Source organism: Balneola sp. (assembly GCA_003712055.1).
In the GTDB taxonomy this organism is placed as follows: domain Bacteria; phylum Bacteroidota; class Rhodothermia; order Balneolales; family Balneolaceae; genus RHLJ01.
Window position 1 is genome coordinate 807,399 of sequence record RHLJ01000001.1, and the last position, 57,671, is coordinate 865,069.

Below are 57,671 nucleotides of genomic sequence, written 5' to 3' on the forward strand. Positions count from 1 at the left end.
CAATTTTAGAAAAGTGGGCATTGTTTTTGAAGACTATCTAATGGACGTACTTCCTTTGGAAGAAACCATTGCCTCGATTACGGACTCAATTGGAGTTGAACACCGCATTATCAACTATAATAGTTTAGACGAAATTATTGAAAGCTTGGATGAAGTTGATGCCGTTTACTTTGCTAATACTTTTTTCCTTACTGAAGATGAAATAAGCAGACTTTCCCAGGAAATGATTGATAGAAGAATCCCTTCCTACACTAGTTCTGGTTCGCGGGAAGTAGAACTAGGAATAATGGCCTCCAATCAAACAGATGATAACCTGGATCAGTTTTTCCGAAGAATAGCCTTAAATGTTGAGGCCATAGTGAATGGGAAAAACCCCTCTGAACTTCCCACCTACCTAGACGCTACTGAACAGCTCATCCTTAATTTCAATACAGCCTCTTTAATTGGTGGGCCTCTCAAATACAGCTTGATTTATGATACCCAAATCGTTGGCGAATTTAAAAATGTGCTTTCTGAAAGGGATTATTCGCTTATTGAACTGTTAAGCGAAGCCAGAGAACGAAATTTAGGACTACTAGTTAGTAACCTAGATGTGGAGCTATCTAACCAGGATGTACGATCAGCAGTAAGCGATATGTTCCCCAATTTAGAATCGAGCGTAACCACAAATATGGTTGACCCTGAACTGGCAAGAGCCTCTAGCGGACAGAATCCGGAATTCAGTACAACTGGTAATCTTACGCTTTCCCAGATCGTCTATTCTCAGGATATCCTCACCAATATTTATATCCAGCGAGCGCTAAAAGACGCGCAAGTAAGCACTAATAGAAATGATGAGCTGGATGTAATTCTGGATGCTGCCAATGCCTATTTCAATGCGCTAATCGCCAGATCAAACCTGGAAATTACCGTTCAAAACCTGGAAGTAACCCGCCGTAACCTTCAAATAGCTCAGCAAAATTATGAAGCCGGACTAACAGGGAAATCTGATGTTCTGCGATTTCAAAGCCAGATGGCACAAGATGCTCAAACTATGGTTGAGACAGTAAGCCTGTTGGAGTTTAGTTTCTCTGAAATTAATCGTGTTCTTAATTATCCACTCGACCGCGAAATCGACGTCCTTCCTATCAGTCTCACTGATGATGTGTTTACGGAACTGGATCTGGAAAAGCTGAGTAATTTCCTGGACGATATTTCCTTCCGGGATATCTTTATCCGTTTTCTTGTGCAAGAAGCCATTCTTGAATCACCTGAACTCCAGGCACTTAATAAGCAGCTTGAAATTGCAGATGCTAGTATTAGATTAGCCAATACCGGACGTTTTATTCCTGATGTATCACTTCTAGGACAGTATAACCATACATTCAGCAGATCAGGAGCTGGTTCTACATATCCTACGGGATTCATTGCCCCGCCAGATGGGCATTATACTGTTGGCTTATCTTTTAGCCTACCTATTTTCCAGCAGAATAAGCAAAACATCAATCTGCAAACAGCGAAGATTACCAGAAATCAAATTGAACTGTTGATTGAACAAACTGAAAGAAATATCGAACGTCAGGTTGAGAACAATGCACTGGATGCATTAAACCAGATTTCAAACCTCCAGCTTTCAGAGATCTCGCTTGAATCTGCAGCAGAAAACCTGGATCTGATACAAACTTCTTATTCCAATGGCGCAGTGAGTATTATTCAGCTAATTGATGCACAGAGCAATTTGTTAAATGCTCAAATTTCGAATAATAACGCACTATACAATTTCATGTTAAGTGTGCTTCGCCTGGAACGAAGCCTTGGATACTTTTTCTTCGAGAAAACTGCCACCGAGCGAGAAGAATTTAAAACTAAAATGGAAGCGTTCTTACTTGGCAATAACTAACTCCTCAATACCGAAAGATGATAAAACTTACTCGAAATTCAATTATAGCAACTGCCTTCCTGTTAATCATCGGAAGTTGTAGTAGTGAAGAAGCTACTCCTCCTGAAACCGTACGCCCTGTAGTTTATCATACCGTAGGTTTAAGTGGTGGGGAAGTAATCCGAACTTTTAGTGGAACTGCCCAGACGGATAAAATCATCAACTTGAGTTTCAGAAGTAGCGGTATAATTACCGAACTAAATATGAAACTTGGAAACCAGGTTAAGAAAGGAGATTTGCTAAGTCAGCTGGATAATGTTCAAGCCCGATTATCTCATGAACAATCAGTGGCATCTCTAAATAGTGCTGCTTCCCAAATGAATACTTCAGAATTGAACCTGGAAAGGATCCGATTACTTTACGAAAAAGGAAGTGCTTCACTAAGTGATTTTGAAAATGCTAAAAACTCATTTCGTACCGCCCAAGCTAGTTACGAATCGGCTCAGCGAAGCGTGGATATTCAACTTGAGCAAATCAACTATGGATATCTGTATGCTCCTGAAGATGGTGCTATAGCTGCAGTAAATGTTGAGCTTGAAGAAAATGTCTCGCCCGGACAGGTAGTTGGAGTATTAAATGCGGGCCTGGATATGAACATTGTCTTAGGAATACCCGAAAGTGTGATCAATCGCCTGTTTCCTCAAATGGAGGTTGGAATAAGTTTTAGTGCCCTTCCAAATAAAACATTTGTAGGCCGGGTAAATGAGATCTCCCCCGCTTTGGATGCTAATACTTCGACCTACCCTATCGAAATCGGAGTTATTGATCCGACTGACGAAATCAAATCAGGAATGGCTGCCAATGTAACCTTCAACTTTGCAGAATCTATTGGCAGCAGTGAGTCTATCGTTATTCCGGCTAATGCTGTTGGTGAAGACCAAAATGGTCGTTTTGTCTACCTGATCAACGAACAAACTGGTACAGGTAGCACCGTCAATAAAAACTATGTTCAAATTGGAGCATTGACTTCAGAAGGTTTTGAAATTGTTGACGGCCTAAGCGTTGGGCAGAAAATTGCCACAGCAGGATTGCAAACGTTATTAGACGGCCAAAAAGTAACGCTATTCTCAAGTCAGGGGTCTCTATGAACATTACTCAATTTGCAATTGAGCGAAACCGAATAACCTTTATTGTTCTCATTACCATCATTTTGATGGGCTTAAGTTTATTCAACAGCCTCCCAAGAGATAGTATGCCTCCGTACACAATCAGGGTTGCGAATATTATTAGCAGCTTTCCGGGTGCCAGCCCTGAAAGGGTTGAACAGTTAGTCAGTTTTAAAATTGAAAAGATCGCTCAGGAATTACCTGAGCTTGATGAAGTTACCAGTACTTCCAGAACCGGACTCTCAGTAGTAAGTGTAACTTTGAGAGATGAAGTAAACCCTGAGGATTTACAAGAGGTATGGGATCGCTTACGTCGAAAATTGGACAATATGGAGGGACTCCCCGAAGGGGTAGTCCCGGAACTCAACGATGATGGTATTGGGGATGTGTATGGAATCGTAGTTGGGTTAACCAGTGATGGGTTCAGCTATGCCGAAATGGAAGAATTTGCTGATGACATTCGAGACGACCTGATCAAACTCGAAGATGCTGCTAAAGTAGAAATCGGTGGGAAACAAGAGGAACGAGTATTTATCGAATTCGATAATACCCAACTCGCGGAGTATCAACTCACCTCCTCTCGACTTCAAAGTATAATTGCTTCAACCAATATCCTGAGTTCCGGTGGTGAAATTTATATGGGAGATGAAAGCATCATCCTCGAGCCTACCGGAAACTATAACGAAATTGATGACATCCGACAGACGCTGATTCCCGTTGGAAATCAAACACAGTTAGTATATCTGGAAGACATCACCAATATCACCAAAGGGTATATCAATCCGCCAAAGCAATTGGTGCGTGTAAACGGGTTAAATGCCCTCTCTCTTCATGTTAATCTGAAAGACGGAGCCAATGTCATCAAGCTGGGAGAAGACATCAATATGGTTATGGAAGAATGGAATGCCAAACTTCCTGTAGGGCTAGAATTAGTCCGCCTTTCTTCCCTTGATACCTACATCGATGTTAAAATCTCTGACTTTATTGGAAACCTGATACAATCGATTGTTATCGTACTTGCGGTAATGCTCATCTTTTTGGGATTCAGAACCGGAACCATCATAGCCAGCCTCATCCCTATCGTTACCATCATGACTCTTATGTGGATGGGTATTATCAATATGGGATTGAACCAGGTAACCTTAGCAGCACTCATCATGGCTTTAGGGATGATGGTGGATAATGCCATTGTGGTCGCCGAATCGGTGATGGTGAAAGTAGAACATGGCAAGGATACCTTCAAAGCAGCAGTTGAATCCTGCTCTGAACTCTTTACTCCCTTACTCATATCTACGCTTACAACCTCCGCTGCATTTATGGCTTTCTATCTTGCAGAATCAACAATGGGTGATATTGTAGGACCAATTTTTGTGGTAATCACTCTCGCCTTACTTTCTTCATGGCTGGTGGCACTTACTGTGGTAACTTTACTCTGCTACTACTTCTTGAAAGTGAAGCCCAATGCTCTTGAAAACCCGGGTTTAGTCGACAGACTTATAAATTGGACAAAAGGCATTTACCGTGTTTGGATCCTTAATGCTTTGAAGAATAAGTACCTGGTGATTTTAGGAATTTTTGTGCTATTCATGGTGTCCATGTTTGGGTTTACACAAATTGCCTTCCTTTTCTTCCCGGATAGTGATCGAAATATGATTACCGTTGATATCAACCTGGGTGAGGGAACGCGCATTGAAAGCACCCAAGAAACTGTACGCGGGCTTGAAGATTATTTCACCAGCGAATTGTTGATCAATGATTCCAGACCTGATGGTATTATAAACTGGTCTTCCTTTATTGGAGAAGGCCCCGAATCTTATGACCTGGGATACCAACCTGACGAAGCCAATTCGAGCTACGCTCATATCCTGGTAAATACCTCTGAAGCCAGCTACAATAACGCACTAATTAGCACTATTGACGAATTTGTCATTCAAAATTTCCCTAACGCTGATATCAAAGTTGGCCCTCTGGGCGCTGGAGGAGGTGGTGTTCCTATCGAGATCAGAATTATTGGAGAAAACCCTGATGAACTTGCAAGCATCTCAGAATCTGTAAAAATCAGGCTTTCATCTATTTATGGCACTAAAAATGTGAAAGACGACTGGGGTCCTAAGAGTAAAAAATTCGTAATCCAGATTGATGAGAACCGGGCACAAAATGCGGGAATCACTAACCAGGATATTGCTACTTCCCTACAAACCGTACTTACAGGATTCAGAACCGGAGAGTATCGGGAAGATGATAAAAGTATCCCAATCCTGATGCGAAGCGATGTGGGTAGTGAGCAATCCTTAGAATCGCTGGAAACATTAAATATCTACTCCCAAAGCTCTGGCAAAAGTGTTCCTCTACTCCAGGTAGCTCAGATTATCCCTGAATGGCAGTATTCTAAAATTCGACGGTTCAACCTAAATCGTGCAGTAAACATAACAAGTGAATTAAAAGAAGATGGGAATGCAGCTGCAATCGTTTCTGAAATAACTCCCTGGCTGGATGAAGAAATGCAAAATTGGCCAAACGGATATCGATATGAATTAGGAGGGGATGCACAGAATTCTGCCGATAATATGAGTGCCGTTATTGCCTGGCTTCCGCTTTCAGGGTTCATTATCGTGCTATTATTAATCATCCAGTTCAACTCATTCCGAAAAATGGTAATGGTCACCCTTACTATTCCTCTAGGTGTTATTGGAGTAGTAATCGGATTGTTAGTTTTTGGAGAGCCCTTTGGGTTTATGCCCTTCCTTGGAGTAATCTCTTTGGCGGGTATTATTATCAATAATGCTATTGTACTAATCGACCGGATCGAAATTGAGCAAAATGAACTTAAACGATCTACACATGACTCTATAATAGCTGCGTGTTTACAACGATTTCGTCCGATTGTACTGGCTACCTTTACCACGGTATTTGGCTTAATACCGCTCTACTTAAGTGGAGGTGAAATGTGGGAAGGTATGGCCGTATCTATTATGGTGGGTTTGTTATTTGGAACAGTAATTACTCTCGTATTTATTCCCTCTCTGTTCAGTATTCTCTACCGGGTTAACTATAAAGAGTACGAACTAAATCCTGAATTGAAGTCTATTTGATCTTGAGCTATGAATGAATCATTATTCTGAATCTGAAATTGAATCACTAATTCATCGCTTCGAAGCTAGAAGGTTACCAAAAAGCGAATGGACACATGAAGCTCATCTTGTAGTAGCCATCTGGTACAGTAAGAAGTATGACTTTACTACGGCATTGGATTTAGTGAGAGAGAATATTACCAAGCATAATGAGTCCGTAGGGACACCTAATTCCGATACGGAAGGTTATCATGAATCCATTACCAGGTTCTGGCTCTTAACTGCTCATAAATTTATCAATGCTAATTCATCCCTAGCGCTTTCAGAATTATGTAATGATTTTATCGATTCTGAATTTGGAAGGAGCGATTATCCCCTTACGTACTATTCCCCGAATCTTTTGTTTTCGGTTGAAGCCAGACATGCATGGGTAGAGCCGGATATAAAGGCTATATAAGAGTCTTCATTAAGTCTACAAGTCCTAAAAATAACTATAGCTTAATGGACATTGGATTAGTGATCTTACATATTGTTCCTTGTCAAGATCAATCAATCTCAAAGCCATGAAAAAAATCATTCTCTCCCTTTCAGTAATACTCATTCTTTCAACTACTTCTTTACTCTCTCAAACATTGCAACAAGTAGTGAATAATGGAAACACAACTTCAACGAGTATCACTCATACAAATATGAATGGGTTTACTTTGAAAAACAATAACATTCCTGACAGTACCTTCAATGCCCTTCGAATTGGGCAATACGGGGGAAGCGCCCAGCAAATCAGGTTTGTTCCTTATTCAACAGGAGGCTTGTCCTGGGACTGGTCCCACGATTTAATTTATGATTTTACCAATACCCATTGGATCGTGGATGGCAACTTCATCGCTTTAGATAATTTGGGAATTGGAACTACTTCTCCTGCCACTAAACTTCATGTTTGGGGTGGATCATCTTCCTTCCCACAGGTACGAATCCATGAATCTGGGGGGTTGTTAAGTATGGATTTAGGCCACGATGGTGAAAACTCAATTTTCGAATCTAATTTTGGAGATTTTCTTTTTAGATATGGAAACATTGGTATCGGGACAGAATCTCCAGACGAACTAATACACATGAGCTCAGGCACGTCCGGTGATGCTGTTCTAAAACTGGAATCAGATACGGATAATAATGCTGAAGGAGATAACAGCCGAATTGAAATGTTACAAGATGGAGGTGCGCATGGAGCTACAATAGGGTTTAATTTAGATTGGAGTGGTACTGAACCCGATAACCTCTTTCGAATAGTACCCAGAAGAAGTAGTACTGATAAAGATGATGCCTTTATAATTAAAACTACCGGAAGTACAGGAAATATAGAGAGTTTCGTAGGTATTGGGACTACTGATCCTACCAACGCACTCGAAGTGAATGGTACCATTCGCTCTAAAGAAGTAATTGTAGAGGCTACAGGCTGGCCTGATTTTGTATTCCTTCCTGAATACAACCTTCTCTCTTTGGAAGAACTAGAAGCATTCATTTCAACGAATAAGCATTTACCAGATGTACCTAATGAAGCAGAAGTAGAAGAAAACGGGATCAAACTAGGAGAAATGGACGCCACCTTGCTCAAGAAAATCGAAGAGTTAACTCTTTATGTAATTGAGCAGAATAAACTGAATAAAGAACAGCAGGAAAGGATTGAGAAGCTTGAGAAAATGAATGCTGAGCTCTTAAAGAAGCTTGAAGGTAAATAGTCCGGGATTACTTCTCCCGACATTCGTCGGGATCGTAAAGGTTTCCTTTTGCGAGGAGTATCAAGACTAATTCGGGGAATATGGTTGTATCGACGAAGCAATCTCGTGGAATTTGGGAAATATTCTGAAATTGCTTCGCTCCGCCTGCCTGCCGACAGGTTTAGGATGACTTCGTTATGAGAATTTTTCTCATTTTGTCCTGACCCAATTTTCCCTTTTATTGTGCTATTTGAATCAGAAAAGGGCTATTCATGGATCAGAATAATGCTGTTGCTACTGCTAAGCCTGTACCGTTTGGGCAGAAAGTAGCTTTTGGATTAGGTATGCTGGCAAACCAAATGTTTCCGGCGGCAATGTCAATTTTTATGGTGGTACTCGTGCAGGACCTGGGATTCCCGGGATGGATGTGGGGAGTACTCTTCTTTTTACCCCGTTTGATGGATGCGTTTACCGATCCCATTATGGGATTTATTTCGGACAATACACGTTCCAGGTGGGGCCGAAGAAGACAATATGTGTTTGTTGGAGCAATACTTTCCGGGCTGACCTATATCGTACTATGGCAGCTTTATCGTGAAAATGGAGTAGACTATAACTTTACCTATTTCCTGATCTGTTCTTTCCTGTTCTACCTTTCCTTTACCATTTTTAGTGTCCCTTATGTGGCCATGGGTTATGAGATGAGCGACGATTTCCATGAGAGAACAAACATCATGGCGATTGCTCAATGGATAGGACAGTGGGCCTGGGTTATCGCACCATGGTTCTGGGTAATTATGTACGATCCTGACTGGTTTACAAATGCCGATGGAGCTACAAGGACGCTAGCCTTATGGGTCGGAATTATATGTGGAGGATTGGCTATGGTCCCTGCCCTTTTCATTAAGAGTGATCCAACTACGGGACGGGAAGATTTTGAGCCATTGACCATGAATAATATTGGAGGAAGCTTAAAAGAGATTTTATACGGTTTTGGAGAGTCTTTCAAAATTAAGCAGTTTCGAAAAATGTGTTTCGCCACCTTTTTGATCTTCAATTCATTCAATACGGTGGCGAGTTTTACCTTCTTCATTGTGGTGTATTATCTGTTCAGTGGAGATGCCGCAGCAGCAGGAGTTTGGCCTACCTTATTTGGTAGTATCGGAGCTTTAGGTACTACCTTTATTGTAATTCCTGCAACCGCATGGATTTCCAAAAAAATTGGAAAGAAGCCTGCATTCATGGTATGTCAATCCATTTCTTTTGTAGGATATGTTTTGCTTTGGTTCTTCTTTATCCCAGGCAAACCCTACATGTTCTTATTCGCTCTCCCCTTCTTTTCTTTCGGGATTGGAAGCCTCTTCACAATTATGATGTCTATGACTGCAGATGTGTGTGACCTGGATGAATTAAAATCGGGTAAGCGAAGAGAAGGTATTTTTGGCGCCATTTACTGGTGGATGGTTAAATTTGGTTTCGGGATCGCCGGTTTATTAACCGGAGCTATTATGACTCTAGTAGGTTTTGATGTTGCCTCTGGCGCTACTTCCGGAGCTCCAATGACTGGATTAAGGCTCTTTTTCTCCGGACTTCCAATGTTTGGAACTTTATTAGCCATGTTCATCATGTCGGGATATGATCTTGATGAAGAGAAAGCCAATGAAATACGTGTTGAATTAGAAAAAAGGCAGGCTCAAGCTTAAACTGTATTGATTGATGAAAGTACTCCTCTTCTCACTAGTAACAGCCAGTTTATTTCTCATTATGGGATGTACACAAACTGAAACTCCCCCATCTAAAACAGCTGCCGAAATACTAGGTGATCCAAATTACCAAGCGATTTCCTATGGGGCTTTTCGGGAAAACACCAGGGATATTGTCCCTACGGTTGAACAGATTAAAGAAGATTTAATCATTCTTTCTGCTTTGAACATCAAGGTATTGAGAACTTACAATACCCAGCAGTACCCACATGCTGAGAATATCCTCAAAGCAATAAAATCACTAAAGGAAGAAGATGACTCTTTTGAAATGTATGTGATGTTGGGTGCGTGGATTGAAGCCAAAGGTTCCTGGACGGATACAGTTATTCATGATGAGGAAAACCTGGAGAATAATACTGCAGAGATAGATGCAGCAGTAAGAATGGCTAAAGAATATCCGGATATTGTGAAAATCATCGCCGTTGGTAACGAAGCAATGGTTCACTGGGCTGCTACTTATTTTGTTACCCCGGATATCATTCTTAAATGGGTGAATCATCTTCAAGACCTTAAAGTCAAAGGCGAGCTCCCTGCCGATCTCTGGATTACCAGTTCTGATAATTTCGCTTCCTGGGGTGGCGGTGGAGAAGAATATCTAAATGATGATCTTGCCAGTCTTGCTGCAGCCGTCGATTTTGTTTCCATGCACACTTACCCTTTTCATGATAGCCATTATAATAGTGCGTATTGGTTGAGCAGAAGCGAGGAGGAAAATCTTACTGATACAGAGCGAATTGATTTAGCCATGATCCGTGCCAGAGATTATGCAAAAGCTCAATACCAAAGTGTAGTAGATTATGTCACTGGGCTGGGACTAGATAAGCCCGTGCATATTGGTGAAACGGGCTGGGCTTCTGTTTCTACTGATCTGTATGGCTCAACAGGTTCAAAAGCAGCTGATGAGTACAAGCAAAAGCTCTTTCACGATCACTTAAGGGAATGGACTGATGCAGAAGGAATTGCCTGCTTCTATTTTGAAGGTTTTAATGAACAATGGAAGGACAAGCTAAATCCAACCGGTTCTGAAAATCATTTCGGATTATTTACTATTGATGGAAAGGCCAAATATGTACTTTGGGATGTAGTTGATGCGGGAACCTTTGATGGAATGACAAGAGATGGAAACCCTATCACTAAAACCTATGATGGCAACCTGGATGACTTAATGGATGATGTCGTCGCTCCGGAGTTTGAGGGTCAGGATTAAACCTAATGCTTAGTCATCCCGGGCCCAGACCTGGGATCTGTAGTGGAAGAAAGAGATTAGCTTCTTCAGATCCCGCATCGGAGTGCGGGATGACCATTTACTAGTAATCAAAAATACTCCTGAAGAACCAGCTTCGGAGTTCTGTCTACTTTGAAAAGCCCCCAATGCTTCTCAGGTTCGAGAGGCTCAGGGGAACCTTTCCAGGGTTCGTCAAAAGCTTCGAACACAAAAGTCAGCACATCCTCTTTATAGCTCCATCGAATTAAGTCCTCGTAGTACTTCTTCTGGAATTCTTCATTCACATTATGAGGCTCAATCCCTCTACCATTCGATTTAGTCGTCCACCCTGCTTCCGTTATTACCACTTCCTTATGAGGATATTTATTAACTACTGAGTAATAATTCTCTTTAGTGTATGCCATTGACTCATCAATGGATTTATACTCCCAAACCGGATAGGTATGAATAGAGATGAAATCTACTACTTCAACCAGAGATTCTAATTTGTGTAGCCAGGTTAAGTAGTTCTCACAGAAGGTAACTGGCTGACTCGTCTCCTGTTTTACCCTTTCTACAAAATGAATAACTCGATCAACAGGAACCATATGATCAGTCCATTCAACCGTAGCTTCATTCCCTACTGAAAGTGAGAATATAATTTCTGGATACTCATTTGCGAGGCTAATCAGCTTTTGAATGCGCCCTTCATTCCATGCCTTATTCTGTTCTAGCTCCTCATCAGAATACATACCTCCCCAGGGGCAATTTGGATTACTTACTTCGGCCGCGATATAAGCTCCCATCATCACCTTGAAATCAAGATTCTCTTTCTTTATCACCTCAAGAACCCTTTCTGAATGAAGATCACAATCATATAAACGAAGATATTTCCAATGCCCATGAAGGATCATCAGGTCTTCTTTGATCTCTTCATAAGTAGGAAAAACCCCAGTATCCGGGCTTTGCCCTTCTCTAAATCCGGAATAGCATATTGCCTTCCTGGTATAAAACTCCAAGTCTTGTATTTCCGCCATCTGTCTACTCACTTAATAAATTCAGTCAGAATTTAAGGTTTTCATCTTTATCCCATAACCCCCAATATGCACCAACATCTCCTTCGGCTCCCACTTTCCAGGGTTCGTCGAATGAAGAAAAGTAGAAGATCTCGATATCTTCATTGGCTGACCATATCTGAGTATTAATGAAATACCTCATAAAATTCACATCCGAAGGGTGTGAATCCTTAAAAGACTCTCCTTTATTTGGCCAACCAGTTTCGGAGATTATAACTCTTTTTCCTTTGGCTGCCCGTACTGCCTGGTTGAACATGTCCTTCATATAAAGCAGAGAATAATCAATATGGCAGCCTTCCCAATAAGGGTAGCAATTAGCCAGAATTACATCTGTGGCATCAACGATTTCCGGGTGGCTTGAAAATTCATAATAAGCGTCTACATAGCCCACAGGTATGTTGGGAATGGCTTCCTTAACTCTATGTATAAAGCCTAATAATTCTTCCAGACTTAGATCACCACGGTATAAAACTTCGTTTCCAACTGCTGCGATATCAACATGACCAGCTTTTGCTAGTGAGATTAATGACTCAATTTCACGTTCATTTTTGTCAGCATCTGTACCCAGCCAAGCTCCAACCATGGTTTTTAAACCATTTTCGTGAGCAATTTGAGGGATTAATTCATTGCCATCGGTACAAGAAAACGATCGTACCCATTTTGTATAGGGCTTCAGGATTTCCATCCGGCGCCGAATTTGTCCTTCCGAAAGCTGATCACCAGGCTCCTGCCCCTCTGTATAGGCACTAAATCCGATCCCGTGCATTCCTGATTCCAGAGTTTCTCTGAATAATGCAGGCAGATTTTCATCTGCTTCAACTGTACCAATTGCTCTTAACAGAGCAAACCTATTTTCCTTTTTATATGACATTACCTTTTAATTTTTTTGTAGTTAGTCTCTGGTAAATGCTTCTTTTACCACATCATATACTGGTTTTTTATTTCGATCAATATCCACAATTCCCCAATACTCTTCATTCGGAGTTCCGTCATAGGGTACGCCGGTACTGTTAGGAGCCCACCCTCCTTTGTCCTGTGTTTCCGGATTTCCAGCCTTCCACAAGCCATCTGTAAATTGAAAAACTGTTACTCCTGCTCCGATTTCTTTATTTGCCAATACATCTTCTAAAATATTTGTGACGGCATCTACCTGAGCTTGTTCATTTACCCCTTCAGCATAGCCATGATTTTCAATAGTCATGTAGCTATCTGCTCCGGCCTCAGCGAGGTACATAGGCTTATCACTTCGCTCCTTCCACTCCTCGTAAATTTCTTCTGGGTTATCCCATCGATATACATTCATCCCCCAAACATCCACATTAGGTACTAGAGCAAGGATTTCCTCACTAGGGATTTCGCCATGGGCAGTGGCTACAGGGTGATCTTGATCTACCTCATGTATTTTAGCTGCAGACTCATTCAATGCGGTGTACCAATTATTGATATCGTTGTCGAACCATTCGGGGTGGTAATTGTATTCGTTACCCAGTTCCCACATTAGAATTGCAGGATGGTCTTTATACATTGATACATAGTCAATGAAAGTTCCGGATAGAATATCGTACTCACCGTTTTGGTTATAGCCAAAACCAACAATCACTTTTATTCCTGCTTCAGCCAAAGCATCTAACACCCATTCCTCCTGGATAGGCTCATATACCCTGATGGTGTTAATTCCTGCCTCTTTCATTAAGCTTAAATCGCCTTCAAGGGGACTAAAATCTCGCTTTGTTTCCCCCTTAGCTACTGGATGATAGCAGATACCCTTAATAAAATAGGGCTCCCCGTCTATAATCAACGCCCGGTTATTTGCCTCAGGCTTTTCCTGCGATTCTTGCACACAGTTAATCATAAGTACAGCAGAAACTACTATAAGTAACGCCGCAATTTTTCTACTATATCGCTCAAACATGGTTCCTAGATGAATTGAGGGTAGAGTATATAACTTCATATTCTTTTATAAAACTGTTTTAATCAATATCATTTCACACGGAAACGTTTCATGGAAATGCATTTCTAATTGCAAAAAACTAATCGGCTCACTACCATCCTTGTCTTCGAAAGGGTAAAAAAGACTTCCTTTCTCTGACTATTCAAAAAAACTAACTGCTACTTTATCATGGCTTCCAGCGGGATTAACCTAGGCTCAACTACATTCAACAACTCCCAAAAAGATATCGATGGGTTGTTCATAACCATTGAAGGTGTTGAATACTACAAGATCAATAATTACGATCATATGCCACCATTTTTTATTAGTGTGGTCAGTGATTCAGATCATTGGTTATATATATCAACAAAAGGTGGGTTAACTGCAGGGCGTAAGAATCCGGAAAATGCGCTATTTCCTTACTACACGGATGATAAGATCCATGACAGTGCTGAGACTACCGGAAGCAAGACCATTGCCTTAGTTACTAAATCTGATCAAACATACTTATGGGAACCATTTACCGATCGTTTTCAAGGTGTGTATATTATTGAGCGGAATCTCTATAAAAGCATAGCGGGTAATCAGCTTATTTTTGAAGAGATCAATCATGACCTTAATCTGTCATTTACATATAGCTGGAATAGCAGTGATAAGTACGGCTTTGTAAAGAAATCTTCGATCAACAACCTTGGAGGAAGCGATGTTGAAATCAGGATTGTTGATGGCCTTCAAAACCTACTGCCTTATGGGATTGATCGCCGGATGCAAAATGAATACAGCACCTTATTGGATGCCTACAAGAAGAATGAACTCCAGGCAGATTCCGGATTGGGTTTATATTTACTAAGTGCAATCCCCGTTGATAAAGCTGAGCCTAGTGAATCGCTAATGGCTACAACTGTATGGTCTGCAGGTATTGATGTATCAAACTATCTGCTTTGTTCTGACCAATTGGAGGAATTCAGGAAAGGAAAAGTACTTAACCCGGAAACGGATGTCAGAGCAAGAAGAGGTGCTTACTTTATTGAGTCTTCTTTTAAACTATCCCCTAAGAAAACTGAAAGCTGGTACTTTGTTGCTGAGCTGAACCAGGGGCCTTCAGAAGTAGTTGCTCTTAATGAATGGATAAAAAACGAATCTAATAAACCTGCTCTTCTCGAAGAGGATATTGCAGCGGGTACAGAACATCTTACTAAAATAGTTGCCAGTTCTGATGGTATTCAGAAATCCAGCGACAAGATGATGGATGCCCGGCATTTCGCGAATACAATGTTCAATGTAATGCGGGGAGGAATTTTCGATGATAACTACCAGGTTCAGGTAAGTGACCTGAAAGGCTTCTTGAATGGATTCAATACATCTATTACGGCAAAGTATGAAACAACCCTGAATAGCCTGCCATCAGAAATTTCCTACTCTCAGCTACTCGAGTTAGCAAATGAACAAAATGATACTCAACTGAAGCGTCTGGTACTTGAATACTTACCGCTTACATTCAGTCGAAGACATGGAGATCCAAGCCGACCCTGGAATCAGTTTTCTATTGAATTGAGAGAAGATAATGGAGACAAAAAGCTTTACTACGCAGGTAATTGGAGGGATATTTTTCAGAACTGGGAAGCACTGGCTCTTTCCTACCCTACTTTCCTTGAAGGAATTATTTCAAAATTTGTCAATGCTTCCACTGCCGATGGCTACAACCCTTATCGAATTACACGTGATGGAATCGATTGGGAAGTAATTGAAGAAGACGATCCCTGGTCGTATATAGGTTATTGGGGAGATCACCAAATCATCTACTTGCTTAAACTTTTAGAACTGTCGCTCTCTCATCATCCTCAAGCTCTTTCAGAAATGCTTGAACAACGAAATTTTGCTTATGCAAATGTCCCATATCGAATCAAAGGTTATGAAGCTCTTCTGAAAGACCCAAAAGACACCGTAGATTTCGATCATGAATTGGAGGCTATTACCGAACAACGTACCTCTGAAATAGGTGCCGATGGTAAACTTATCTGGAATAAAGAAGGTGAGATTTACCTCGTAAATCTAACCGAGAAACTATTAGTTACTCTTTTAGCAAAGCTATCCAATTTCATTCCTGAAGCAGGAATTTGGTTAAATACTCAACGTCCTGAATGGAATGATGCTAACAATGCACTGGTAGGAAGTGGTGTTTCGATGGTTACGCTGTTCTACATCAGGCGGTATGTCACCTTCTGTAAGAAGCTCTTTTCACAATCCAATAGTTCTGAGTTTTCTATCTCATCTGAAGTAGCTGAATTATTACAAGCTATACATTCTTCATTAGATACTTATAGCTCAGAATTATCAGGAGCGATTTCTGATGAGTTGAGAAGAAAAATTGTTGATGATCTTGGGAAGGCGGGTGAGAAATACCGAAATCAGGTATATGGAGGATTTTCTGAAAAGCAGGAATCCATAACCTCAAAAGACTTAGATTCCTTTTTTGATGCAGCATTAAAACATATCGATCATACTATTGAGGCTAATAAGCGTGACGATAATTTGTACCATTCTTATAACTTGATGGGAGTTAAAAAAGATGGGGGGATTGGAATTCGCTACCTCTATGAAATGCTTGAAGGTCAGGTTGCCGTACTAAGCTCAGGAAAACTTGAAGTAGCAGAAACAATAGAACTGCTTAAAGCATTACGTCAATCGAGTCTCTACAGGAAAGATCAACATAGTTATATCCTTTATCCCGATCGCCAATTACCGAGGTTTTTTGATAAAAACATTATCTCTAAATCGGATGTTGAGTCATCTGAACTCTTATCAAAACTTGTGAAAGATGGGGATACCCGTCTAGTGGAAAAAGATGTGATGGGTAATTACCACTTCAATGGCAGCTTTAATAATGTAAAGGATGTTGTTGAAGTACTTGAATCCCTAACAGATGAACATTCAGAACTAGTTGAAAAAGAAACTGAACATATACTGAATGCATTTGAATCTGTATTCGACCATCAATCCTTTACTGGTCGATCAGGTACTTTCTTCGGATATGAGGGACTTGGCTCGATTTACTGGCACATGGTTTCGAAACTAATTCTGGCTGTGGAGGAAAACTGCTGGGAAGCCATCAATAGTGAAGCAGATGACAAGCAGGTTAAAGAATTGATTGATCTTTACTATGATGTAAGGCAAGGACTTGGTACTCATAAAACCGTTGAGAATTATGGAGCCTTTCCATCAGATCCTTATTCACACACTCCGGGAACTGGCGGAGCAAAACAACCTGGTATGACCGGACAGGTTAAGGAAGATATCCTTTCCAGGTTTGGAGAATTAGGCATGTATGTTGAAGAAGGACAAATCAAAATAAGGACCGGATTATTGAAAGAATCTGAGTTCCTTAATACTGCTGATTCCTTTACCTATATCGCCTTAAACGGAGAAGAAAAAAGCCTTGCTCTCGAAAAAGGCTCACTGGCTTTTACATACTGCCAGGTTCCGTTTATATATCAGTTGTCTGATACTGAATCACTAACTATTTCCTTTGCGGATGGAAATACCACAACATTGGATAGCCTGTCATTGTCGGCCGAGTTAAGTTCGAAGCTTATGAACCGTACCGGGGAAATAGAAAAGGTAAAAGTGGGTATATCTGCTATTTAATCTGGAAAGAGTCATTCCTGCGGAGGCAGGAATCTAGATTTACCTTAGACGATCAGTTTCTGCTTTTAACTTAATCAAGATTCCGGCTTTCGCTACGAAATGATAAGAGAGTTTTTTTCTATCCTGAACTTTGAACATCGAACATGGAACATGGAACTTCGAAGTTCAACGTTTGATGTTCAGCGTTCTACTGTTCTACTTGCTTCTAGTTTTTTTCAATCAGATACACTAGACTCTGGCAATTATACTTTTTTGCCTTGAACCGTATCGACCGACTTACCGCAATCATCATTTTTCTTCAGGGAAGGAAATATGTTCCTATTGAGGAACTAGCTGAGCGATATGGAATCAGTGAGCGTACTGCCTACCGGGATTTAAAAGCTCTTGAAGAAGCCGGAATCCCTCTGGGGATTGAAACAGGAAAAGGATATTACATTCTCAGAGGATATCACCTCCCCCCTGTTATGTTTAGCAAAAGTGAAGCTATGGCTTTACTTGCAGCCGAACGGTTAATGCAGAAATGGAATAACTCGGAACTGGGTAAATCCTATCATTCGGCCTTAGATAAAATACGATCTACCCTACGCGCTGAAGACAAGGATTTCTTTGAAACCATGGATAACCATGTAGCAAACCTATATCCCGAGGCTAATAACTCTGATTTTTCTGACTCAGACATTTTTTCCTTTTTGCAGCAAGCTATTTTTAAAAATGAGCTTATCGAGATTGACTATAAAAGACCCTATGGTGAAGAAGTGCTTTGCCGGAAAATTGAACCCCTTGGTTTGTTAGTCCGCGGTAGAAACTGGTATTTAGCAGGCTGGTGCCGGTTGAGAGATGATTACAGGATGTTCCGCTTAGATCGTTTTGAGGCTTATAAAACTACAGAAGAAAAGTTAGCTCAACCTCCTGTACATACTCTGAAAGAGTTCCATGACCGAACACTGCATCGCGAACACGAATTGAAAGAAGTTACGGTTTGGTTCAGTACGAGAATAGCACGTTACATGGGTGATGGGAAATTCTTACATGGCTGGGCATGGGAAAAAATTGTAGAGGATGGAGTAGAGATGACTTTTCTTACTCCATCCATCCACTATACTGCCCGCTGGATTTTAACCTGGGGCAAAGAAGTCAAAATCCTTCGCTCTGATGAAATGAAGCAGGTTCTTAGAGAAATATCCGAAGAATTATTTGAGCATTATTCAGAGCTGGAAAAAGAATTTTAAATTTTCTGAACCCTTACTGACATAGGGTTGTCAGTAGCCACTTATACCTTGGTTACCAACACGTTAACCAATCAAAACCTATGGATACTTCAAAAGAGATAATTATGACCCCCGATGAAATGCTAGAACATTGGCAGGGGCATCGAAGATTAACACGAAAAGTGATTGAAGCTTTTCCTGAAGATAAACTCTTCACATTCAGTATTGGCGGAATGAGAAGCTTTGGAGAGATATGCAATGAACTTATTATGATGGCTGCTCCTGCTGCAAAAGGGATTGCTACAGGTGAATGGGGTCAATTCGGAGATATCGAAGGAGCACCCCTTAAAGAACTTCCTAAAACCAAAGAAGAAGTTTTAGTCATGTGGGACTGGGCCACTCCTATTATGAATGAGTACTGGGCTAAAATTGAACCGGGTCGTTTTCAGGTTGAAGAAACTGCCTATGGACAATATGAAGGGAAAATATGGTGGCACCTGGCCTACATCATGGACAATGAAATCCATCACAGAGGACAAGGATATGTTTACCTGAGAGCACTTGGAGTAGAGCCTCCTTTTTTCTGGGAGCGAGAAGCATGAAGTGTTCAGTATATATAGCGGCTAGTCTGGACGGGTTTATTGCAAAACCTGATGGAGATATCGAATGGCTTGACCATCCCGATTATATCCTAAAGGATAAGAACGAAGATTTTGGCTTCTATACATTCATGGATTCAGTTGACGCCCTGGTTATGGGGCGTCATACTTTTGAAAAAGTCCTCTCCTTTGGAGAATGGCCTTATGAAAAGCCTGTCGTCGTTTTATCCTCTAAACTAAATTCTATTCCTGGCGATTTAGAAGGAAAAGTGATCCCCATGAGTGGTTCTCCTAAAGAAATCGTTGCGCAATGTGCCGAGCGTGGATTTAACCATTTGTATATAGATGGAGGAAAAACCATACAACAGTTCTTAAATGCTGAATTAATCGATGTAATCACGATTACTAAAATTCCGGTTCTACTTGGAGATGGAATTCCCTTGTTTGGAAAAACTGAAAAGGACATCTACATGGAATTGATTTCATGTACCCAATATGAAAACGGATTTGTTATGGTTGTATACGAACCAATTTATAGAGGAGTATCATGAATATATTCCAACAAGAAACTCATCTTGAATGCCGGGTTTTTAAAACGAATGTAGAGAACGCACTTACAGCAAGTCGGCTCATTTATGTACTTGAGCATTCCATTGGGATAAAAGAGTGGAATCTGGATATGGAAGATTGTGACCGGGTGCTTCGCATTAACTATGAGAAACTACATCTTCCTACCTTTGCGCAATCCCTTTCGGCATTTGGCGTAGAGATTGAAGAATTACCCATTTGGTAAGTAGTAATTTGTCATGCTGAACTTGATTCAGCATCTGTGAAGGCAACAATCTTTCTTTCCTCACAGATCCCTGATCAAGTCAGGGATGACTTAGAAGTAAATTTAGTAATAGCTTTCTTCGCACCCTTGTTTTTGCGTAATTAGCATCGTTAATAAACATGGTACCTATTGGAGCAGACTTCCTCGATAATTAATGTACTTATTGCCTATGGTACGCTGCAGGCCTTCTTCATTGCTGTCATCTTGCTGCGTTCCGAGAATAAATCGCTGTTCAAAAAACTCTTCGCCAGCCTGTTAATCATTGAGGGGATTACTCTTTTTGAACGTCTGTTATTTGAGACTGAGTTGATCAATTCCACACCTCATATACTAGGAATCAGTTACCCGATAAGTTTTTTAAAACCACCTTTAATGTGGCTTATGACTCTCGCAATAGTTGAAAAGGCATTTAAGCTTGAACGACAACAACTTTGGCATCTAATCCCTTTTGGCTTAATGTTCTTGATGAATATCCCATTTTACTTCCTCAGTGGAGAAGAAAAGCTGGCTTTTGTGAAAGGCTTTATGGAGAATATCCCATCCTATCAAAGTTTTGATTTCTACTTCAGCCTGAGTTTTTTTCTATATATCGGCGTTTACATTTTCCTAAGTATTAAAAAACTGGATCATTTAAGAGAGCATGTAACAAACAATGTGCTCGCCAACTGGTACCGGACAATCTTGATAGGATACTCTTTATTCCTGCTTGTGCATCTTGGCTATTTTGTCATTCAACCGGCCGTTGAATTAAGCTTTGGGTTGATTAATCAACTAAGTATGCTGGCCATGGCTTTTATCATTCAGGCGGTTGCATTCAAATTGGTAGATAAATCTGTTCTGTTAAACTCCAAAGCTCCTGACCTGGGTAATCTTCAAGCCCGTAAGAAGTTCGAAGAGGTGATAATACAAAAGCTTGAAAAGGATAAAATCTACCTGGATGACACATTGAATCTGGAGAAATTCTCAGAAGCTGTTCGACTTCCAAAAGCCTTTGTTACCGAAATTATTAACCAGAAATTTAATTCCTCGTTCAAAAAGCTGGTCAATCAATATCGTCTGAATGAAGCCAAACGAATTATGGAAAACGCGGAACACTCAAAGCTTAAGTTAATCGATGTAGCTTATGATTCCGGGTTCAACAACAAAGTGTCATTTTACCGAATATTTAAAGAGTTTGAGGGCATCTCTCCTTCCGAGTATCTGGAAGAGCTGAATAAAAGAAACCTGCAAAAGTAACGGTTACAAAATAGCTCTGTAACCTAATTCTGAACCTGGATGGTTAACTATGCGCTGTTTAATTTAAACTTACAAAAATTATGAAATACGGCGGTGCAATAGAGATTAACAAACCTAAAGAACTGGTAACCAAGTTGTTTGCTGATCCAACTCATTTAGGGGAATACCAGGATGGATTTATTAAGAAAGAATTGATTAGCGGTAAACAAGGTGAAAATGGATCGGTATCAAAACTGTACTATAAATATGGGAAGCATGATATGATCATGACAGAAACCATTACCTCCAATAATCTGCCGGATTCTTTTGAAGCTTTTTACCATCATGAACATATGGACAATACCTGGAAGTGTACGTTTATTGATCTTGGAATTAATAAAACCCGGTATGAATACGAATTTGAATATGTAAGAATGAGTTTTATGCCGAAATTAATGGGCATCATCTTCCCTGGTATGTATAAGAAACAGGGACAAAAGTGGATGAACCAATTCAAAGAATTTGTGGAGAAACAATGAGTAACTGGAATGAACGACTTGACCTGTATGATGAACTGATCTCTAAATGTTCTCGATTTGAGCGAAAGGGTAAAACTATGCCCTACACCTCGGCCAATGGATATATGTTTTCATTACTAAATAAAGCCGGGGAGATTGGGATCAGATTCTCGAAAGAAGTTCAGAAAAAGTACATGGAAGAATGGGATTCTACTCTGTACAAATCTTACAACTCTGTGATGCAGGGCTACGTGCTCATCCCCGAAGAAATGCTCAAAGATCTGGATAATGTAGCACAATACCTGGATGAGAGCTACGACTACGTGATGACGCTGGAACCAAAATGAACATTGAACGCTGAACAGGGGAACATCAAACTTCGAAGTTCAAATGTTCAATGTTCTTCTATTCAACGTTCAAGGAGTTTCTCACTAACCTCCCACAACCGTTCCGCTGACTCATCATCACATCCATGCGGATCTACTCCAAAATAACGACCCATAGGATTCGAGTTATCTGTTGGAGCTGCTACGTTGCAATCCTCACAATAAACCCCAGGCATTCCTTCTAATAGTTCGGAGGTGGCTGCCCAAAGTGTTGTTGAGCATCCCTGTTCAGAGCTTTTAAATCCCTGCTTAGCCAGTTCAGATGGGCTTCCATCTTCATTAATCCAGCCGAGCATGACCATTTCTTCTTTGGGTAGATGTCGCTGAAGTGGAGTAAATATTCCTCCCGGATGGACAGAGAAAGCGAGTCCACCCGAGTCTCTTAGTCTTCTGGAAAGAGCATTAGCAAATAAAGCATTAGCTGTTTTAGACTGACCATAAGCCTGCCATTTCTCATACTCACCCGTTTCAAACTGAATATCATCCCATCTAATATCACTTATTTTATGACCTGTAGATGTAAGGCTAACCACTCGCGTTCCTTGTGTGCTTTTTAATAGCGGCATCAGCTTTTTTGTAAGGGCAAAATGCCCCATATGATTTACCCCGAACTGAGCTTCCCATCCTGGACCGACCCTCGTTTCCGGACAAGCCATAATACCTGCGTTATTGATCAGGAAATCGAGTTTGGCTGCTCCCGATAACACCTGGTCTGCAAAAGCAGAAACTGATGAAAGATTACTTAAATCCAGTAATGCCGTTTCAATATCTCCTTCTATCTCTTTCAGGTTCTCTTCCGCTTTTCCCTTAGACCGAACCGGAACTATTACCTTTACTCCTTTTGCAGCCAGAGCTTTGGTCGTTTCAATTCCAATTCCGCTATATCCTCCGGTTACAATAGCTACTTTTCCTGTAAGATCTTTTTCTGCAAGCACTTCTTCTCCAGTACTATTTCGGTCGAAGGGTGAATTAACAGGGGTTTGATCTGATTGAGCCATACTACTCCTCTTGGTTTATTGGTTGCCTGAAAGTGGTAGCAATTCGTCTTATTTGCAAGGCCACTTGTCTTTTTTACAGAAGGATAATGTGCCTATATAAACTTCTCTTGTTCCAATACTGTGGTTCCTAATGATAAGTGCACGTTCGTATTTTGAAAACAACTAATTTTTATTCACTTTACTCTCAACTTTATTAAAATAAGGTGAATGAAACTCAAACTTGAAATAGGGATAAAGTGAACTCTGCTCATTTTATTCTATTGTTGGAATTAATAAAAAATAGATGTTAGAAAACATATCAATAGGAATTGTTGCTGGTCTTTTAACAGCATTTATTACGATTGTTCTTAGAGCACTTTGGGTAAGAATATTGATTCCTTGGTTCGAGGAACTATTATATAAGGATATTAAAATCGAAGGGGTTTGGATTGGTCTTTACATTGATAACTATCACCTAATTGAACAAGGAACTATAGAACCAGGTGAAGAAGATTGGAATAAAATGTTAGAAACTGTGGCGGAAGACGGCTACAGCCCATCTGAAATTAGGGTAAACCTAAAAAGGAATGGATATAGAATTCGTGGAGATTTTTTAGGTATTTCTGGATCTGAAAAAGGAACAATCGCAAAACTAGAAGGAGAATTTAAAAATTTAATCTTATCAGGTATTTATGATACAAAGGATAATCAGATTATCGATAAAGGAAGTTTTTCATTTATCTCCATTAAAAACGGAACTATGTTAAAGGGATATTTTTCATCTTATGAAAATAACTCACATTCAATTCGCCCTTTTTATTGTTTGTTGAAAAAGGAATAAAAACTAATGCTAACAAAGTATATAGTGCCTACCCAACCTAGCGCAAGCGTCCGCTTGTGCTAGTTTTTAAAACACTCATCTTTTTTACAGAAGAATAATGTGGATTCTAAAAGCTCTAGCCTTTGCTTCTGTTTTTACTAGCAAATCTTTGAAAACCACCTTAACAAATAGATCCGTAACCTTAATTGTACAATTGAATCCCACTTAACGACAATTCAACTCAAAACTATTTCATAAACTGACATTAAGTTTCATATTGAATCTGGTACAAAACTTTACTGACCTTTAGTTAGCGAGTTTATGAAATCAAGTATGCTGATAAACAGAGAAAAACGGATAAAATACTTAGGCTTTGACGATGTATGGTTTACTATTATAGGCATAGTCATCATAACCTTATCCGCTATATATATTTTTAAGGTTCCAACAGACAGACTTACTCCTACTGAAACGGTTATCACCTTTGTAGTGACTCTATTCTTCACTATTTGTGATTGGCTTATCAACAGATTCATATTAATACGCCTGAGAGTAAAATATCCGAGCTTGAAGGATAGCGTTAGACGTATTTCCCTTCTTTTCCTGTGTGTGTTAGTTACAGTAACAGCAGTTGATTTTATAGGTGTTAGCCTGGTTTCTTTTATCTCTGAGAATGTGGACTATAATTTTCAAGAGAGAATCCGATCCTTAATCATCGTTATTGTATTGAACATTATGACGATGGCTATTTATGAAGCGGTCTATTTTTTCATTCTACTAAAAAAATCTATCCGAGAAGAAGAACAGGCTAAGCAGGCAATTATTCAGGCAGAACTTGACGTACTTCGCAATCAGGCCCAACCTCACTTTTTCTTCAATACGCTTAATACATTGCGCGATATTATAGATCAAAATCCTAAAGAGGATGCAAAAGAGTTTGTAGATAAACTTTCAGATATGTATCGCTTTCTCCTGAAATCAGGTAATACCAATTTGATTGCGCTAAAGGATGAACTCAAATTTTCGAAAGCCTATATTCACGTGCAATCAGAACGATTCGGGGAAAATCTAACATTGAATTGGGATATAGCGGATGAGCTTTTAGACACTATGATTGTACCCATGAGCCTCCAGTTACTTTTAGAAAATGCCATCAAACACAATGTTATTTCCAGGGCCAAACCATTAGAAATTAACATCAGCATTGAGGATGATTACCTTGTAGTCGATAATAAAATTCAAAAAAAATCGACCCAACTCCCTTCAACAAAAGTCGGACTAAAAAACATTAAGAAGCGGTACGCACTGATTTCGGACAGGTCGGTTGAGATAGTAAATAACAACCATCAATTCTCAGTTTCTCTGCCTCTATTGAAGGATAGCACGATAATAGAATGACTATGAAAATATTGATCATTGAGGATGAAATTCGAGCGGTGAGCCAGTTACAATTGATGCTCAAAGCTTGTGATTTCGAATTTGAACTATTACATATTATCGATACCGTGGAAGAAGCTGTCCAATGGTTCCAGCAAAATGAGGCACCTGAACTCGTCTTTATGGATATCCAATTAGCCGATGGATTAAGCTTCGAAATTTTTCAAAAAACAATGGTAGAAGCTCCAATCATTTTTACCACCGCTTTCGATCAATATGCCATTCAAGCCTTCAAAGTAAATAGCGTCGATTATCTGTTAAAACCCATTCAAAAAGATGATTTAAAGGCTGCCATTGACAAATTCCTCGAGTCGAATAAACATTCCGGAATAGATGCTTCTATTCTAAAGCAGTTACTGGGCGATCTTCAATCTCCTTCGGAGAGAACAGGTTTATTGGTTAAATCAGGAAATGGATTCGTGCAACTCAAAATTTCGGAATTGCTCTATTGTTATTCTGAGGATAGTATCACTTTTGGTGTTACAAGTGACAAACGCTATATCATAGAAGAAACATTAGATGAGCTATTTGGCACTCTCGATCAGGTAAAGTTCTTCAAAATCAATCGTGGACAAGTTGTAGCGAAATCTTCCATTCAGAAAATAGAACCCTACTTCAATCATCGGGTAAAGCTCACTGTTACCAATCCAAGAGATCAGGAATTCGTTGTAAGCAGACCAAAAACCAGTGATTTCAAGCATTGGATGAATTGGTAGTATACCAACAACAATTCAACAAGCCCAAACGATAGTCCAGCGTAAACAGCTTTTCAAGAGAGGAGATCAGATTGATATTGCCATCGTATTAACAAAAAAATAGAACGATGAGCAACTTAACTTTAAAACAAATAGTAACTCCAATAATCACGGTGGCCTTTATCTGTTTCATGTACTTTGGCCCAATCACCAGAACGATTTTTGAGAACATCATTATCTCTTTATTCATTATTGCAGCTAATTATTTTGAATACAAGGGGAAAGCATTTTCAGCACTCGGGTTTTATCGCGAAAAATTCAATGCGAAAAACCTATTAGTCCTTGCTCCATTAACCGCCTTTGGCCTTTTTGTTTTCTACGTTTTTGCTCTTGTTCCTGGAATCGAGATGCTCACTGGAGTTCCTATCAATTATACAAACACAGAAGAATTGAAAGGAAATCTTCCAACTACACTTATCTGGTTGTTAGTCATTTGGGTCACTGCAGCGTTTGGAGAAGAAATTATTTTCCGTGGGTATTTTATGAGACAGTTCATCAAATTCTTTGGCGATAGTAAAATCAGCCTAGCCATTAATATGCTAATCTTTTGTGGCTTCTTTGGATACATGCACATGCAGCAAGGAATCACCGGACAACTTGTTGCTACTGCTGTGGGAGCTATCTTTTTCATCATATTCTACCTTCGCAAATACGATTTGTGGTTTATGGTTATGATACATGGCTTTTTTAACACCCTGGGTATACTCAGTTTTTACTTCGGATTGGCTTAACCCTAGCAATTAATTTACTTCCCTTATTTATTGATCTTATTTGTTTTGCAATCAAAGTTTCTCATCCTAGCTAAAGCATCCGCTTGTGCTAGTTTTTTAGAGTTGACAAAGTAGTTTAATGGTAATAAGCTGTACCCAGCAATACTTCTAATTCAAGACATTACTACACATTACCTGTAGAAGAAATGAGATTCAGAGAAACCATATTAACCATTTTACTTTTTCTGCCAACTCTCACATTCGCGCAAATTGAAAACAGGTGGCAACCTGACAGTGTGTATGCGAATAAGAACGTCAAACGAATAATTGTTTATCTAAATTCACCGAAAGACTTATCTGAAATTGTCGATTTTGATAAGTATGGTAAACGAATTCGATCAGTAAACTATAGTGCTTCTTATAACCGAGCTACTAGAAATAGGAAAAGAATTCAATCTATAAAACTTTATAATTATGACTCTTTAAGTCGATTAATCAGCATTGTGGATTCTCTAGGAAACGACTCGATTATCTACCAATACGGAGTTGACGGGAATCTCAAATCCTCCATCAAAAAAATGAGTAATACGATATACTCTTATGAATACTTTCACGCTCCCCTCAGAATAACCGGAACTAGAATGAGAGACTCAACATTGATCTACAAAAAGACAAGAGAATATGAGAAAAACTTCTATGTGAAACGTTTCTATGGATATTATTTTGACCCTACACAAAAAAGAGACACTTCTATAGTTAATGGAGAGATTAATATCACTTCCTATTTCGACTATACTGATTTACAGCGATTTGAGGATGACGAAACCATAAAGAATACATTTGGACTTGATGGTCGTTTAATTAAATCAGAAATAAGATCAGTATTCATGAATGACAGAATCAACGAATATGAACTCCATTACAAGTATTATAAAAATGGACTCTTAAAAAGTGTGGTAGGATATGTTCCAAGATATTTCAAGTATGAGTTTTGGGAATAGACATGTGGCAACAGATGCTATGAATGAACTCGGAAATTTGATAGTTCTTCAATGAATGAGTGCAAAACGGAACGAAATGACCCATATACTAATAATAAAGGAACAATGAAAAGATTTAAGGATAAAGGAGAGCTTTTAAGTCACTTCTATGACTATCGAATAGTTGCTTGTCCAAAATGTTCCAAACCTGTTGATCTTCAGGATTTAAAAGTTACTTGCATTCATTGTGGATTCAATAAGGAGTTTAAACCAGTGGATTCTTGGTATAGTCTTCATCCGATAACAGTGGAAATAGAAGATTTTCTGAAAATATCTTGCTGTGGTCATACACTTTGGGCTATGAACTTGGAGCATTTAGACTTTCTCGAAAGATATGTTGAATCAGATTTAAGAGAGCGAGCTCCAAACATAAATAAGAGTTTAGCTAGTCGACTTCCGAAATGGATTAAAAGTAAAAAGAACCGTAGTGAAATATTAAAAGGTATTTCGAGATTACGTCTTAGGTTGAATGAAAATAATTACAAATCAAAAAATACCCCTTCCTAGCATAAGCGTCCGCTTGTGCTAGTTTTTTAGATGCTTATCCTTTTTACAAAAGGATAATAGATATAGAGACTTTGTTTTATTCGTTTTAATATCTAAACATCTATTTTCGATTTATGAAATACGAATTAAGACCTCTCTTATTAATTTTATTGGTATTCGCCGCTTCTTGCTCTGATCGAATAAAATACCTGGATAATGATTATCCGGGATTAACGCCTAAGAAATATTCTGAGGGTATCATAAATATTGAAGGCAGGTTCCAGCAAAATCTTACTATGAGCCCTGATGGAAAGGAGTACCTTTTTACCACTACCGACTCTGAATTATGGAGATATGAAAGCATTTTAAGAGTGAGGTATCAAGGGAATGAAGCTGTAATTGATACTCCTCAATTTGTAACTGACTTTAACTATGAGAACCAGTGGTTCATTGGAGAGCCAATGATTGCGCCGGATAACCAGCATTTATTTTTTATCGCTGATTATCCACCGGATCTATGGACTTCAAAAAGAGCAGATGATGGAGATTGGTCTAATCCAGTTAAACTAGATAGCCTTAGCACCGAAATAGAGGACTGGTATCCTACCTTCTCAAAAAATAATACCCTCTACTTTACAACTGGCACGGTTTATAGATCTGAACAAGAAAACGGTGCATATTTGTCCAAAACCAAAGTAGAGAGCTCATTCAATCAAAAAGACACAAGAGACGCATGTATTTCACCTAACGAGGATTATATGATTTTCACTGCTGAAGATAGTTCAGGGTTTGGTAAAAGTGATTTATACATAAGCTTCAAAGACTCTTATGGCAATTGGTCAGAGCCAAAGAATCTTGGCAACGAAATAAATACCGAGTACAGAGAATTTGCACCCTACATTTCTCCAGATGAGAGATTCCTGTTCTTTTCAAGAAGGGATAGATGGCAGAATGCTGAATTTTCTGATATTTATTGGGTGAGTTTGGAGGTTATTGAAAAATTTAGACCAGGCTCTGAGTAATATTTTCGATTACCTCTTCCCTATTATCTTTTACTTTCTGAACGAAGTCACCTGGTAGTGCCAGATCATCCTGATAGGTAGCCGACCATACCATCATATCAACCAGTACAGGGATTAAGTCTTTCCCTTTATCTGTTAATGAATACTCCTTTCTTGTCTTTAGTTTCTCATAAACCTGGGACTCTATAACCCCATGTAGCTCCAGCTTTTTAAGGCGATCGGAAAGAATATTGGTGGCCATACCTTCCTTCGACTCCAGAAATTCCTTATAAAACCGTTTACGATCAAAGATCATATCCCGGATGATCAACAAACTCCATTTGTCTCCAAAAAAATCGAGGGCGTAGCTAATCGGGCAGTCTGATCTCATTTAGTTCTATTCAAAGATTTAAACTTTAGTGAAGAAGGTAATCAAATTCACTTTCTAGAAATACGTGTTCTCGTTTTTGAATTTTCCTCCTGAAATTAATGCGTAAAACCTCATGAACGTATGAATAGGTTGAACAGCATCCCAGTGCTCTAGGATTTCGCCATCTTCGACCTTCCATATATCCATTATGTTCAATCCTTTTTGTGGATTTCCCCGATGATTTTTATCTGCTGTAGCATGAGAATGAAGAATCACACTTGGCCCATCGACATAAATGTGCTTTACATCGTACATGAAATCTGGAAAGTTCTTTGTGAAATCTGATACTGTTTTCAAAACTCCTTCCAGACCATCTGTCATTGTCTGGTTGTGTTGTTTATACCTATGACTTCCAAACTTTTCCTTCACATAATCAAAATTGTGGTTGTTCATAATGTTCTGGACAAAATCTACCACCAGCTCGGCATTCTGGTATTCCTCTTCCGTCCAATAATCTTTTCTAAAACTACTTAGGTCAATCTGTTGAGTATTCATTTTTCTGGAATTTGATATAATTTTTTTACTTGCATTTTGAAAGTGAATAAAGATATACACATTTACTTGCTTTTTGCAAGTATTAAAATGGATGGATTTCACTTTCGAAAGAAATGAGGAATTAGAGAAGCTGAATAAAACTTAGATCAACGAGGTTAAATAAAAATTACCTCAAGGCGTCTTCTAATTCTAGTGAAGCATCACTGTCAGCATCTCTGTATTTCACGATAATTGGACAAGCCATACTAAGCCCTTCTTGTTGGGCCCATTCGCTTTTCATGGGGCGCGTGCCCGGTATTACAACAGCACCTTCAGGAATTTCGGCTCCACGCTCACGGATTACTTCATTCACAGCATCATATACAGGAATAGATTTCGAAAGAGTAACTCCAGGAGCAATTACTGCCCGACTCCGTACGAGGATACCTTCTACAATAACCGCTCCGGCTCCGATAAAACAATCGTCTTCAATAATTACCGGAGACATTCCGATGGGCTCTAACACCCCTCCTATTTGTACCCCCGCCGACAAATGAACATTCTTTCCAATCTGAGCACAGGAACCAACCAAAGCATGACTATCAACCATAGACCCTTCATCCACATAGGCGCCTACATTAACATATGCAGGTGGCATAATAATAACCCCTGATGCCACATAAGCACCTCTCCGAACCGAAGATCCCCCAGGAACCAAACGTACTCCGTCTTCAGGTTCAAAATAGCGCGGAGAAAGATTGTGTTTGTCTACAAAGCCCTCATAAATCCCTTCATAAGCGGCATTAGTACCGTTTTTGAAGGCTCCAAGAATTGCTTTTTTTACTTCGGTATTGGCCTCCCAGCCATTTTCAGTAGGAGTAGCAGAACGAACTGTTCCGTCCTCTAATTGATCTAAAATTTCTTCGTGAGTCATGTGGTTGAATAATTCATCAGTTATAAATGGAAAGATAGTTTTTGAATTGAGTAAAAGGAATACAATTTTCTTACTATTTCTTGACTGGTATGACTATTACTAAAAAGCTTTTTTGGAAGGATGTGATTACTCCACTCTTCATCTGGGGTGTGGTAATCCTTGTCTTTTTAAATGTTAAACACCTTCCCTTCGACTTCTCTGAAAAAGATAGTGTCGTTCTTAGATATTTTGTAAAAGCTTTTATGATGGTACTAATACCATTTGGGATAATTCACCTGTTTTATCAAAAAAAAGATGACTTCGGAATTTACTTTCCGGAATTTTCAGATTCCTTCATGCTTACTATCAGAGCTATTGCAATAGCAGGACCTGCGGGTATGTCTTTTCTGCTTATTGGTTGGCTCGGGTGGGAGTTTACTGACTGGCCAGGTGCATTAACCTTAACCACAGTGTATGCACTTGTACTCTTTCTGGTACCAAAGATCACGCAAAGTTTACCATCAAGAAATCACCAAAATACTCCGAATACAGCGGTTAATCTTTTCATTGGATTTAGCTTCCTTACTGTATTGATAGCTTATTTTTCCTATGAACAAGCCCCAGTAATCTCAAAAATCTTCTACTACCTGTTTATAGTTGGTTTTGGAGAGGAGTTATTTTTTAGAGGTTACTTGCAGTCTTCGTTCAACAGATATTTTGGCAAACCTTTTTCAATCGCTAATGTTCAGTTTGGATGGGGTTTGGTTTTAGCGGCCCTTCTATTTGGATTGATTCATGCATTGGTTACCGTTCCTCCAACCTGGCCCTGGGCAGTATTCACCTTTACTATGGGACTAACCTTTGGCTTTATTCGTGAAAAGGACGGATCAATTCTAAGTGTGGCACTTTTGCACGGTCTGATGGACCTTCCGCTTGCATTTTTTTCGGTCTAGCTACTTAGGCCTTCGTACCATTCATTGATCTTCTTATCCGCTTCCAGCAATGCTTCTTCGGTTTCCGGGCTCAGATCATCTTCTGATAATGGCAACCGAACTGTATCGTTCGCTATCCATCCTTTGTGCTGAAGTAGAGATTTGACGGGACCAGGACTTGGGGCATCAAAAAATAGATCCGCAGATTCTACCCACTCCCCAAACACTTGTTCGGTATTGCCTTGTAAATGCATGTCAAGAAACATGCGTACTTTTTTAGGCCAGGCATTAGAAGCCACAGAAACCAGGCCAATAGCGCCTTCCCCTACGAAATCTTTAATCAGGCTATCATCTCCACAAAAAAGTTTGGAACCTGAAGAAGCATCTCTAAACTCTTTGAATTTTTCCACGCTTCCACTCGCCTCTTTTAATCCCATATAATTTGGAAAGGTTTTCTCGAGTTGGGCTGGTACATCCGGATGCATATGTATACCCGTTCTTGATGGTACATTATAAATCATGCAAGGAGTTTTGGTTTCCCTCATCAAGGTACTAAACCAGGCCAACTGACCTTCTTTACCGGGTTTTGCATAAATAGGATTTACAATTAAAAAAGCGTCAGTACCTACTTCATCTGCATAATGGATCAAATCAATTTGTGCTTCATGATGAAAGCCTCCCAATCCGGTCATCATCGGAACTTCAAGATCCAGCAGCTTAACAAATTTGATGATTTCCTTTTTTTCAGGAGTAGTCAGGTTCAAGCCTTCCCCGGTACTCCCCAGTACCAATACACCATTTCCTGCTTCTTCCTGTTTTCTAAGCAGAGTTTCAAAACTTTCGTAATCGATGCTCCCGTCTTCCAGCATCGGGGTAACCATGGCGGTCCATAGCGGGGTATCCATGACTTATCGCTCCTTTATTACTTTGTCGAATAACTCGCCAAAAGTATGAACTCCTTCACTCAAATTCAGATTATTAACCAATTGTTCCGCAGCCCATATAGCTCCCTCAGCAAAAATTGACCGGTCTAATGCGTCGTGATTAAGCGTAATCTTTTCTCTTTGGGTCGATACGGTCAACTCATGAATACCATTCACATCCCCTTCTCTGGCAGAGGTTATTTCCGCTGGTTTGTCTAACCATTTTTTCCATGAAATTGCTGTACCACTTGGAGCATCTTTTTTGTGAACATGATGTACTTCATGAATGTGGAATGAGGGATTATTCAGGATAGAAGACCCAGCTGATATAGTTTGAATGGCATGTCTGATCACATTCATCCCCAAACTGAAATTATTCGCTAATACCCATTTTGTTCGAGCCGATGCTACCTGTTGATCTAAATCTTCCGGCCATTCAAAACCTGTACTTCCCCAAGCAGCAGGAGTACCTGATTGTATTACTAAATCCAATATCTCAGAAACAGCGTCTCCGGGGACAAAAATGATCAAAGCATCAGATTCTCTTAATTTCTCTAGTGTGGGGGTATTATCCTCATCAAAAGCATACAGGAGGCTTTCACCCAGCATCTCTACTACTTTAGAGCCTGTTTTTCCTGTACCGATTACTGATATTTTCATAATCTAAAAATCTGGGAATTCACCTAGTTTCGAAGCATTGAGCTCACCATTCCCAATACCAGTTACAAAAGGGTCACATCGAAAATTTTCACAAAAAGTAAATGTCCCACCACTGAATGAAAATTTATATACCCCATTTTCTTCATTTATTCTTTCGCTAAAAATTATAGAACTCCATTGAAACTGATTTTTCAAATAGTCGACAAAAACAATTCTATCATCAAATTCAGAGAGTGACCCTGAGCTTAGGAATTCGAGAGCATAGAAAAGTTCATCGATCGGAAATTCTGATTCAGAATAATACTGCTCTTTTGTAGCAGCTATGAAAGGGGTATTAATTATACTTATAACGTCCGGATTTTCTACAGTTCTTATTTCCAATTCCAACATCAAAACCTCCGTAAACTCAAAAACCTCATCAATTCCAAAAGAAGGAATTTTTATAGATGCTCCGGAAATACCCCCTTGGAAAACACTTTCGACGCTTCGTACTCTAAACTCTACAAATGAATTCTTTCCATCCGTAAATCGGGTAGATTTTTGAGACATGAAAAGCTCTTCATTCATTCTTTCAGCAAGAGCTATAAACTTTTCAGACTCTCCCACACCTGGTGTAGTCGAACCATGAGTACAGTTTAAAAAAATAACTGTTAATAGAAGGATACTTAATCGATGCATTAGAAATTAAATCCTAGCCGGATAGCACCATTTACGTTCGGACCCAACTGAAATGAAGAACCACCATCTTCTTCCGATATAGTTGTATCACCAGCGGTTAACTCAATCTTAGATTGTTGTATATATTCAAAACCAAAGCCAAACTCGGTGCCGAGGTAAAGTCTAGGAGAAATATAAAAATCTACCCCTGCCAGACCATTTACACCAAATCGATAAAAGCCCCTTTCATTTCCAAAAAGATTCCATGCTCCATCTAATTCTTGCTCTGTCTCTCCTTCTCCGGTCACAGATTTTGAAAGTTTAATCGCTAAGTCAGCTTCAATTCCTACATAAGGAGATAATCTTTCCGTTCCCGGGTAATGGAATTCATATCCTGGTCGTAGATTAAGCTCAATCGTTTGATTTTTTACATCTTCATCTCCTACTTCGGTGTTTTCAAATTCTGCACCAATAAAGAGCCCAAACCTAATGGCTTTATTAGCCTTAGCAAATTCTCTAATTTTTATATAATTGATATTTATTGGTGAAGATGAAAATGGAGTAAAATTTACTTCAGCCCCCCAATCTCCTTCCTTGGGTTTGAATTCCTGAGCAAAAGCACTTGAGTAAACAAATGCTAAAATGATGGTAGAAAGAAAAAATTTAGACATAGAAATATTGTGATTTGATCTGAATAAGAGATTAACGATTAACCCCCGAAATAACGAGCCATCAATTAATAAATTTCTTGTGTAAAAGACGAACAATTTCCTCTCCCGTGCCTTCCTTTACCAAAAAACAAATATTATTCGGAGAAGCACCATGGCAAACTAAACGGATATTATGATTATTGAGTAAACCAAACAGTTCGCCGCTAATCCCTGAGGTTTGGTCCAACCGATTCCCTATTAGTGCAACCAAAGAAAGATCTTTCTCTACCTCAACATCACAAAACTCGCGGAGCTTAGCCAATACTTCTTCTGTAAGCTCTACTTTATTTGATGCCTTCAATGCTGTATCTAGGGTCAATGAAACACTCACCTCACTGGTAGTTACCAGGTCTACCGATATTTTATGGTCAGCAAGAAGCCCAAACAACTTTGCCAAAAAACCATGCTGGTGAAGCATGTCCAAACTTTTAACCGTCAACAATGTTTGATCCTTCCTGAGCGAAATAGCTCTTATTGAAGGTTCAGCATCGGCTTTATTTACTACAAGAGTTCCGGCTAAGTCGGGTTCTTTACTAGAGGCCACTCTAACATTGATTCCACTTCTCATCGCTGGTTTTAGTGTAGCAGGATGTAAGACTTTCCCCCCAAAAACAGAAAGCTCGGCAGCTTCATCAAAAGTAATTTCAGCGATTGGTACTGCCTCAGGTACAATTCTGGGATCAGTAGTATAAACTCCAGCTACATCTGTCCAAATTTCAAGAGTATCAGCTTGTACAGCCTCTGCAAATAGTGCTGCTGAATAATCACTTCCTCCACGCCCTAATGTGGTTGTATTCCCAAAAATATCAGAACCGATGAATCCCTGAGTTAGGTAAACATTTTCTTTATCTATTAGCTTTGAGGCCTTTTTTGAAATAACACCTAAATCCGGAGCCGCCTGATTAAATGTAGAATCTGTTTTAATCACCTGTCTTGCGTCCAGCCATTTGGCTTGAACGCCAGTCTCATTCAGCACTTCTACAAAAATCCTTGTGCTCATCAATTCTCCAAAGGAATACAAGGTGTCTTTCCAGTGCTTATCTCTCCCCTGCTTGTCTAAGTGAAGTCTTAGTTCGGAATGCTGCTTCTGAAATTGGCTAGTTAATACTTCTTTGTTCTGTAGCTGATTGATGATATCCAGGTGGCGCTTCTCAATATCAAGTAATAGAGCTTCTTTTTGAGTAGATGAAAGCTCTCCATTCTCCAGAGCTACCAGATCATTTGTTGTACCTGAGGTAGCGCTGATTACTATGAGCTTTCTTTCCTGATTTTGAGCGACAATCGATGCGCTATGGCGCATCGCTTCGAGAGTACCCACACTGGTTCCCCCGAATTTTGAAACAATCATGTATTAAGTGCTGATTTTTGCGAGTGAGGCTAAAAATACTCACTTGCTTAAGAAAAGCCTTGTAAAAGTTTTAAGACTATCGTTCAGAAAAATAAAGTGGATGCTCTATCTTCAGGACCTGAACTTTACCAACTATTTATGAGATACCTTCTTCCTGTTTTATGTGTTTTGATATTGAGTGTATGTGCACCAAAAGACGACATACCAGAAATCGATACTTTAATCAATTCCATCAAAGAAACCGGAGCTATATCAGATACGAGTGAGCGCCGGCAAGAACTCGATCAAATATGGGAATCGCTGATCTCCAACAATCAAGTCCCTTTCACTGAAAACGAAACCGCATTATTTCTTTATCGCGGAGAAGCAGAGTCAGTAAGCTGGAATGGTGATTTTAACAATTGGAGTGGTAATACAGATGTTAAAACATCAGGAGAGAATATCGATGGAACAGATATCTGGATGTGGAAAACCACATTCCCATCTGATGCCCGATTAGATTACAAAGTTACTATTAACGGAGACAATTGGATTCTTGACCCGGCCAATCCTCACCAGCAATGGAGTGGGTTTGGACCTAATTCGGAGCTCAGAATGCCAGACTGGGAACAAGAGATATTAACTGAAGCAGTTCCGGAAATTCCTACGGGATCAATATCTGATAATATCCTGATTTATAGTGATGCTATGGGATATCCTATTCATTACCGGGTTTACCTTCCAAACGGATATGAAACCATGGAAAATCTTCCCGTTTTATATACTACTGACGGGCAGGAATATTCGGATCCAAAACTTGGAGCTGTACCAACAGTACTTGATAACCTCATTCATCAACAAAGAATCACACCCGTTGTGGTAGTATTTGTCAGCCCTTTGAATCCTGATAATGGTTCAGAAAACCGAAGAGCGGATGAACTTGGAAATAATGAGGGGTACCTTTCCTTTTTTACTGATGAATTAATCCCAATGATAGAAGCTAGCTACAACGTAGATTCGGATGCTAATTCGAGGGTTATACTTGGCACTTCGTTGGGTGGGTTAAACGCCGCCTTCTTTGCCTTTTCAAGACCTGATATTTTTAATGGTGTTGCAATTCAGGCTCCTGCTTTCTGGTATCGGGAAGAAATTTACGATATAGCGCGAGACTCAGAGGTACAACCTGATAAAATATTCATGAGTGTGGGGACTATTGGTGATAACACAGACGACGCTCGAAAAATGAAGCGTATTTTTGAGAATAAAGATCTCGAGTTCGTTTATATGGAAACAAATGAGGGGCATTCCTGGGGGGCATGGGGAGCTCAGGCTGATGATATACTTCTTCACTTCTTTGGAAAGTGAGGTTAGTTGTTAGTTAATAGTTATTGGTTAATAGAAGAAGCATTTTACCAATAACTATTAACCAATAACCATTTTGCCCCTTTTCACAAAACTACTTATTCTCATCGGCAACGTGTTAACCTAACCACACTTCATGCCTCTTATCACCAATGATGCCATTGTTCTAGGGCTTTTACTAGCTTTGCTAGCTATAATTTTCACCACTTCTCACAGTGATAATCCCGGATGGAAAAAGTTTTATCGTTTTGTACCCTCATTGCTACTATGCTATTTCATCCCTTCCATTTTTACCACGCTAGGAGTTATTGATCCGGATGAATCCAATTTATACTACATGGCATCAAGGTATCTCCTGCCGGCCAGTTTGGTGTTACTTACTCTTAGTATTGACTTGAAGGCTATAATGAAGCTAGGTTGGAAAGCTGTAGCTATGTTTTTTGCTGGCACAACAGGAATTATTATTGGCGGACCACTAGCCCTGATGATTGTTGGAGCAATCAATCCGGATATAGTAGGAGGAGCGGGACCCGATGAAGTTTGGAGAGGACTATCAACCGTTGCAGGTAGCTGGATTGGAGGCGGAGCCAACCAAACCGCGATGTACGAAATCTTCCAGCCAAGCGACACCTTATTCAGTGCGATGATCACCGTAGATATTATTGTGGCCAATATTTGGATGGCTTTTATCCTTTATGGTGCTGGTATGAGCAAAACCATCGATAAATGGTTTAAAGCAGACGCATCTGCAATTGAGGAACTGAAGAAAACAGTAGCCGATTACCAGGCTAGTATTGCAAAAGTACCAACTATGGTTGATTTCACGAAAATTGCTGCCATTGCTTTTGTTATTACTGCTCTTGGTCATTTGGCTGGTGACACTATTGGACCATGGGTTAGTGAAAACTCGGAAACACTTAGCCGACTTAGTCTAAACTCCGCATTCTTCTGGATTGTAGTGGTTGCTACCCTTGGCGGTTTTGCAATGTCATTCACTAATCTAAGAAATCTGGAAGGTGCCGGAGCATCAAAAATCGGGAGCGTATTCCTCTATATCCTGGTGATGACGATTGGTATGAAAATGGATTTAGGAGCTTTTGTAGATGTGCCTGGTTTCTTTGTCATTGGTTTTGTGTGGATCATCATCCATGTTATTGTACTTCTGGGAGTTGGAAAACTAATTAAAGCTCCTTTCTTCTTCACCGCAGTGGGAAGTCAGGCTAATGTGGGAGGTGCGGCATCAGCACCTATTGTGGCCTCAGCATTCTCTCCATCGCTAGCGCCTGTTGGTGTTTTACTAGCAGTACTTGGGTATGGAGTGGGAACTTTCGGCGCTTATTTGTGCGCGCTAATTATGCAAGGGATTTCCTGACAGAAGCTTTGCTATTTCGAACATAGCGAGACATGGCTACCACAAATTTAATAATGCCACTGAACCTTCTTCAACATTCAGATGTTAGTTCTTCGTATCTTTGACGCGCTAGAACAGTAATCAATACATCTCACCTTTGAAGAGAGCTCTTTTATTCCTGGCTATATTTGTAATTATTGCATCTGCTACCTACGCCCTGGTAATTATTCCCAATTACTCTGCCTTTAGAACCCTCTATGACAATAATGACGGCATGAGAGAGGGTTATGAGTATATCGAAAGTACTTATTCTCTAAAAGCCCTCACTGAATTCCTTGGAGATCATCCTGAGTTCATATCTATTGTTTCTTTCAATGTAGACAACCCTGACTCGGGTATTTACTACCAGGCTGAAGTCCCCAGAACTATGGGTACACTTACAAATTTCTTTCTGCTATTAGAATATGAACGTCAGGTTGAAGAGGGAATCCTCGATCCTAATGAAGTGGTCGGTGATCTGAGCGAGATTGACCGCTATTTGTTACCCGATGTGAGTGAAGAAGCTCACAAAAAATCATTAGCGCTTCTGGAAAAAGAATCGGGGGAACCGATAATACTTGATGAGCTTGTATTTGCTATGGCGGAAACCAGTGACTTGGCTATTTCAGATTATCTTTGGTTCAGACTTGGAGAGAACAACATTGCGGCATTGATGAATAGCCTGGAATTGACCACTACCGATCAGCCTCTACCCTTCTCTGGTTTATATCTTTCTATAAATCCTGATTTGGTTGATACCTCAGCATCTTTCTCTAGAGAAGAAATTATTGGATTGGCCAGACAACTAGGAGAAGATGAAGAGTATAATTTGAAGGTTAAATCTCAGGTCACTGAAAATAGATTGAGCCTTAGCTTTATTGAAGAACGTAATGCCCTTGAGCACTTCCCGCATACTACCGCTCGTGAAATGGCTGGTTTGATGGCTAAACTTTATAAAAATGAATTGGTGTCTCCCGAAATTTCTATGCGTGTAAAAGAGAAAATGGGTTGGGTATTCGAAGGTGGAGCCATACAGCGAAGCTTCGCAGAATATGGAGCCCTATATGATAACCGGATGGGTATTCTAAGTGGTATCGATTTTGGAACTTCTGTCTTTGATGATCACACTTCTGCTCAGGCTATATTCTTTGACAAACTACCTGTGGCATTTTGGTTACATCTTTCAGCAAACCATATGCAGGAAGATTACCAGCAACGCCTTATTTGGGACCCTGCTTTATATGAAACCACCGTTAATGAGATATCCAATTAACTCATGAAATACCGAATCTTTTATTTAATCTGGTTGCTACCAGCTTATATGCTCTTCATCATCATTCAACAAGGTTTTGTATACACTGGTACCATCGATACCTATGAGAATGGACAAAGCATTGCCGCTGATGTTCTGGATTTTGATATCAAGCAAATTGCAGCTCAAAGTAATGGGTATGTAGTAATCAGGTTTCCCGACCCTACTAGAGAAATTCAGGAGCGTAAATTGTCATTATCTGTACAGATGGCACAACGCATTATTGATACTGCGGTAATTCCTATTCGTTATAAAGCGGATAGCTTCCAGGATATCGTTATGATTCCAACTTATGATCTTCAAAAAAGTACTTCACTTATTAATATGGTAATTGCTTTTATAGGATTTTTAGTCTTGATTTTTGCGTCTTTCCTTGCTTCGCGCTACGCAACAAAGAAACTCAAAGTAGGAGAACCAGAGCTTGTTATTGAGCGGGTGGATTGATGAGTAAGGGCACCCTTTATTTGATTCCAACAACACTCGGTAAAACTCCGGGAAATAACACGATCCCGGAATACACACTCTCCATTCTTCGAAAAATGGAGGTTTTAATTGTTGAGAATATCCAGACTTCTGTGAAATTCCTTCAATGGGTCGGAGATACTATCCCAGAATACAAGATTGAGTTTTATCCCCTCACTAAGAATACTCCCGACCAGGAAATTTATTCTTTTCTTAAACCTCTTAAAGCGGGTAAAGAAGTAGGATTAATGTCGGAAGCAGGAGTACCAGCAGTTGCTGACCCAGGAGCAAAGCTTGTAAAAATGGCCCACCAAAATGGGATCAAAGTAGTTCCCTTAGTTGGTCCATCTTCTATACTCCTTGCTTTAATGGCTTCCGGTTTTAATGGTCAGTCGTTCACATTTCACGGCTACCTTCCTATTGATGCAAAAGGCCGAAAGAATATGCTGATTCAACTAGAGGGAGAATCCCGAAGACATGATCGGACGCAGCTTTTTATGGAAGCTCCTTATCGTAATAATGAAATGCTGAAATCAATACTGGAAACCTGTAATCCGGATACCAGGCTATGTGTTGCAACCGACATTACGTTACCCTCAGAGGATATTCAGTCAATGACAATTAAAGATTGGAAATCAGTTAAAGGACTGGATCTTCATAAACGCCCTACCATTTTTCTCCTTTATGGGAAGTAGATTTTTTTGCTAGAAACTCCCCAGTCATCCTGAGCATAACGAAGGATCTTGTCGGGTATTCGCACAGATCCTTCGGAAGTATCCCGCAAAGAAAAAATCGTCTTTGCGAAGGACGAAGCGATAGCTAGTCCTGAAGCAATCTCGTGATAGAACTGTATTCGCGGAGATTGCTTCGTCGATACGATTACTCAATGAGCATAATGCTTTCGAACTCCTCGCAAAGACTCCCTGGATTTAGATAAAATGTTCATAGAATTAGTACTAAACCCTACAAAAAAAGCCCCGATTCTCATCGAGGCTTAATTTTTAATCTATAGATTGCTAACAATAAAACAGTTAATGGGCTCCAGCTGCGGTGAGCATACTCGCTACCGAATTATGCCGTTGAGCTACGGCTTGATCCAAGGCAGACCAACCACGATCGTCGTGTACATCTACTTCACTTTCATGTTCAATAAGCAGTTGAACAATTTCTTCAAATCCATTCGTCGAGGCCCAATACAATGCGGTAGTACCCCGGTTATCCCTATGATCAATTTCTGCGCCTTGATCAATTAATAAAGTCACAATATCAATATGACCATGCTTAGATGCTTTTAAAAGAGCTGTGCGATCGTGTTCGTCTTTAGTGTTCACGTCTACTCCATCGTTTAGGAGCCCTTTTACTGTCTCGAGGTCGCCATTTTCAGCGGCATCAAGAAATATTTCATCATTCATATATTTCCTCCTACAGTAATTAAAATTAAGATGTGCACTTGGATTGTACTTTCCCGGAGAGTTAATGTCAAATTAAAAGTGCAGGATTGGAAACTTTCTTAGTAGAAGTGAATAAGTCTATACTTTTTGCGGCTTAGCTTCCCTGATCAATATTCCTTTTCGGTTTAGTTCACCAAGTACTAACTCGGTAATTTCACTCATCAAAAGAAACTCGTACCTGATATCAATTACATACACTTTAACCTTTAAATGAACCACGAAATTTTGTTCGTGAACTTCATTTTTAGCTATGACAGCAATCGGCTTTTTTAGAAAAGTGTATTTGGATGAAACTGCTGCTTTATAAGCAATAGCTTTTACCTCTGGTATGGAAACATCAAAGGGTAAATAAATAGAAGTGACTACCTGACAATCTAAAGCTCCGGAGTTCGAATTAGATACCGCGTTATTTACAATATCTGCATTTGGTAATGAGATCAAGGAATCATCTGGAGTAACAATTCTGGTAGATCGTAAGCCAATATCTGTTACCTCCCCATAATGACCACTAACCTCAATTTTATCTCCAACCTGGAAAGGTCGATCCAGAATAATGATAAATCCGCCGAAGATATTCTTCAAAATATCCTGAGAAGCGAAACCTACGGCTAGTCCGATAGAAGCTCCTACAGTTAGTATGGTTTCGATAGGAGGAGCAATGATTCCGGCTATCACAATGAAAATCGCAAATGACCACAATGCAATATTAATAAATGGAGCAAGTCTTTTAATTATTAACCGATAGGAAGGCCTGGTTTCTGCAAGAGCGCTCAGCAAAAAGGATAGAAACCGACTGATAAAGTAAGTGGCAATTAATACAATAAGGGCTGATAAGATCTTTGTAAACGAAAAGAAATCACGGAATGAACCAATCTCAGACTGTACCGAAAGCCTAACCTCCGAAGTATCGGACTGTGCTACAGAAAGTGAATCTTGAGCAAATACATCCGTTCCTGCTAAAAAGATTAACAGCAGCACTAATAGAACATTAACAACGATCCTTCTTTTCATCAGTCCATCCTCCTAAATAATGTTTTTCAATTTTAACTGACGAACTACCTGCCTGTAAATCAGCTTATTAAGTACATAATGTGCGCCCTCTCTTTTAACCAATATTCCTCTTGAGGCAAGCCTTGAAATAATCATTTCACAATTTCGCTCTTCCGAATTAAGTATGGTGGATAGCTCAAGTGCATTCATTGTATCGTGCAGAATAAAAGCATGCAAAGCGAATAAAGCTGTTGAATCAAGTCCATCCAGCCTATTAGTAGCAAAATTAAATGGGTTGATAAAAAAATGTGATTCTGTGATTTCTCCGATAGATCGAATCCAATAAATAATGGCTACTGTGGAATTGCCCTCAGCCATTTTCGACAATTTGGAGAAAAACTGATTTTTCAAATACTCTTGTGCGGCTTCGTCATCATCCAGGAGTTTCCGGTAGGCTCTGCTCTTCTTTGCTGATGCATCGGCATTAAATCTAAGCTGGTAACCACTCGCCTTTTGCCTGTTCATTATTACTGATTCGATCTCACTCTCTTCCTTTAGCTCGGAAGAAATTGTGTGGCTAAAGTATTCCGAAATGTTCAGTACAATATTGAAAAAACTCCAGGTATATCTTGAAGATGAAACCACCCATAGTACTTCCTTTCTTGTTTCTGAAAGAACATATAACAAGCACTCAATGGCCCCATAGCCATTCATGTTTCTCAAGAAACAGTTTTGGATATCTTCAACATAGATAATCGAACCCTTTCTGTTCTTCTTGATCTTTGCTACAAGTTCTTTCGAGGAAGAAACTTCTGATAGTGAAAGCTTATTTGCCAGTTCCCTTATTATCTCTTCTTCGGATGCCACTGTATATTTCATGGGTATTTCGTACACCTTCTCATCAGCCAGTATCTCATCTTTAACCAATCTGAAAAAAGTCGACCGACCACTTCCTTTTTCTCCGATAATAGCTAGCGAAGCAGGGAACCCTCCCTTCCACAGTTCCAGTACTCTCTTACATTCTTCTACATTCAACTGGTCTCTTATAAAAAAAGAAGCTTCAATATCTCTCTTAAAGTCGAATAGCTTGCGATATATGAATGGTAACTGTTCAAATTTCTGGTCAGTTTCGTGTAGAAAGGTGGCCAGATTAGTACTGTCTTCTGATTTCTTACCACTCTTTGAGATGCCTAGATAACTTCGTACCGATTCATCGTACTGCTTGTATTTCTTAGTAACAAATCTCCAGAACAGGTCGATACGATCCAGTAAACTAGCCCAATACACAGTGAATTTAGTTTGCCAATCATAAGCAGACTCTTTCACCTTTAATTGAGCTCCCATCCATTTAACGTCCCCAGCATTTTGGTTAACAAGGAACTCTGATAGCTTGTCAACAAGTATCTCATTCTGAGCATTAACTATAGAAGTTAGCTTCTTATGACTTTCTTCAATCAACTCTCCCACTTCGTTAACTTTGGTAAGACTCCGTTCGAGTCCTTCCCTGGCTATATCATCCTGCTCATTTTTTTCTTCTTTCTCTATCTCGTCAATAATGGCAAGGTTAGTCTCAATAATCTGGATAATCTCATTAAAGTGAGGAATAAATGAGACTACATATTGTTCCGGATTAATTTTGACATTGTCTAGTTCAAGAGCGATGTGTGTACCCAACATACGTTGCACAAATTTCTGCCAATCAATTTGCTGGGCATCAAATGTGGGAGGTTCAGATTGGATATTCATTTCTTCCACAAACATTCCCTTAGTCGGCTGTCCCTTCCAGAAGTCGGTTACCTTATTCACGTAATCTGCAAACAATAATTGAATCTTTTGACTCTCTATCAGCTCAGAAAGCGGTGAGTTAATCTCGTTCTCCACTATTCCTAAAATTTCTTGTCTTATTTCACTACAAATTGCTGAAAATTTCTTTTGATCAGCATCCTGAAAATTGCTCAGCGTATCAATTGCTTCTGAGATTGAGCTAGACAGTTTGGAATGAGAACTAAAGAGTACTTTTTCGAAAATATCACTCAGCTGCTGATTGAGTTTATCTGCCGCATCTTCCAATCGGTTTTCGAAGTGATGAAGTTCAGGTAGAAGTAGCAAGCGGGCTTCGATAGCATCAAACAGAGAATTCCATTCTTTATCGTATTCTTTGATTATTCTCCTGAAAACTTCCGCTTTATACTCTATTACTTCGTCATGGAAGTATTCCTTCTCTAGTTCAATAGTTCCAACAATTGAAAGATATCGAGACAAACGCTCCGAGCGGGTCTTAAAAGCTGCCACCAATTCTTTCTGATGCTCCTTAACCAGCTCTTGCCAGGTATCGATATTTTTTTCTATGAATTGATCGAATGAAGGTTTTTCTTCTTCCCCCTCCGATTCAGTAAAAACCCAATTTTGGAGCTCATCTATTACCGTTGCACACTGTCTAAGCTGAGAAAGTCTCCAGGCCGAAATCTGTGGTATAAGGTCAAGAATTGCAGCCTTGCAAATATTCTTTAATGGCACATGGCGCAGCAGAGGCGAATATTCCACCTCCTCTTTTCTAAGTGCTCTTCTGAATGCATTACTCAGTATCAGCGCTCCTTTTCGAGTCGCTCTCTTAATACTTTTAAACACTTTTGCTATAGAAATATAAAGGCTATCCCCTTTTTGCCTTACAAACCTTTCCCTCTCCTGGACAAGTTTGATTAGTTCAGGAATTGGTTTTGTGGTTTCATCCAACGCCTCTAACCAAATCTGGTCCAAATCTGAAGGATGTACTTCATCCAGCCTACCGAGTATCTTAATTGATTCAATAGGAATCTTTTTTCCTGATCCTTTTTGCTGCGCCTCTTCAAATTTTTTAAGTATTTCTTTGAGATGTTTTTCGGGAATATGTGTTAGCGCCTTCTCAAACACCTCGTACGTAGGATTCCAGTATTCAGCAATTAATTTTTCGACGTTGTACCCTGGCTCCATAAAGTTTAGTTAAGGATCATTTTTTGATTCGAAACAATAAGTAAAAAGTGTAGATGTTTTCAATCTAGAATTCAAAAATAATGGAATGCGGATAAACACTTGCTTTCATTGCAAAGCGTAAAAGTGTATATTTTTCATCATCTACAAAATTATGAGCTGCAATAAAATCCCTTTCTACAAAAGATCATTGGGTGTTTTGTTCCGAATTTGCTCGGTTCTGTTGCTTCTACCTCTAGCAACCCAGGCACAAACCCAACTTGATCGTATTTCTAAGGCAGAACGTAGCGATGGCCTTGGTTATGTAGTTAGGTATCATTTTTCGCAGCCTATCGATTCCTTTTCGGTCATTCAACCTGCTCCTGATCTTATCCAAATGGAGCTTTTTGCTTCAGATATTGATACCTCTGGCATTCAAATGCCGATCGAGCAAGGTAAAATTCAGGAAGTTCGGTTATATAAACTTGAAAACAGCTTTGGAGTGGATATTTACCTGGATTCAGAAGTGTATGTAAAATCTCAGGCCTACATTGATCAGAATGGCAGGCATGTGCTACTGGCTTTGACAAAAGCCGATCCTTACGATGTGGAAGTCTACACTCAACAATTTTTAGCAAAGAACTGGTACCTAAATATCAATCCGGAAGATGCTTTAGAAATAGAAACTATTCCTACGCGGCCTGTTGATCCTGATGCAAATTATAATTCCGTTCGGGATAAGCTGGTATTTGATACCGTTATTATTGATCCTGGCCATGGAGGCAAAGATCCTGGAACTGTAGGATACAGAGGCACAAGAGAAAAAGATGTTGCTCTTATCATCTCAAAAAAGGTTGGAGATTATATCAATGAATATCTACCCGATGTGAAAGTTGTGTACACCAGGGATGATGACACCTTCCTTGATCTTGCTGAAAGAGGGCAAATAGCGAATGATGCAGAAGGTGATTTATTTGTTTCTATTCATGGAAATGCGTTCAAATCCTCAAGCGTACGCGGTACCGAGGTTTTCTTTTTAGGGCTTCATCGCAGCGAAGCATCTTTCGAAATTATGAAGCGTGAAAATGCAGTTTTCAATACTGATGGAAAGCAATTTTTTGAACTCACTGAAGAAGACTTACTTATTTACGAACTCGCTCACAGCGGATATATAGCAACCAGTGAGCATATTGCTTCCATGATTGACGATCAATTTACAAACCGGGCAAATCGAAAATCCAGGGGAGTTAAACAAGCAGGTTTTCAGGTTCTTTATGAAGCATCAATGCCCGCAGTTCTTGTAGAAGTCGGCTTTTTGACCAACCCTTCTGAACAACGTTTTCTTACCAGTGAATATGGTCAATCTATCATGGCATCAGCCATTTTCCGGGCTATCCGCGATTACAAAGTGGAATACGAGAACACCGAGGCATTCAGGTCCTCTAACTAATCCTGCATATGAGACCCTTAATAATTGGTGTAGCAGGTGGTAGCGGCTCAGGGAAAACAACAGTAGTTGATTACATTTGTGACCATTTTGGCCCTGATAATATTCTACGCCTTGAGCATGATTCGTACTACAGGGATCTGGGGCACCTTTCTTTTGAAGAACGGATAAAAATGAATTTTGACCACCCTTCCTCTCTTGAGACCGAGTTACTCATTCGCCATCTAAATGCTTTGATGCAAGGATATCCTGTTGAAGTTCCTTCCTACGATTTTGAAGCTCATACCAGAAAGGAAGAATCAACTACAGCGAAACCTACACAGGTAATTCTGTTGGATGGTATTCTTATTTTTAGCGAGCCTGATTTATTAGAGCTAATGGATATAAAGATATTTGTGGATACCGATGATGATATACGGTTATTACGAAGGTTAAAGCGAGATATAAGGAAAAGAGGAAGGTCGGTAGAAAGCGTTTTCGAGCAATATGAGAAGTTTGTGCGCCCTATGCATTTGGAGTTTGTAGAGCCAAGTAAACGCTATGCTGATGTTATAATCCCTCGTGGAGGTAAAAACAAAGTTGCCCGTGAGATGGTGATTTCAATGATTGAGAAAAAGCTTTCTGAAACCGAATAATCGGTATATAGAACATCGAACATAGAATGAGGAATATTGAACTTCGAAGTTCAGCGTTCGAAGTTCAATGTTCTTAATTCTATCCTTTTAGCATCATCTCCATCCCCCTGAAGATCAGGTCTTTCTCTATTCGAGTGTTCATACCAAGTAATTTGTGAACAGCTTCGACATCCCCTCCAGACAAAAAAAGATCAAACTCTCCAAAAGCTGATTGAAACCTATTCAACTGGTTTTTGACTCCATCCACCCAAAATGCTACCTGCCCCCACTGGAGCGATTCTTCTGTGCTTTTACCTGGAAAAAGATCTGGGATTTTTAGACTTACTTCCGGTAGTGCTGGAGCATTATGGTTGAAAATGGTGAGCAAGGGATTTAACCCAGGCATGATAACCCCTCCTCGAAATACTCCCTCTTCGTCCATAAAGTCGATCGTGCATGCAGTACCTGCATCTATTACCAATACTGCCTTTTTCTCGACCGAATGTGCTCCAAGACAAACTAAAAAACGATCCATCCCTAGGGTTTTGGGAGTTCTATAATCCAGCTTTTCACTGGGTATATCATGTACAGTTAGCTCGTCTACGAGATGAGCCTGTATCTCGCTCATTATTACATCTCTCGTTGATTCTCTAACACTCGAAAGCACAATTTTTTGAACTGGATGTAGCCTGTTATTGATTTCATGAGCAGCTTCCTCAGCATATTGATAACTATGCACCTTCCAGTTATCCTGATTTTTTACAGCTACCTTTACTGCAGAATTACCTATATCAACAAATAGAACCGACTCATTAATGGAGGAATCGAAATTGCTCATCATTTTGTATTACCTTTGAAACCGAGAATATAAAATAGATAAAAGAATTCTTATGGATTTAACTGGGAAAATTGCCATCGTAACCGGAGCTAGTAGTGGAATCGGAGCAGAGTTTAGTAAAATACTGGTAGAAAGCGGTGCTACTGTATATGGATTAGCAAGAAGTGAGGATAAGCTCCATACCATAAAAACACATTTAGGGAATCAGTTTATCCCTGTAACAATGGATGTAACAAAGTTTGAAGCCGCTGAAAAATGGGTTTCCTCTACGTTTAATGATGAGCACCTTCCTGACATCCTGGTGAACAACGCAGGTTTGGGATATTTTGCTGATGTGGATGAATTGAGTCTGGAGGAGTGGCATACCATGCTTGATGTAAATCTGACCGGCGTATTTTACCTGACCCGATTAATTACCCCTTTAATGAAGAAAAACCCGGATGTTTGCCACATCGCCAATATAGCATCAATAGCAGGCTTGTTAGGTAACCCAAAACTCTCTGCATATAACGCTACAAAATTTGGGCTGAGAGGTTTTAGTGATGCATTATTCAAAGAGTTGAGATATGATGGAATAAAAGTTACCTGCTTCTTCCCCGGTACCATTGCCACTAATTTCTTCGATACTATTGATGGTATGGAAATGCACCCTAATATGATGCAACCCATTGATATGGCGAAAACGCTCAAATATGTACTGGAAACACCTGATAACTTCCTGATCAGTGAAATTGTAATGCGCCCGCTAAACCCAAAACCACCATCTAGTTAATGAAATATATTCTCGCTGTTTCATTACTCTTTGCTGTGGCCTTAGCATGTGTTGAACAAGAACAGGTTCCATTACCTGATGACCTTATCGAAGAGGGCACTTATATCCAGTTATTGGTAGAACTTCAGCTATTAGACGCCATTGCATTTACCAGTTCTGATTCTCTCGATCTTGATACACTCATGAGTGAACTGTTTTTGTATTACAATATCGAGGAAGAACAATTCTTAAACTCTCATAAGTATTATCAAAGCAGATCCGATGAACATATCGCCAGGCTTGATTCCGCACTCAACATCATTAAAAAAGAGCAACAAGCACTTGAGAATAGTCAATAGTATAATTAGGAATAATTGGATATCTATTCCTAATTCTTAATTGTTAATTGAATCATTGTTAATTGATCAGCCCTTCTTTAACCAGATAATCTACTCCCGTTTTCACTTTGTCTTCAGCCCACTCTAACCGATTGACAATTTTATCTATATCCAGGCCTTGATCATTTATTAGATCCATAAGTTGCCTCAACTCATCTCTATCAAGCTGAATATGCTCTTCTTTTTTCTTTAAACAATTATCACAATGGCCACAGGGTTTAGCATTCAGCTCTCCGAAATAAGTACGCAGGTACACTTCCCGGCATCCCTGAGTTAGTATATAGCCATGCATCCTCTCCAATTTTTTCAGCAAATTAGCCCGGTATGATTCTGCCATTTCTCTGGTAACAGGGATCTCTTTTGACCGCGCTTCCAGTAACCTGATCATATCTCTTTCGGGGAATAGAGCGAACATTAATACATGATCGTTCATCATCAATACATTTAATGCTTTTATAAGCGCATTTCTTGTAACCCCGAGTTTTTCAAGCACGAATTCCAGATCCAGTTCTACCATATGTGCATGAGCAAAGTGGCCAAACATTCTTTCCAGTTTATCAACGAACTCAGCCTTTTCCGGATTTTGACAGCGTTCTTTGAACTTTATCATCATGTCAGGACTTAGGCTAAACTGTACGCTAGCCTTAGGAGGAATTCCTCGCTTGACCGCAACTACGCCAAATTGTTCCATCATACGAATAGCCGCTCTGCAAATTGGAATAGCCAAAGAGGATCGTACGCTTAGTTTTTCCATTTCAAAAGCTACCATTTCGTCAACTTCCGATCCCAGGGCCAGATTCAGGCTATCACCCAAAGCGACGTATACCTTCTGCATTTGATCATAAGTAGGATAGCTCTGTTCGATCCGCTTAATCGCTTTCTGGTAATCAGACTCACGAAAGAACAGAATCGGGAAGCTTTCTTCTCCATCTCTTCCTGCTCTGCCAGCTTCCTGATAATATGCTTCAATCGAACCTGGCATCTCTTCATGAATCACAAACCGGCAATCGGGTTTATCTATCCCCATTCCGAATGCATTAGTAGCAGTAACCAGCGGGGTGTCTCCACTAATCCAACGATGTTGTATCTCTTTTCTTAACTCAGCAGTTAACCCTGCGTGGTACGCCTCAGAGTTAATTTCCATTTTTGTGAATCTAAGCGCCCAGTCTTCGCAATTCTTTCGAGTACCTGCGTACATTAATCCATCCCCTTTTGCCGAAGCTTTTTGTACGGCTTCAGTAATCCTGTCTCTTTTTTGAGGAGTTTTGGTTACCCACCACTTCAGGTTTGGGCGCTCAAACCCTTTTGAGATAATAGACGGCTCATTAAACCCCAATACAGAAATAATATCCTCTCTTACTTCGGGCGTTGCTGTAGCTGTAAGAGCCAGCCATCGGGTATGCTCTGCTATACTGGCCAGGTTTTCCCGAATCTTGCGATATGGAGGACGAAAATCATGGCCCCATTCTGAAATACAGTGCGCTTCATCAATAGCAACAAGTTGAATAGAAAGCCGCTCCAATTCTGCCTGAAACAACGGACTTCCCAATCGTTCGGGGGCACAATATAGAAGTTTGTACATCCCATTCCTGGCGTTAACCAATCGCTGTTCTACTTCATAGCTTGTAAGTGTACTATTTATATAGGTAGATGAAATGCCTCTCTCACTTAATTGTGTAACCTGATCTTCCATTAAAGCCACTAATGGTGACACTACAAGAGTAAGACCCTCCAGAACAGTAGCAGGAACCTGGTAGCATAATGATTTACCTCCCCCCGTTGGAAACAGAACCAGCGTATCTGTGCCTTTCAGTACCGATTGAATAGCTTCTTCCTGCCCCTCACGAAACGCATCATATGCCCAATACCGGGTTAAATTTTCCTTTGCCTTGATGAAAAAATCGGTCAACTTTTTTCTTTACCTTAGTTCGCGTTTAAGGTAGGAAATAAGAAATGCTGCCCAAAAATAAACTCATGTTTCATTTGTCGACAAATCTACTCATCCTGTATCTACTGTTCATACAGGCTTGCACGACGGAACAGACTTCCAACGAGTCGGAGATCGATTATCAAAAAGAAATGAGAACCTTTGTCCAGGAAATTTCGACTTATGCCAGAGAGCAGAATCCCGACTTTATCGTTATTCCCCAGAATGGTCACCGACTCGTTTCGGATAATGGCTTATGGAATGGAAACCCGGATACTTCCTACCTAAATTCTATTGATGGTCTTGGACAGGAAAGCCTGTATTATGGAAATAAGGGAGATGATCTCAATACTTCGAAAGAGATGATCGACTACCTGGAATTTTACCTGGATATCGGAAAGCAGTTTGGGAAGACTGTACTAACGACCGATTATACTTTTACCCCTTCTAAAATGGATAGCTCTTTCATCCGGAACCTACAGAAAGGATATGTCTCTTTTGCAGCAGATCGTAGAGCCCTGGATAATATTCCACTCTATCCCGAGAATATCTCCAACGAAAATTCTACCTCTGTTAAAAAATTATCTGATGCAAAGAATTTTTTATACCTGATAAATCCAGGAGCCTATTCTTCCAAAGAAGAGTTTATTGCTGACATAAGTGGTACCAATTATGATGCGGTAATTATAGACGCCTTTTATTTGGGGACATTACTTACAAAAACTGACATCGACCAGCTCAAAACTAAAGCGAATGGTGGAAGCCGGTTAGTAATCAGCTATATGAGCATTGGTGAAGCTGAAACCTATCGATACTACTGGGACGAAACCTGGACTCCAGGAAATCCTGAATGGATTGTCGAAGAAAATCCAAACTGGCCTGAAAATTATAAGGTAGAATATTGGAATAAGGAGTGGAAAAAAGTCATTTATGGTACCGAAAGCTCCTACCTGCAGAAGATTCTTGATTCAGGCTTTGATGGAGTTTATTTAGACATCATTGATGGATTTGAGTACTTCATGGGGTTGCACTAAGTGCTAGTACCAGGTCTCATTCTTTAGTTCTTCGATAGCCGCCATAACGTCTCGCTGACTAATTTGACCTACCAGTTTCTCATTGTCCAGAACGGGAAAACGACGAAGCCTCAGCTTGAGAAATAACTTAGCTACTTCGAAAATATTCATGGTTGGATTTATAGTGATGGGTTCTTCTGTCATATAGTCTTTAACTACTCCCATCATCTGAGGACTGTTATTGTATTTACCTCGGACTACTTCCTTTAAACAGTCACCTTCTGAAATTACACCTACTAATTTTCCATGCTTATCAATTACTGGTCCGCCGGATATTTTTTTGTTTATAAGAATTTGAATGACTTCATGTAATGGCTGATCAGGATTGAAGGTGATTAATTTCCTGGTCATGAAATCCTGGGCTTGTAATGCTTGAGGAACAACTTTTTCCGGTTGTTTTTGTGCTGCCTTATAACTGATTACCATGGTACCTCCTTGTTTAATAGGTACCTGTTAATACAATAAAGATTCAGATTAAAGGCAAATTAACCTACGAATTGAAATCCTAAAATCTAATTTATTGAATAAGTAATATTTATAAACAAATCATCTGCTCTACTATAAGAGCACCTAATGACTAGTTTACCATTAGATATTTTTTTAAGCTCCTTGATATTAAAATCACCACTATCAGTGCACTCATATCTATCATTAACCTCAGTAGGTCTTGAATCTTCTAATTCAAATTGATCTACTTCTTCAGCTAAAAAAATAAGGAAATAAGCAGAATCAGCGCTAACTGAAAATGAATTAGATTTCCCAATAGGATAAAGTCCAGGAGCATGAATAATTTTTAAGTCCTTATTATTATTTGAAATTTTATTACCTGCTACTCTTCCAATTAATATCTTTTCATTGACATCTCTTTTATAAAGAAACAATTCCCAGAAATACTCGGCAGGTAAAAAATTATCGCCTTCAGCTATTCTAATGAAGTCGAATGATTCAACTCTAATACTAAGTATTACTTCTTTACTAATCGGCTCATTTATTTTTTTTTGAGGTACCAAAGTTGTGTCTGTTCCTTTTTCAGTAGAAGAGGGTGTCTCGCTAATCACATTATCTCGGAATAAATTTGAAATACTAATAGTAAGTATAAATAGAATTAGCCCTCCAACTATTGTTACTATCCATGGATTGTTGATCCATTTTAAGTTGAATGACTCTTCATTCAGGCTACTATTTATGTACTTGTTTGTAACATCTATACCCCGATATCTAATATCCACTTCTTCCCGCCCCCTGCCTAGGCTTATAAGAGTAAAACTAGGATCTCTATTAAATTCGTCGATTCTTTTTCTCTCTTCTTCTCTGAATGTTTTGAGTTCCTCTTTTAGAGGGAATTCAGTTCTTCTGATCTTAGTTTTTTTTATTTCGGAATATTCAATTTTAAGTCCATTCTTAAAGAAGGGCTTTTTCTTTTTGTAAGTCTTAAGGAATTTCTCTTTTAATTCTTGTACTGATAGGTCACTAAATAGAAGAAGGTGTTTTTTGTCCTTAAGCTGAATAACAACATGATAACAAGAGCCCATAAGGCTTAATTTAAATCAACGGCAAACTACCTTCAAATACATTATCGAAATCCGCTTCTTCTTCTACATCAGATTCTATAAGAAGAGCGATTATATCTCCAACTTTAGAACAGGAAATAAAATCCTCGGGATTTAAATCAGGAGTGACCAATCCTTTCTCAATGACCTTACTAACGGTAGTTCTCACACGCTTAGCTTCTTCAAACATCTCAAAACTTTCCAGCATCATGGCTGCTGATAAGATGGTTGCTACAGGATTGGCGATGTCTTTCCCGGCAGCCTGAGGATAGCTCCCGTGAATGGGCTCGTAAAGAGATGTATCACGACCAACCGAGGCGGAAGGCAATAAGCCAATAGATCCAGTAATTACGCTTGTTTCGTCTGATATGATATCTCCGAACATATTTTCGGTCAAAATCACATCAAACTGGTTGGGGCGCTGAATAACCTGCATGGCAGCATTATCTACAAATAAGTATTCCACTTCGATTTCTGGGTAGTGTTCCGATAGCTTTTGTACCGTTTCTCTCCATAAGCGTGAAGTTTCCAGCACATTTGCCTTGTCAACCAGGGTAAGCTTTTTTCGTCTTCGACCTGCTGCCTCAAAAGCCATTTTTGCTATCCGTGAAATTTCTTCGGTCGTATAGCTGCAGTGATCATAAGCCGATTTTCCGTCCTTTGCTCTTCCCTTTTCTCCAAAGTAAATGCCACCGGTCAATTCGCGGTATACTACTAAATCAGTTCCGGTAATTCGGTCTTCTTTTAAAGGGGATCGTTCAATTAATGACTCAAACAATTGAACCGGTCGGATATTCGCATATAACCCAAGGGTTTTTCGAAGCTGAAGTAAGCCTTGCTCCGGTCTCACTTTCGCTTTGGGATTATCATCGTATTTAGGGTCGCCAATAGCTCCAAAAAGAATCGCATCTGCTAACTGGCAGGCCTCTATGGTTTCATCAGGAAGAGGGCTTCCGGTTTCGTCAATTGCTGCCGCACCCACAAGAGCGAAATCATAAACAAAAACATGCTTATATCTATGAGAAATGGCATTTAGAACCTTAATGGCCTGTTTTACTACTTCAGGACCAATACCATCTCCAGCTAATACTGCAATACGTTTTTCCATCTTCTAGAACTCCACGTGTGTTTTCTCGAACGCTTCTATTTTTTCTTTTTTGCTTATCAGGAAATCGATGTCATCATATCCATTGAGTAAGCACATCTTTTTGTAAGGATGGATTTCAAAATACTCAGAGAGTCCCTTTTCTTCTACCGAAATTTGCTGTGCTTCCAAATCGATCGTGATCTCAACAGAAGGATCTTCAGTGACCATACTAAGCAGTTGTGCTAAAAACTCCGGGCTAACCTGTACTGGAAGCAATCCATTATTTAAGGCATTGCCTTTAAATATATCTGCAAAATAGCTCGAAACTACTGCTTTGAAACCATAATCGACCAGAGCCCAGGCAGCATGTTCACGGCTGGAACCACATCCGAAATTTTCGCCTGCAATTAGCACTGAACCTGAATAGGTATTGTCGTTAAGCACAAAATCAGGTTTGGGAGAACCCTCCTCATCAAAACGCCAATCCCTAAAAAGGTTATCTCCAAATCCCTCCCGGGAAGTGGCCTTGAGAAAACGCGCCGGGATGATCTGATCGGTATCAATGTCCTGAACGGGGAGTGGAATAACCGGGGTTTTCAACGTGGTAAATTTTTCCATTAACTCAACACTCCTTCTCCAATATATTCTCGGGCATCTACAATTTTACCTTCTACTGCAATAACTGCTGCAGTGAGTGGGCTCACCAACATCGTTCTGGCACCAGGTCCTTGTCGACCTTCAAAATTCCTGTTTGAAGTGGAAACACAGTATTCGCCTTTAGGGATTTTATCCTCATTCATCCCCAAACATGCGGAACATCCTGGTTCTCGTAGTTCAAAGCCAGCTTCCGCAAGTATTTCATGGATACCCTCATCCCGAGCCTGGACCTCAACCTGTTTTGATCCAGGTACAATCATGGCCTGTACATGCGGAGCCTTCTTCTTTCCTTTCACATAGCCAGCTACAATCCTGAGATCTTCAATTCGACTATTGGTACAGCTCCCAATAAATACATGATTTATTTTCTTGTCAAGAAGCCGTTCTCCAGGTTCAAGTCCCATATACGTTAGCGACTTAAGCAATGCATCCGGATTTTTAACTTCATCCAGTGTTGGGATATACTCCGTGACACCAATACCCATTCCAGGATTGGTCCCATAGGTAATCATAGGCTGAATGTCTTCAGCGTTAAAAGTGAATTCTGCATCAAATTCGGCATCTTCGTCTGAATACAGGCTGCTCCAAAAACTCACCGCTTCATCAAATTGTTCACCTTCAGGGGCATATTTTCTGCCTTTGATATATTCGAAAGTGGTTTCATCGGGAGCGATCATACCGCCTCTTGCTCCCATTTCAATACTCATATTACATATGGTCATCCGGGCTTCCATCGAAAGAGATCGGATAGCTGAACCTGCATATTCCACAAAATAGCCGGTCCCACCAGCTGTACCTAGCTTTGAAATAATATAGAGTACGATATCTTTGGAATACACTCCTTCTTCAAGCTCTCCTTCAATATTGATCCGCATGGTTTTGGGGCGTTGAAGTAATAAACACTGAGTTGCCATTACCTGCTCCACCTGGGAAGTCCCAATACCAAAGGCAATGGTTCCAAAGGCTCCATGAGTAGAA

General features: G+C 39.8%; 55 protein-coding genes (2 of these 55 cut by a window edge). 33 read left to right on the top strand and 22 right to left on the bottom strand.

What is annotated here, in order from left to right; genetic code table 11:
* From ED557_03610 to ED557_03640, 7 genes are all read left to right on the top strand, one after another.
* Nucleotides 1-1,879: the 3' portion of a TolC family protein gene (locus ED557_03610; protein RNC85869.1), read on the top strand. The gene continues 512 nt to the left of window position 1, outside the view; 1,879 of the gene's 2,391 nt are visible here — the last part of the coding sequence; the start codon falls outside the window, past its left edge; its stop codon occupies nt 1,877-1,879.
* A 17-nt stretch (nt 1,880-1,896) separates the two neighbouring features.
* Nucleotides 1,897-3,006: an efflux RND transporter periplasmic adaptor subunit gene (locus ED557_03615; protein RNC85870.1), complete on the top strand. Its 1,110-nt coding sequence runs from the start codon at nt 1,897-1,899 to the stop codon at nt 3,004-3,006.
* Complete coding sequence (locus ED557_03620) at nt 3,003-6,116, top strand: efflux RND transporter permease subunit (GenBank protein ID RNC85871.1); 3,114 nt, start codon at nt 3,003-3,005, stop codon at nt 6,114-6,116. The genes ED557_03615 and ED557_03620 overlap by 4 nt, the downstream gene beginning before the upstream one ends.
* Nucleotides 6,117-6,129: 13 nt before the next feature.
* Entirely contained in the window at nt 6,130-6,552 is a 423-nt protein-coding gene (locus ED557_03625; GenBank protein RNC85872.1) for a hypothetical protein, read from the top strand.
* Nucleotides 6,553-6,658: 106 nt separating this feature from the next.
* Nucleotides 6,659-7,831 carry a hypothetical protein gene (locus tag ED557_03630; GenBank protein ID RNC85873.1) on the top strand — a complete coding sequence of 391 codons (1,173 nt, stop codon included), beginning with the start codon at nt 6,659-6,661 and terminating at the stop codon, nt 7,829-7,831.
* 251 nt (nt 7,832-8,082) lie between these two features.
* On the top strand, nt 8,083-9,513 hold the full coding sequence (locus ED557_03635) for an MFS transporter (protein ID RNC85874.1): 1,431 nt from the start codon (nt 8,083-8,085) through the stop codon (nt 9,511-9,513).
* A 13-nt stretch (nt 9,514-9,526) separates the two neighbouring features.
* Nucleotides 9,527-10,780, top strand: a complete 1,254-nt coding sequence (locus tag ED557_03640) for a glycosyl hydrolase family 17 (protein ID RNC85875.1) — start codon at nt 9,527-9,529, stop codon at nt 10,778-10,780.
* A gap of 107 nt (nt 10,781-10,887) precedes the next feature.
* Here ED557_03640 and ED557_03645 read toward each other — a convergent pair whose 3' ends face one another.
* From ED557_03645 to ED557_03655, 3 genes are read right to left on the bottom strand one after another with little or no spacing between them, the layout of a single operon-like run.
* The gene (locus ED557_03645) at nt 10,888-11,814 is read right to left on the bottom strand and encodes a glycosyl hydrolase (GenBank protein RNC85876.1); all 927 of its coding nucleotides are present in this window, start codon (nt 11,812-11,814) and stop codon (nt 10,888-10,890) included.
* A gap of 25 nt (nt 11,815-11,839) precedes the next feature.
* Nucleotides 11,840-12,724 (bottom strand): glycosyl hydrolase, encoded by an 885-nt coding sequence (locus ED557_03650; GenBank protein RNC85877.1) that lies wholly within the window; start codon nt 12,722-12,724, stop codon nt 11,840-11,842.
* A 21-nt stretch (nt 12,725-12,745) separates the two neighbouring features.
* Nucleotides 12,746-13,705, bottom strand: coding sequence for a hypothetical protein (locus tag ED557_03655; protein ID RNC86162.1), 960 nt, complete (start codon nt 13,703-13,705; stop codon nt 12,746-12,748).
* A 282-nt stretch (nt 13,706-13,987) separates the two neighbouring features.
* Between ED557_03655 and ED557_03660 the strand changes: the two genes are divergently transcribed.
* The 8 genes from ED557_03660 (at nt 13,988) to ED557_03695 (ending at nt 22,147) form a co-directional block, all read left to right on the top strand.
* On the top strand, nt 13,988-17,428 hold the full coding sequence (locus ED557_03660) for a hypothetical protein (protein ID RNC86163.1): 3,441 nt from the start codon (nt 13,988-13,990) through the stop codon (nt 17,426-17,428).
* A gap of 257 nt (nt 17,429-17,685) precedes the next feature.
* The gene (locus tag ED557_03665) at nt 17,686-18,657 is read left to right on the top strand and encodes a YafY family transcriptional regulator (GenBank protein RNC85878.1); all 972 of its coding nucleotides are present in this window, start codon (nt 17,686-17,688) and stop codon (nt 18,655-18,657) included.
* Between the two features lie 80 nt (nt 18,658-18,737).
* On the top strand, nt 18,738-19,238 hold the full coding sequence (locus ED557_03670) for a damage-inducible protein DinB (GenBank protein RNC85879.1): 501 nt from the start codon (nt 18,738-18,740) through the stop codon (nt 19,236-19,238).
* Complete coding sequence (locus ED557_03675) at nt 19,235-19,786, top strand: dihydrofolate reductase (GenBank protein ID RNC85880.1); 552 nt, start codon at nt 19,235-19,237, stop codon at nt 19,784-19,786. The genes ED557_03670 and ED557_03675 overlap by 4 nt, the downstream gene beginning before the upstream one ends.
* The gene (locus ED557_03680) at nt 19,783-20,028 is read left to right on the top strand and encodes a hypothetical protein (GenBank protein ID RNC85881.1); all 246 of its coding nucleotides are present in this window, start codon (nt 19,783-19,785) and stop codon (nt 20,026-20,028) included. Before ED557_03675 ends, ED557_03680 begins: the two co-directional genes overlap by 4 nt.
* 168 nt (nt 20,029-20,196) lie before the next feature.
* On the top strand, nt 20,197-21,303 hold the full coding sequence (locus ED557_03685; protein ID RNC85882.1) for an AraC family transcriptional regulator: 1,107 nt from the start codon (nt 20,197-20,199) through the stop codon (nt 21,301-21,303).
* Between the two features lie 80 nt (nt 21,304-21,383).
* The gene (locus tag ED557_03690; GenBank protein RNC85883.1) at nt 21,384-21,821 is read left to right on the top strand and encodes an SRPBCC family protein; all 438 of its coding nucleotides are present in this window, start codon (nt 21,384-21,386) and stop codon (nt 21,819-21,821) included.
* Nucleotides 21,818-22,147, top strand: coding sequence for a hypothetical protein (locus tag ED557_03695; protein ID RNC85884.1), 330 nt, complete (start codon nt 21,818-21,820; stop codon nt 22,145-22,147). The genes ED557_03690 and ED557_03695 overlap by 4 nt, the downstream gene beginning before the upstream one ends.
* A gap of 62 nt (nt 22,148-22,209) precedes the next feature.
* On the opposite strand, the gene ED557_03700 is transcribed toward ED557_03695, so the two are convergent.
* The gene (locus ED557_03700) at nt 22,210-23,184 is read right to left on the bottom strand and encodes an SDR family NAD(P)-dependent oxidoreductase (GenBank protein RNC85885.1); all 975 of its coding nucleotides are present in this window, start codon (nt 23,182-23,184) and stop codon (nt 22,210-22,212) included.
* Between the two features lie 283 nt (nt 23,185-23,467).
* Between ED557_03700 and ED557_03705 the strand changes: the two genes are divergently transcribed.
* From ED557_03705 to ED557_03735, 7 genes are all read left to right on the top strand, one after another.
* Nucleotides 23,468-24,004, top strand: a complete 537-nt coding sequence (locus ED557_03705; protein RNC85886.1) for a hypothetical protein — start codon at nt 23,468-23,470, stop codon at nt 24,002-24,004.
* 312 nt (nt 24,005-24,316) lie between these two features.
* Nucleotides 24,317-25,381: a histidine kinase gene (locus ED557_03710; GenBank protein RNC85887.1), complete on the top strand. Its 1,065-nt coding sequence runs from the start codon at nt 24,317-24,319 to the stop codon at nt 25,379-25,381.
* 2 nt (nt 25,382-25,383) lie between these two features.
* Nucleotides 25,384-26,136 (top strand): DNA-binding response regulator, encoded by a 753-nt coding sequence (locus ED557_03715; GenBank protein ID RNC85888.1) that lies wholly within the window; start codon nt 25,384-25,386, stop codon nt 26,134-26,136.
* A gap of 107 nt (nt 26,137-26,243) precedes the next feature.
* Nucleotides 26,244-26,906: a CPBP family intramembrane metalloprotease gene (locus tag ED557_03720; protein RNC85889.1), complete on the top strand. Its 663-nt coding sequence runs from the start codon at nt 26,244-26,246 to the stop codon at nt 26,904-26,906.
* A gap of 185 nt (nt 26,907-27,091) precedes the next feature.
* Nucleotides 27,092-27,886 (top strand): hypothetical protein, encoded by a 795-nt coding sequence (locus tag ED557_03725; GenBank protein ID RNC85890.1) that lies wholly within the window; start codon nt 27,092-27,094, stop codon nt 27,884-27,886.
* A gap of 51 nt (nt 27,887-27,937) precedes the next feature.
* On the top strand, nt 27,938-28,432 hold the full coding sequence (locus ED557_03730) for a hypothetical protein (GenBank protein RNC85891.1): 495 nt from the start codon (nt 27,938-27,940) through the stop codon (nt 28,430-28,432).
* A 113-nt stretch (nt 28,433-28,545) separates the two neighbouring features.
* On the top strand, nt 28,546-29,433 hold the full coding sequence (locus tag ED557_03735) for a hypothetical protein (GenBank protein RNC85892.1): 888 nt from the start codon (nt 28,546-28,548) through the stop codon (nt 29,431-29,433).
* Here the strand turns inward: ED557_03735 and ED557_03740 are convergent.
* From ED557_03740 to ED557_03750, 3 genes are all read right to left on the bottom strand, one after another.
* On the bottom strand, nt 29,414-29,803 hold the full coding sequence (locus ED557_03740; protein ID RNC85893.1) for a transcriptional regulator: 390 nt from the start codon (nt 29,801-29,803) through the stop codon (nt 29,414-29,416). The two genes, ED557_03735 and ED557_03740, sit on opposite strands and share 20 nt — an antisense overlap.
* 54 nt (nt 29,804-29,857) lie before the next feature.
* Nucleotides 29,858-30,337: a polyketide cyclase gene (locus ED557_03745; GenBank protein RNC85894.1), complete on the bottom strand. Its 480-nt coding sequence runs from the start codon at nt 30,335-30,337 to the stop codon at nt 29,858-29,860.
* 166 nt (nt 30,338-30,503) lie between these two features.
* Nucleotides 30,504-31,250 carry a 2,3,4,5-tetrahydropyridine-2,6-dicarboxylate N-succinyltransferase gene (locus ED557_03750; GenBank protein ID RNC85895.1) on the bottom strand — a complete coding sequence of 249 codons (747 nt, stop codon included), beginning with the start codon at nt 31,248-31,250 and terminating at the stop codon, nt 30,504-30,506.
* Nucleotides 31,251-31,339: 89 nt separating this feature from the next.
* Between ED557_03750 and ED557_03755 the strand changes: the two genes are divergently transcribed.
* Complete coding sequence (locus tag ED557_03755) at nt 31,340-32,182, top strand: CPBP family intramembrane metalloprotease (GenBank protein RNC85896.1); 843 nt, start codon at nt 31,340-31,342, stop codon at nt 32,180-32,182.
* Here the strand turns inward: ED557_03755 and ED557_03760 are convergent.
* From ED557_03760 to lysC, 5 genes are all read right to left on the bottom strand, one after another.
* Nucleotides 32,179-33,066, bottom strand: coding sequence for a 4-hydroxy-tetrahydrodipicolinate synthase (locus ED557_03760; protein RNC85897.1), 888 nt, complete (start codon nt 33,064-33,066; stop codon nt 32,179-32,181). The genes ED557_03755 and ED557_03760 overlap by 4 nt on opposite strands.
* Before the next feature lie 3 nt (nt 33,067-33,069).
* Entirely contained in the window at nt 33,070-33,744 is a 675-nt protein-coding gene (locus ED557_03765; protein ID RNC85898.1) for a hypothetical protein, read from the bottom strand.
* Between the two features lie 3 nt (nt 33,745-33,747).
* Nucleotides 33,748-34,422, bottom strand: a complete 675-nt coding sequence (locus ED557_03770) for a hypothetical protein (GenBank protein ID RNC85899.1) — start codon at nt 34,420-34,422, stop codon at nt 33,748-33,750.
* Nucleotides 34,422-35,072 (bottom strand): hypothetical protein, encoded by a 651-nt coding sequence (locus ED557_03775; protein ID RNC85900.1) that lies wholly within the window; start codon nt 35,070-35,072, stop codon nt 34,422-34,424. The genes ED557_03770 and ED557_03775 overlap by 1 nt, the downstream gene beginning before the upstream one ends.
* 61 nt (nt 35,073-35,133) lie before the next feature.
* The gene (gene lysC, locus ED557_03780) at nt 35,134-36,459 is read right to left on the bottom strand and encodes a lysine-sensitive aspartokinase 3 (protein ID RNC85901.1); all 1,326 of its coding nucleotides are present in this window, start codon (nt 36,457-36,459) and stop codon (nt 35,134-35,136) included.
* A gap of 96 nt (nt 36,460-36,555) precedes the next feature.
* On the opposite strand from lysC, the gene ED557_03785 reads away from it, so the two are divergent.
* From ED557_03785 to ED557_03805, 5 genes are all read left to right on the top strand, one after another.
* Complete coding sequence (locus ED557_03785; protein ID RNC85902.1) at nt 36,556-37,803, top strand: hypothetical protein; 1,248 nt, start codon at nt 36,556-36,558, stop codon at nt 37,801-37,803.
* Nucleotides 37,804-37,936: 133 nt separating this feature from the next.
* Complete coding sequence (locus tag ED557_03790) at nt 37,937-39,172, top strand: DUF819 family protein (GenBank protein RNC85903.1); 1,236 nt, start codon at nt 37,937-37,939, stop codon at nt 39,170-39,172.
* Nucleotides 39,173-39,425: 253 nt separating this feature from the next.
* Nucleotides 39,426-40,463: a hypothetical protein gene (locus ED557_03795; protein ID RNC86164.1), complete on the top strand. Its 1,038-nt coding sequence runs from the start codon at nt 39,426-39,428 to the stop codon at nt 40,461-40,463.
* A gap of 3 nt (nt 40,464-40,466) precedes the next feature.
* Nucleotides 40,467-40,946 carry a hypothetical protein gene (locus ED557_03800; protein RNC85904.1) on the top strand — a complete coding sequence of 160 codons (480 nt, stop codon included), beginning with the start codon at nt 40,467-40,469 and terminating at the stop codon, nt 40,944-40,946.
* Nucleotides 40,946-41,659, top strand: coding sequence for an SAM-dependent methyltransferase (locus tag ED557_03805; protein RNC85905.1), 714 nt, complete (start codon nt 40,946-40,948; stop codon nt 41,657-41,659). Before ED557_03800 ends, ED557_03805 begins: the two co-directional genes overlap by 1 nt.
* A gap of 336 nt (nt 41,660-41,995) precedes the next feature.
* On the opposite strand, the gene ED557_03810 is transcribed toward ED557_03805, so the two are convergent.
* The 3 genes from ED557_03810 to ED557_03820 all read right to left on the bottom strand — a co-directional run bounded on the left by ED557_03810 (nt 41,996) and on the right by ED557_03820 (nt 46,375).
* On the bottom strand, nt 41,996-42,376 hold the full coding sequence (locus ED557_03810) for an ankyrin repeat domain-containing protein (protein ID RNC85906.1): 381 nt from the start codon (nt 42,374-42,376) through the stop codon (nt 41,996-41,998).
* Nucleotides 42,377-42,493: 117 nt separating this feature from the next.
* A complete protein-coding gene (locus tag ED557_03815) occupies nt 42,494-43,426 on the bottom strand; it encodes a mechanosensitive ion channel family protein (protein RNC85907.1) in 933 nt (310 codons plus the stop codon).
* 12 nt (nt 43,427-43,438) lie between these two features.
* Nucleotides 43,439-46,375 (bottom strand): hypothetical protein, encoded by a 2,937-nt coding sequence (locus ED557_03820; protein RNC85908.1) that lies wholly within the window; start codon nt 46,373-46,375, stop codon nt 43,439-43,441.
* A gap of 151 nt (nt 46,376-46,526) precedes the next feature.
* Between ED557_03820 and ED557_03825 the strand changes: the two genes are divergently transcribed.
* Together ED557_03825 and ED557_03830 are read left to right on the top strand one after the other, a co-directional pair.
* Nucleotides 46,527-47,801: an N-acetylmuramoyl-L-alanine amidase gene (locus tag ED557_03825; GenBank protein ID RNC85909.1), complete on the top strand. Its 1,275-nt coding sequence runs from the start codon at nt 46,527-46,529 to the stop codon at nt 47,799-47,801.
* Nucleotides 47,802-47,809: 8 nt separating this feature from the next.
* A complete protein-coding gene (locus ED557_03830; GenBank protein RNC85910.1) occupies nt 47,810-48,433 on the top strand; it encodes a uridine kinase in 624 nt (207 codons plus the stop codon).
* Nucleotides 48,434-48,512: 79 nt separating this feature from the next.
* On the opposite strand, the gene ED557_03835 is transcribed toward ED557_03830, so the two are convergent.
* On the bottom strand, nt 48,513-49,253 hold the full coding sequence (locus ED557_03835; GenBank protein ID RNC85911.1) for a type III pantothenate kinase: 741 nt from the start codon (nt 49,251-49,253) through the stop codon (nt 48,513-48,515).
* A 49-nt stretch (nt 49,254-49,302) separates the two neighbouring features.
* On the opposite strand from ED557_03835, the gene ED557_03840 reads away from it, so the two are divergent.
* Together ED557_03840 and ED557_03845 are read left to right on the top strand one after the other, a co-directional pair.
* The gene (locus ED557_03840) at nt 49,303-50,022 is read left to right on the top strand and encodes an SDR family NAD(P)-dependent oxidoreductase (GenBank protein RNC85912.1); all 720 of its coding nucleotides are present in this window, start codon (nt 49,303-49,305) and stop codon (nt 50,020-50,022) included.
* Nucleotides 50,022-50,360 carry a DUF4296 domain-containing protein gene (locus ED557_03845; protein ID RNC85913.1) on the top strand — a complete coding sequence of 113 codons (339 nt, stop codon included), beginning with the start codon at nt 50,022-50,024 and terminating at the stop codon, nt 50,358-50,360. Before ED557_03840 ends, ED557_03845 begins: the two co-directional genes overlap by 1 nt.
* 58 nt (nt 50,361-50,418) lie before the next feature.
* Here ED557_03845 and ED557_03850 read toward each other — a convergent pair whose 3' ends face one another.
* A complete protein-coding gene (locus ED557_03850) occupies nt 50,419-52,308 on the bottom strand; it encodes a RecQ family ATP-dependent DNA helicase (GenBank protein RNC85914.1) in 1,890 nt (629 codons plus the stop codon).
* Nucleotides 52,309-52,373: 65 nt separating this feature from the next.
* On the opposite strand from ED557_03850, the gene ED557_03855 reads away from it, so the two are divergent.
* Entirely contained in the window at nt 52,374-53,360 is a 987-nt protein-coding gene (locus tag ED557_03855; GenBank protein ID RNC86165.1) for a hypothetical protein, read from the top strand.
* Between the two features lie 3 nt (nt 53,361-53,363).
* On the opposite strand, the gene ED557_03860 is transcribed toward ED557_03855, so the two are convergent.
* The 5 genes from ED557_03860 to leuC form a co-directional block, all read right to left on the bottom strand.
* Nucleotides 53,364-53,825 (bottom strand): CBS domain-containing protein, encoded by a 462-nt coding sequence (locus tag ED557_03860; GenBank protein ID RNC85915.1) that lies wholly within the window; start codon nt 53,823-53,825, stop codon nt 53,364-53,366.
* 86 nt (nt 53,826-53,911) lie between these two features.
* Nucleotides 53,912-54,931, bottom strand: a complete 1,020-nt coding sequence (locus ED557_03865; protein ID RNC85916.1) for a hypothetical protein — start codon at nt 54,929-54,931, stop codon at nt 53,912-53,914.
* A gap of 10 nt (nt 54,932-54,941) precedes the next feature.
* The gene (leuB, locus tag ED557_03870; GenBank protein RNC85917.1) at nt 54,942-56,057 is read right to left on the bottom strand and encodes a 3-isopropylmalate dehydrogenase; all 1,116 of its coding nucleotides are present in this window, start codon (nt 56,055-56,057) and stop codon (nt 54,942-54,944) included.
* A gap of 3 nt (nt 56,058-56,060) precedes the next feature.
* Nucleotides 56,061-56,654 carry a 3-isopropylmalate dehydratase small subunit gene (gene leuD, locus ED557_03875; GenBank protein RNC85918.1) on the bottom strand — a complete coding sequence of 198 codons (594 nt, stop codon included), beginning with the start codon at nt 56,652-56,654 and terminating at the stop codon, nt 56,061-56,063.
* On the bottom strand, nt 56,654-57,671 hold the 3' portion of the coding sequence (gene leuC, locus ED557_03880) for a 3-isopropylmalate dehydratase large subunit (GenBank protein RNC85919.1). It continues 392 nt past the right edge of the window; the window shows 1,018 of its 1,410 coding nt (coding positions 393-1,410); the start codon falls outside the window, past its right edge; the stop codon is at nt 56,654-56,656. The genes leuD and leuC overlap by 1 nt, the downstream gene beginning before the upstream one ends.

What these genes read in the sequence shown, in the direction of transcription:
- ED557_03645 (RNC85876.1), bottom strand. Translation starts at nt 11,814, where the DNA reads ATGGCGGAAATACAAGACTTGGAGTTTTATACCAGGAAGGCAATATGC.
- ED557_03750 (RNC85895.1), bottom strand. Translation starts at nt 31,250, where the DNA reads ATGACTCACGAAGAAATTTTAGATCAATTAGAGGACGGAACAGTTCGT.
- ED557_03740 (RNC85893.1), bottom strand. Translation starts at nt 29,803, where the DNA reads ATGAGATCAGACTGCCCGATTAGCTACGCCCTCGATTTTTTTGGAGAC.
- ED557_03650 (RNC85877.1), bottom strand. Translation starts at nt 12,724, where the DNA reads ATGTCATATAAAAAGGAAAATAGGTTTGCTCTGTTAAGAGCAATTGGT.
- ED557_03835 (RNC85911.1), bottom strand. Translation starts at nt 49,253, where the DNA reads ATGATGAGCAATTTCGATTCCTCCATTAATGAGTCGGTTCTATTTGTT.
- ED557_03735 (RNC85892.1), top strand. Translation starts at nt 28,546, where the DNA reads ATGAAATACGAATTAAGACCTCTCTTATTAATTTTATTGGTATTCGCC.
- ED557_03810 (RNC85906.1), bottom strand. Translation starts at nt 42,376, where the DNA reads ATGAATGATGAAATATTTCTTGATGCCGCTGAAAATGGCGACCTCGAG.
- ED557_03745 (RNC85894.1), bottom strand. Translation starts at nt 30,337, where the DNA reads ATGAATACTCAACAGATTGACCTAAGTAGTTTTAGAAAAGATTATTGG.
- ED557_03695 (RNC85884.1), top strand. Translation starts at nt 21,818, where the DNA reads ATGAGTAACTGGAATGAACGACTTGACCTGTATGATGAACTGATCTCT.
- lysC (RNC85901.1), bottom strand. Translation starts at nt 36,459, where the DNA reads ATGATTGTTTCAAAATTCGGGGGAACCAGTGTGGGTACTCTCGAAGCG.
- ED557_03825 (RNC85909.1), top strand. Translation starts at nt 46,527, where the DNA reads ATGAGCTGCAATAAAATCCCTTTCTACAAAAGATCATTGGGTGTTTTG.
- ED557_03720 (RNC85889.1), top strand. Translation starts at nt 26,244, where the DNA reads ATGAGCAACTTAACTTTAAAACAAATAGTAACTCCAATAATCACGGTG.
- ED557_03865 (RNC85916.1), bottom strand. Translation starts at nt 54,931, where the DNA reads ATGGGCTCTTGTTATCATGTTGTTATTCAGCTTAAGGACAAAAAACAC.
- ED557_03630 (RNC85873.1), top strand. Translation starts at nt 6,659, where the DNA reads ATGAAAAAAATCATTCTCTCCCTTTCAGTAATACTCATTCTTTCAACT.
- ED557_03855 (RNC86165.1), top strand. Translation starts at nt 52,374, where the DNA reads ATGTTTCATTTGTCGACAAATCTACTCATCCTGTATCTACTGTTCATA.
- ED557_03670 (RNC85879.1), top strand. Translation starts at nt 18,738, where the DNA reads ATGGATACTTCAAAAGAGATAATTATGACCCCCGATGAAATGCTAGAA.
- ED557_03830 (RNC85910.1), top strand. Translation starts at nt 47,810, where the DNA reads ATGAGACCCTTAATAATTGGTGTAGCAGGTGGTAGCGGCTCAGGGAAA.
- leuB (RNC85917.1), bottom strand. Translation starts at nt 56,057, where the DNA reads ATGGAAAAACGTATTGCAGTATTAGCTGGAGATGGTATTGGTCCTGAA.
- ED557_03840 (RNC85912.1), top strand. Translation starts at nt 49,303, where the DNA reads ATGGATTTAACTGGGAAAATTGCCATCGTAACCGGAGCTAGTAGTGGA.
- ED557_03655 (RNC86162.1), bottom strand. Translation starts at nt 13,705, where the DNA reads ATGATTAACTGTGTGCAAGAATCGCAGGAAAAGCCTGAGGCAAATAAC.
- ED557_03635 (RNC85874.1), top strand. Translation starts at nt 8,083, where the DNA reads ATGGATCAGAATAATGCTGTTGCTACTGCTAAGCCTGTACCGTTTGGG.
- ED557_03725 (RNC85890.1), top strand. Translation starts at nt 27,092, where the DNA reads ATGAGATTCAGAGAAACCATATTAACCATTTTACTTTTTCTGCCAACT.
- ED557_03620 (RNC85871.1), top strand. Translation starts at nt 3,003, where the DNA reads ATGAACATTACTCAATTTGCAATTGAGCGAAACCGAATAACCTTTATT.
- ED557_03790 (RNC85903.1), top strand. Translation starts at nt 37,937, where the DNA reads ATGCCTCTTATCACCAATGATGCCATTGTTCTAGGGCTTTTACTAGCT.
- ED557_03615 (RNC85870.1), top strand. Translation starts at nt 1,897, where the DNA reads ATGATAAAACTTACTCGAAATTCAATTATAGCAACTGCCTTCCTGTTA.
- ED557_03755 (RNC85896.1), top strand. Translation starts at nt 31,340, where the DNA reads ATGACTATTACTAAAAAGCTTTTTTGGAAGGATGTGATTACTCCACTC.
- ED557_03800 (RNC85904.1), top strand. Translation starts at nt 40,467, where the DNA reads ATGAAATACCGAATCTTTTATTTAATCTGGTTGCTACCAGCTTATATG.
- ED557_03700 (RNC85885.1), bottom strand. Translation starts at nt 23,184, where the DNA reads ATGGCTCAATCAGATCAAACCCCTGTTAATTCACCCTTCGACCGAAAT.
- ED557_03760 (RNC85897.1), bottom strand. Translation starts at nt 33,066, where the DNA reads ATGGATACCCCGCTATGGACCGCCATGGTTACCCCGATGCTGGAAGAC.
- ED557_03820 (RNC85908.1), bottom strand. Translation starts at nt 46,375, where the DNA reads ATGGAGCCAGGGTACAACGTCGAAAAATTAATTGCTGAATACTGGAAT.
- ED557_03805 (RNC85905.1), top strand. Translation starts at nt 40,946, where the DNA reads ATGAGTAAGGGCACCCTTTATTTGATTCCAACAACACTCGGTAAAACT.
- ED557_03845 (RNC85913.1), top strand. Translation starts at nt 50,022, where the DNA reads ATGAAATATATTCTCGCTGTTTCATTACTCTTTGCTGTGGCCTTAGCA.
- leuD (RNC85918.1), bottom strand. Translation starts at nt 56,654, where the DNA reads ATGGAAAAATTTACCACGTTGAAAACCCCGGTTATTCCACTCCCCGTT.
- ED557_03675 (RNC85880.1), top strand. Translation starts at nt 19,235, where the DNA reads ATGAAGTGTTCAGTATATATAGCGGCTAGTCTGGACGGGTTTATTGCA.
- ED557_03795 (RNC86164.1), top strand. Translation starts at nt 39,426, where the DNA reads ATGAGAGAGGGTTATGAGTATATCGAAAGTACTTATTCTCTAAAAGCC.
- ED557_03680 (RNC85881.1), top strand. Translation starts at nt 19,783, where the DNA reads ATGAATATATTCCAACAAGAAACTCATCTTGAATGCCGGGTTTTTAAA.
- ED557_03765 (RNC85898.1), bottom strand. Translation starts at nt 33,744, where the DNA reads ATGAAAATATCAGTAATCGGTACAGGAAAAACAGGCTCTAAAGTAGTA.
- ED557_03640 (RNC85875.1), top strand. Translation starts at nt 9,527, where the DNA reads ATGAAAGTACTCCTCTTCTCACTAGTAACAGCCAGTTTATTTCTCATT.
- ED557_03690 (RNC85883.1), top strand. Translation starts at nt 21,384, where the DNA reads ATGAAATACGGCGGTGCAATAGAGATTAACAAACCTAAAGAACTGGTA.
- ED557_03770 (RNC85899.1), bottom strand. Translation starts at nt 34,422, where the DNA reads ATGCATCGATTAAGTATCCTTCTATTAACAGTTATTTTTTTAAACTGT.
- ED557_03775 (RNC85900.1), bottom strand. Translation starts at nt 35,072, where the DNA reads ATGTCTAAATTTTTTCTTTCTACCATCATTTTAGCATTTGTTTACTCA.
- ED557_03860 (RNC85915.1), bottom strand. Translation starts at nt 53,825, where the DNA reads ATGGTAATCAGTTATAAGGCAGCACAAAAACAACCGGAAAAAGTTGTT.
- ED557_03715 (RNC85888.1), top strand. Translation starts at nt 25,384, where the DNA reads ATGAAAATATTGATCATTGAGGATGAAATTCGAGCGGTGAGCCAGTTA.
- ED557_03710 (RNC85887.1), top strand. Translation starts at nt 24,317, where the DNA reads ATGCTGATAAACAGAGAAAAACGGATAAAATACTTAGGCTTTGACGAT.
- ED557_03730 (RNC85891.1), top strand. Translation starts at nt 27,938, where the DNA reads ATGAATGAGTGCAAAACGGAACGAAATGACCCATATACTAATAATAAA.
- ED557_03815 (RNC85907.1), bottom strand. Translation starts at nt 43,426, where the DNA reads ATGAAAAGAAGGATCGTTGTTAATGTTCTATTAGTGCTGCTGTTAATC.
- ED557_03625 (RNC85872.1), top strand. Translation starts at nt 6,130, where the DNA reads ATGAATCATTATTCTGAATCTGAAATTGAATCACTAATTCATCGCTTC.
- ED557_03705 (RNC85886.1), top strand. Translation starts at nt 23,468, where the DNA reads ATGTTAGAAAACATATCAATAGGAATTGTTGCTGGTCTTTTAACAGCA.